Source organism: Streptomyces macrosporus (assembly GCF_039533145.1).
Lineage (GTDB): Bacteria > Actinomycetota > Actinomycetes > Streptomycetales > Streptomycetaceae > Streptomyces > Streptomyces macrosporus.
Map to the genome: position 1 here is coordinate 417,266 of NZ_BAAASZ010000020.1, position 57,671 is coordinate 474,936.

Below are 57,671 nucleotides of genomic sequence, written 5' to 3' on the forward strand. Positions count from 1 at the left end.
GCGGTGCGGCCCACCGGCCGCACCCGCGCCGGTCTGCTGATCACCCTCATCCTCGGCAGCCTGACCGCGCTGCCCGCGCTGTCGATGGACATGTACCTCCCGGCGCTGCCCGACATCGGCACCGCGTACGGCAGCCCGGCCGCCGAGGTGCAGCTCACCCTCACCGCCTGCCTGTTGGGCCTGGCCGTCGGACAGATCGTGGCCGGTCCGATGAGCGACCAGTTCGGCCGCCGTCGCCCGCTGCTGATCGGCATGGCGGGGTACGTCCTGGCCAGCGTCGCCTGCGCGCTGGCCCCCGGCGTCCACACCCTGACCGCCTTCCGTCTCGCCCAGGGCCTGGCCGGGGCGGCGGCCATCGTGATAGCCCGCGCGGTCGTCCGCGACATGTTCGACGGGCTGGCCATGGCCCGGTTCTTCTCCACCCTGATGCTGATCTCCGGCGTCGCCCCGATCCTGGCGCCCGTGCTCGGCGGTCAGGTGCTGCGGTTCACCGACTGGCGCGGCGTCTTCCTCGTCCTGGCGGGCTTCGGCCTGGTCGTCGCCCTGGTCACCGCGCGGAGCCTGCCGGAGACCCTGGAGCCCGAGCGGCGGCACGGCGGCGGCGTCCCCGACGCGCTGCGCACCATGCGCGGACTCTTCGCCGACCGGATGTTCACCGGCTACCTGCTGGTGGGCGGCTTCGCCTTCGCGGCGCTGTTCGCGTACGTGTCCGCCTCGTCGTTCGTCGTCCAGGAGATCTACGGCGCCTCGCCGCAGACGTTCAGCCTGCTGTTCATGGTCAACTCCATCGGGCTGGTGGCCATGGGGCAGGTCAACGGCAAGCTCCTGGTCGGGCGGGTGTCCCTGGACCGGGTCATCGCCGTCGGCCTCGGCCTGATCCTGCTGTCGGCCGTCGCGCTGCTGCTGATGACCTCCGGCGTGTTCGGGCGGGTCGGGCTGGTTCCCGTCTCGGCCGGGCTGTTCGTGCTGATGTCGGCGATGGCCCTGGTGCTGCCCAACGCCAACTCCCAGGGGCTGATGCGCGCCTCGCACGCCGCCGGATCGGCCTCCGCGCTGCTGGGCTCCTCCCAGTTCCTCGTCGGCTCCCTCGCCCCTCCGCTGGTGGGCATCGCGGGCGAGGACACGGCCGTCCCCATGGCGGTGACGCAGGTGGGCGCCGTCCTCGTCGCGATCGTGAGCTTCGCCCTGCTCTGCCGCACCGGGCGCTCGCGCGCCCGGTAGGAGCCGGCCGGCGCCACGCCGTCGTACGAGCGGCCCCCGCGAGTCACGTCCTCGCGGGGGCCGCTCCCTGTGCGCCCGCGTCGTGACGGGTGAGAAGACGATCACGAGCGGGACATCGGGGGTCCGCCCCGCTCAGGGGGCGAGCAGGAGGCCGGGGTTCCGCTTGGCGGCCTCGTAACGCCGGGCGACGTCCTGCCAGTTCACGACGCGCCACATGGCCTCGATGAAGTCGACCTTCTGGTTCCTGTACTGCAGGTAGAAGGCGTGCTCCCAGGCGTCGAAGACCAGGATCGGGGTCGAGCCCTGGCCGACGTTGCCCTGGTGGTCGTAGACCTGCTCGACGACCAGCCGCCCGCCGACGGGCTCGTAGGCCAGGACGCCCCAGCCCGAACCCTGCGTGGTGGCCGCCGCCCTGGTCATCTGGGCCTTGAACCTCTCGAAGGAGCCGAAGGACTCCGCGATGGCGTCCGCCAGCTCTCCCACCCCGTCCTTCTCCAGCGGCTCGCCGCCGCCGTCGCCGGACATGTTGTGCCAGTAGATCGAGTGGAGGATGTGGCCGGACAGGTGGAAGGCCAGGCTCTTCTCCAGCCCGTTGATCGAGGCCCACGCGTCCTTCTCGCGGGCCTCGGCGAGCTGTTCGAGGGTGTCGTTGGCGCCCTTGACGTACGCGGCGTGGTGCTTGTCGTGGTGCAGCTCGATGATCTCCGGGCTGATCACCGGCTCCAACGCCGCGTAGTCGTAAGGGAGTTCGGGAAGCGTGTAGACCGCCATCGGGGACCTTCCGTGTACCGCCGCGAGCGCGGCTGTTGCCGTGTGTCCGTTGTTGCAAAGAGTATGCAACAACAAGGGGGAAGCGAAAGGTCGGGCGTGGTGATCCGTGCGTGTCCTCGCCCCGCGGGGCGTCCGCTCAGCCGGACTCGGCGTACGCGCGCAGCCGCTGCTCGCGGTCGGTCAGGCAGCAGCTCGCGCAGCGCACCGCCTCGGCGGAGGTGTGGAAGAGGCAGCAGGTCCGACGGAGGTACACCAACCGCTCCCGCCCGTCCGAGGCCCGCCGCACCCGCGCCACCTCGCCCAACGCGGCCAGGCCGCCGGGCGCGTCCGTGACGAACCGCTCCCACCGCCGCTCCAGCAGGTCGGGGTCGGCGTCGGAGGCGCACAGGGCGGTGGCGCAGCCGTGGGCGATGCCGCCGCGCAACTGCCGCAGGCCCGCGCGGGTCCGCCGGTGCAGGGCGTCGGCGACGGGCAGCAGGTGCCCCTCCAGCACGGTGCGGTGCAGCAGCGCCACGGACTCCTCACCGGGGCGGGGCGCCAGGAGCCGCGCCCGGCGCACCCGCACGCCCGCGATGCCGTGGGCGTGCGGCCGCACCAGGACGTTGTCCGCCGTCAGGTCCGGCACCCGGTCGGTCAGGGCCCAGTGCAGGACGGCGGCGGCGGTGACCCGGCCCGCGTAGACCGCCATCACCGTCAGCGCGGCGGCGTGCGCGGTGCGGTGGCCGCTGCCGCGGTACTCGTACTCGATCAGCCTGGCCGGCGCCTCGCCCGCCGGGTCGGCGAGCGAGGACGCCGCGAGCCACCGGTCGGCCTCGTCGGCCGGCGGCTCGCCCACGGCGACGTGCCAACGGGGTCCGTACGGCTCGGGCGTCCACGGCTCGCTCACGACGGCGGCGAGGGGACGGGCGGCGAGACGGACGGGTGGACGGGCAGGTAGACGATGTTGGGCGCGCCCGTGTCCGGATGGACCTCCACGCGGGCCCGCACCCCGTAGACGTCGGCGAGCAACTCCTCGGTCAGCACCTCGGCCGGGGCGCCGGAGGCGGCCACGCGGCCGTCCTTCAGCACGTACAGCCGGTCGCAGCACCAGGCGGCCAGGTTGAGGTCGTGGAGCACCAGCAGATTGGTGGTGCCCAACGACCGCACCAGGGCGAGGACCTCCAACTGGAAGCGGATGTCCAGGTGGTTGGTGGGCTCGTCCAGGGCGAGCAGCCCCGGCTCCTGGACGAGCGCGCGGGCGATCAGCACCCGCTGCCGCTCGCCGCCCGACAGGCCCTCGAAGCGGCGGTCGGCCAGGGCGGCGGACCCGACCCGGCGCAGCGCCTCGGCCACCCGCCGGACGTCACCCGGACCGTCCTGCTCCCAGAACCGCTTGTGCGGCCCGCGCCCCATGGCGACGACCTCCCGCACCGTGAGGCCCGGAACCCCCGAGGCGTCCTGGGGGACGACGGCGATCCGCCGGGCGCGCTCCCTGACCTTCATGGGGGCGGTGTCGGCGCCGTCCACCAGGACCCGGCCCGCGGTGGGGCGCAGCGAACCGTAGACGCACCGCAGGAAGGTCGTCTTGCCGCTCCCGTTGGGGCCGACCAGTCCGACGGTCTCGCCGGGGCGGGCCACGAGGTCGACGCCCGAGAGCAGGGCGCGGCCCTCCACCGCGTAGCCGACGCCCTCGGCGGCGAGCGCGGCCGGCCGCGTCACGCGCGTCATCCGGTGATCCCCTCCGCTCGGGTGGAGCGGCGCAGCAGCCACAGGAAGAAAGGACCGCCCGCCAGCGCGGTGACCACGCCGACCGGTATCTCCTCCGGAGCGGCCACCGTCCGCGCCAACAGGTCCGTCAGCAGCAGGAACACGGCCCCGCCCAGCGCGGCGACCGGCAGCAGCCGGCGGTGCGCCGCGCCGACGGCCATGCGGGCCGCGTGCGGCACCATCAGGCCGACGAAGCCGATCGCGCCGCTGTGCGCCACGAGCACGCCCACCACCAGCGAGGTCAGCACGAACGCCCAGGCCCGGAACCGGCCCGGGTCCAGCCCCATGCCCCGCGCGTCCTCCTCGCCGGCCAGCATCAGGTCGAGGGGGCGGGCGAGGGCCAGCAGCAGCCCGGTGCCGAGCGCCAACGCGACCGCGGGCAGCGCCAGTTCGCTCCAGCGGGCGCCGCCGAGACCGCCGAGCGTCCAGAACAGCACCGCCCTCACGTGCTCGGCCCGCGCGGACAGCACCAGCACCAGGCTGGTGAACGCCGACAGGACGTACTGGACGGCCACCCCGGCCAGCACCAGCCGCCCGGTCGTCATGGCACCGCCGCGCCGCGCCAACGCCCAGACCACCACCAGCGCGCCCAGCGATCCGACGAACGCGGCGACGGGCAGCGCCACGGTGGTGGCCACGCCCGCCCCCACGCCCAGCACGATCACCACGACCGCGCCCGCCGAGGCGCCCGACGAGGCCCCCAGCAGGAACGGATCGGCCAGCGGGTTGCGGACCAGGGCCTGGAGCACCGTGCCCGCGACCGCGAGCCCGGCGCCCACCAGCGCCCCCAGCACCACCCGCGGCGCCCGCACGTCCCACACGATCGAGGCGAATGCCCCGGTCCGCTCCCCGCCGAGGACGATCCGCACCACCTCGCCGGGCGGGATGCGCACCGACCCCAGCGCCAGACTCGCCACCGCCACCGCCGCGAGCAGCACGGCCAGCACGGCGAGCAGGGCGGAGCAGCGGACGGCGGAGGGGACCGGGCGCCCCTTCACCCCCCTCACGCCGCGTCGGGGTGGAGCTGTCCGGCCAGGTCCTCCACGGCGTCGGCCACGCGGACGCCCAGGACGGCCGAGGACAGCGGCAGCACCGCGAACCGTTCGTTCCGGATCGCCGGCACGTTCGCCAGGGCGGGGTCGTCGAGCAGCCGCTTCTTCTTGGCCTCGACGGTGGTGCCGCCGTAGTCGTAGACCACGATCACCTCGGGCGCGCGCTCGATGACCTGCTCCCAGGAGACGTCGCCGAAGTCGTCGTCGAGGTCGGCGAAGACGTTCTCGCCGCCCGCCGCCGAGATGATCTCGTTGCCGATGCCGCCTCCGCCCGCGGTGAAGGCGGAGGCGTCGCCGGAGTCGTAGACGAACACCGACGGCCTCTCCACGCCGTCGAGCCTCTTCTCGACCCGCTCGATCCTCCGCTCCTGCTCGGCGAGGAGCGCCTCGCCGCGCTCGGGCACGCCGAAGACGCGGGCCACCTCGGTGATCTCGGTCCTCAGCTCGTCCGTCCCCACGGGTCCGTCGGCACAGGACTCGACGTTGAGACGGGTGTCGATCCCGGCCTCCTCCAGGGAGGCGCGGTCGCGGCCGGCGGCCTTGTCGAAGGCGCTGGCGTAGCCGCCGTAGACGAAGTCCGGGTTCGCGCCGAGGAGCACCTCCTTCGACGGGTACTCCTTCGCGAGCACCTTCACGTCCTCGTAGTCGTCCCGGTACTCGGGGAGGATCGCGTCGTCGAGGTAGGCGGTGCCGGCCATGCGGTCCCGCAGACCGAGGGCGAGCAGGATCTCGGTGGTGTGCTGGTTCATGGTGACGGCGCGCTCGGGGGGCGCCTCGAAGACCGTCCTCACCCCGCAGTTGGTCACCGTGAGGGGGAAGCCCTCCGCCGGGGTCGCCCGGCCCTTCTCCTCCCCGCCGGCCGAGCCACAGGCGGCGAGCGGGAACAGCAGGGCGGACGTGGTGAGAACGCGCAGGGCGGCGCGGGATCTGGCCATGGCCGTACCTCTCCGGGGGATTTCCTCGTCCCCTGGTCGAAGCGGAAGGCGGCGCGTCAGTGTCTGACTCCCGGCACCCCGCGCGGGGCGCCGGTCACAGTGGCGGGACCGTACCGGACTCGCACCGGTTTCCTGGCCATCGCCGCCTGGTGAGCGTGGCCAGTCTGCCAGACGCCCCGGGACGGCACGACGGGACCGGCGCGACGGCACCGGTGCGAGGGGCGCGGAGGCGGTGGGAGGATGCCCGGATGAGAGCCGAGACCGCCTACCACGGGGAGCTGGGCGAGCGGTTCGCCGCCCACGCCACGGACAGCGTCTACAACGCCCACACCGACCGGCCGGCCATGCTGGAACTGGCCGGCGACGTGACCGGAGCGCGGGTGCTGGACCTCGGGTGCGGGGCGGGCCACTACGCCGCCGAATTCCTGGCACGCGGTGCGTCACGGGTCGTCGGCGTCGACGGCAGCGAGACCCTGCTGCGCGCCGCGCGCGAACGTCTCGGGGAGGACGTCGAACTGCACCGCCACGACCTGGAGGAACCGCCGACGTTCCTGCCGGACGCCTCGTTCGACCTGGTCGTGATGGCCCTCGTCTACCACCACGTCGAGGCGCGCGGGCATCTGCTCGCCGAGGTCCGGCGCGTGCTGCGACCGGGCGGCACCCTGCTCGTCTCCACCACGCACCCCACCGCGGACTGGATGTGGGCGGGCGGCTCGTACTTCTCCGAGGAGCGCGTCGACCTCCCCTTCGGCGAGGGGTTCGCCATCACCTACCGGCGGATGACGCTGGAGACGTTCCTCGGGGAGCTGCTGGACGCCGGCTTCGTGCTGGAGAGGCTCGTCGAGCCGCGGGCCGCGGAGGAGGCCCGGCGGATCGATCCGGGACGGTACGACAGGCTCAACACGAACCCCGTCTTCCTGGCCGTCAGGCTGCGCCGGCCGTGACGGGGCCGCCCCGAGGGCCGGACGGACACGGACGGCCCGAGCGCTCCGCCGCGCCGGTTTCGTCCGCCGTCGACGGGCAACCCGGAGACCGTACGGGACGCGAGGGGCCGTGCGGGCGGAAGAGAGGGAAGACGTCCGGGACGGCCCGCTTCGGTGTGCCGCGGGCGCGGCCCGGCGGATTTCTCCGGCACGGTCGGCGAAATCCGGGAGAATCGGAGAATCACCGGACCGGGGGATTTCATTCCGCACCGGAGAGCGGCGGCGGGAGTGTTCGTATCGCTTTCCCGTGCCGCCGCTCCGGCATTCTCGAGAATGACCGGACCGCGTGCTTCTCGCTCGTTCCCCGCGGTGCGGAGACCCTTCTCCTCACCGGTCTGCAGCGGGGATTCCCGCAGGCTCGCACGGCATGGGAAACGCGGGCGGGAAACGCCTCCGGAATGCGAGGAGCCGGGGCCGGTCGTTTTCCCGCGGGCCCGGTGCGGGCGTTCCGGCGCGTCACGCCCGCACCGGGAAGACGGCGCGGATCGTCTTGCCCCTGCCCGGGTGGAGGGCGACGGTCACCTCGGAGGCCAGCTCGCGCACCAGCAGCCAGCCGAAGCCGCCGGGGACCGCGGGGTTGATCTGCACCGTCCTGGGGCGCCGGACGCTGGCGTCCGAGACCTCCACGGCGACGCCCTCGGACCCCGACTCCACCTGGAATTCCGTCACCCCGCCGGCATGGCGGACCGCGTTGGTCACCAGCTCCGAGACGCCCAGCAGCACGGCGTCCACGTCCGCCGCGTCGGCGCACGGCTTCTCCGCCCGCAGGAACTCGCGCGTGAGTTCCCGGGCCTGCTCTCCGGACTGCGGGGGACGGATCGACAACCGTTTCCGAGGCCGCTCTTTCCCACGCATCGGTCCTCCCGTCTTCCGAACCTCGTCTGTCGTCTGCCCTCCCTCGGTCTGATCGAACACAACCGGATGTGTTTATTCCTTCCCTTTCCGAAAGAACGGGTTCCAGTCGGGAGAACAGGCGAAAACTTGCCGTTCGGGAATGGATGACCGGGGTATCCGCCTCGTCCGAAAGAACCTGACGGACTTTCAGGAGAACGAGAGCGGACCCGGTGGGTCCGCGGAGAGGGAATTCCGTGTACGCCGGGAAGAAGATGGTTCTCGCGACGCTCGTCTGCCTGGGTGCGACGGGCCTGACCGCCTGTGGAGACGACGCGGACGACCCCTTCGAGGGGAAGAGCGCCGACACGATCGCGGAGGAGGCGATGAAGGCCACCCGGGACGCCTCCTCGGTGCGGATGAAGGGGACGGCGCGGCCGGAGGGCACCAGCGTCAAGGTCGACTTCCACGTGGACGAACAGGGCGACTGCCGCGGCACCCTGTCCGCCCGGGGCGCCAGGGCGGACGTCGTGAAGTCCGGCCGGACGACCTACGTCAGGGGCGACGAGAAGTTCTGGAGCGGCACCTTCGGAAACCACCCCGACGGTCGGAGGATCGCGGAGGAACTGCGGGACCGCTGGGTGAAGTCCGACACCGGTGACACCGGGGTGCGGGGCATGTGCGACAAGCGGGAGTTCCTGGCCGCCCTGGACGGCGACGCGTCCGAACGCGCGGGCATGGAGAAGAGCGGCACCACCGAGGTGGAGGGCAAGGAGGCCCTCGCCCTGAAGAGGGAGCGGCCCGGCGGCGAGAGGCTCACCCTGTACGTCGCCACCGAGGGCGAGCCCTACATCCTCAAGGCCGTCTCCCAGGGCGGCGAGGCGCCGAGCGAGGTCGTCCTCACCGACTACGACGAGAAGGTCCACGCCGAGAAGCCGCCGGCCGACCGGATCGTGGACGCCGAGAGCATCGGCCGGTAGGGCCGGGCACACCGTCCGGTCGGACGGGACGTCGGCCCGGCGTTCCGGCCGAAGGGACGGCCCGGAGCCGGCGGCCGGCCTACGCTACGGGCCCGGAGCGTACGCTGCCGTCCGGAACACGGGGCATGTCCACCGCGAATCCCGACGGCGCCGGGGGAGGGGGAACGATGGGGACGACCGGGCTGTCCGGACGGGAACCCGGCTCGGCGCCGCGGGTCACGCTGGAGGAGCTGCTCTCCGTGGTGGGCACCGGCGCCCTGGGACTGGGCACCGCCCCCAGGGGGCTGGAGGTGACGGTCGACGGGGTGACCGTGCTGGACGCCCGGGACCCCGGGATCGCCCGGGGCGACCTGGTGCTGGCGGTCGGCGTCGACCCGGAGTCGGCCGCCGCCGTCGACGTCGTGCGCCAGGTGGGCGACGCCGGAGCGGCGGCCGTGGTGTTCGGGCCGGGCGACTCGGGGCGGCCGGCCGAGACGCTGCGGACGGCCGCGGAGGAGGCCGGCGTCGCGGTGCTCTTCCGCACCACGTGGTACCGCTGGGCGCGGCTGGTGAGCGTGCTGCTGGCGGGGCTGGCCGCGGCGGGCGTGCGGCCCGACCCCTGGGCGGCGGACGTGGCGCCGGGCGACCTGAACGGGCTGGCCGACGCCGTGGCGGCCCTGGTCGACGGCGCGGTGACGATCGAGGACCTCCAGTCGCGGGTGCTCGCCCACTCCTCCACGGAAGGCGACGTGGACGAACTGCGCCGGCTGACCGTCCTCGGCCGCCGCGTCCCGGAGTGGCGCGTCGCCGCGATGCGGGAGGACGGGTTCTTCCAGGCGCTGTGGAACGCGACCGACGTGCTGTACCGACCGGCGCGGGGGGAGAACCCGGAACGTCTGGTGGCGATGATCCGGGGAGGCGACGAGCGCCTGGGCTCGATCTGGGTGGCGGCCGTGGGCCGGCCCCTCGCGCCGAACGCGGCCGACGTCCTGCGGGCGGCGGCCCGCGTGGCCGCCGCCCACCTGCTCCGCCACCGCACGCGCGGAGGGCACGACCGTCTCGCCGAGGAGGCGGCCCGCGCCCTGCTGGAGGGACGCGGCCCCGCCGACGCGTCGGCCGAGCGGGCCGGGCTGCCGGCGCGGGGGAACTGCGCGGTCCTGGCGGTGCACACCGGCGACCGGGGCGACGGCGACCCCGTACGGCTGCACGGCATGCTGACGCTGCACTGCACGACCTACGGACACCGGGCCGTGGTCGTGCTCCTGGACGGCGGGACGCTGGTGGTGGTGGGCGGCCTGGAACAGGACGGACAGCGGGCCGAGGAGCAGGTGACCCGGCTGGGAACGTCCCTGGCGAAGCAGGTGTCGACCGCGTTCGGCACGGAGGCGCGGATCGGACTGGGGGACGTGGTCGCCGGACCGGCGCGGCTGCCCGAGTCCCGCCGGTCGGCCGAGGCGGCCCTGCGGGCCCTGCTGACGGCGGGGGGAGACCGCACCGTCGCGCGCGTGGCGGAGGTGGCCGAGGCCGTCGGCATGGCACAGGTCACGGACGCGCTCCAGGAGGTGTCGCTGCCGTCGCAGACCCCCGTGGCCCGGCTGGCGGCGTTCGACGCCGAGCACAAGGGGAGCTTCCTGGTGGAGAGCCTGCGGGCCTATCTCGACCACTTCGGCGACGTGCCCGCCGCCTCCAAGGCGCTGGGCGTGCACTCCAACACCCTGCGGTACCGCATCCGCCGGGTCGTCCAGGAGTCGGGGATCGACCTGGGCGACCCCGACGCCCGCCTGCTCGCCCAGATCCAGTTGCGCCTGCTCGACCGCGGCGACACCTGAGCCCCCGTACCCGGGCACTCGTGCCCGGGCCCCGGCACTCGGGTGCACTCGGGCCCCCGTATCCGGACGCCTGTCCGCCGGCGAGAAGGGGACACCGTCTTTTCGTCGCCGCGCACAACGACGACGGCCCGCCCCCGGAACACCGCACCACCGCACGGACGGTGCCCCGACATCTCGGCCGGCACGACGAAGACGCCTCCCCGCTCCCGCGGGCACCCTGGTGACCAGGCCGGCGGAACCGCCGCGCGCTCCAGGACACCGACCCGGAAGGTGCGTCATGACCGACTTCGCCCACCCCGCCGAACGGCGCGAGCACATCCTGCGCGCGGCCGTGCGCCAGGGGCTGCTGGACCCCGAGCGGGCCGTCCTGGCCGGGTTCGTCGACCTCGACGGCGTCGCCGCGACGGTCGACTCCCTGCACCGGGCGTTCCCCGACTCCCTCCGCGTCCTCCACGCCTTCGCCGCGAAGGCCAACTGCCTGGTGCCGGTGCTGGCGGAGCTGCGGCGCGCCGGCATGGGCTGCGAGGTCGCCACCGCCGGCGAGCTCGCGCGGGCGCTGGAGGCGGGCTTCGCGCCGGACCGGATCGTGTTCGACTCGCCGGCCAAGACCCGCGCGGAACTGGAGTGGGCCCTGGACCTGGGCGTCACGATCAACGCCGACAACTTCGCGGAACTGTCCCGGATCGACGCGATCCTCGCGGACCGCCCCTTCTCCCGCTCGCGGATCGGCGTGCGCGTCAACCCGCAGGTCGGCGGCGGGACGATCGCCGCGATGAGCACCGCCACCCGGCACTCGAAGTTCGGCATCCCCCTGGCGGACGGCGACAACCGGCAACGGCTGCTGCGGGCCTACCGGGAGCGTCCCTGGTTGACGTGGGTGCACACCCACGTCGGCTCGCAGGGCTGCCCGCTGGAGCTGATCGCCCAGGGCATCGCGCAGGCCGTGGAGTTCGCCGACGAGATCAACGACCACCTCGGACGGCGGCAGGTGGTCGGCGTCGACATCGGCGGGGGACTGCCGGTCAACTTCGCCGACGACGAGGTCCGGCCCGGCTTCGACACCTACGTGGACCACCTGCGCGAGTACGCGCCGGACCTGTTCACCGGCCGGTACGAGATCGTCACCGAGTTCGGGCGCTCGGTGTTGGCGAAGAACGGCTTCACGGCCGCCTACGTGGAGTACACCAAGGAGGCCGGCGGCCGGCCGATCGCGATCACCCACGCCGGCGTGCAGGTCGCCACGCGGACCGTGTTCGCCCCCGACGCCTGGCCGCTGCGGGTCGAGGCCCACCACCCCCACGGCGGCGCCAAGAGCGGAGAGCCCGTGCGGCAGGACGTCGCCGGCCCGGCCTGCTTCGCCGGCGACCTGCTGGCGCGCGACCGCGCGCTGCCCCTGCTGGAGCCCGGCGACATCGTCGTCCTCCCGGACACCGGCGCGTACTACTTCTCCACGCCCTTCCACTACAACAGCCTGCCCGAGCCCGCCGTCCACGGCGTCCGCGTCGCCGCCGACGGCCGGGTCGACTTCGAGCCGATCCGGCCCGCGCAGGCGACGCACGTGCCGGTGACCGCCGGCCGGGCCGCGCACGCCTCCGGCGTCCGCTAGACCGCGCGGGCCCGCCTCGTGACGTTTCACCCCGTTCCATCCCGTTCCATCCCGTTCCACGACGTTTTACGACGCACAGGAGGAGTCGACGGCCATGACAGGACGGCGCACCCCGCCGGGGTGTTCGACGGAGGAGGAGGCGGTCCCGCCGGGACGGGACCGCGGGTGGCGCCCGACCGCCGTCGGGCGGCGCTGCCGCCGGGCGGTGCGCGGCGGCGCGCGGTGGGCGGTGCGGCGCCGGAGCGTCGCGGCCGACCAGTTCCTGAGGGGCGCCTGCTACGGCGCGGGCGCCACCGCGGTGAGCCTGCTGACGGTGTGGGCCCAGACCCGCTGAGGGGCGCGCCGACCGGTCGCGCGCCCGGCGCCGTACCGGCCCGGGAGAAGCCCTGGAAGCCCTCGTGGGGATCGCCGGGCGGGTGCTTGCCGGTGGCCGGGGTCGACGCGGTGGACGCGGCGGGGACGTCGAACGGGACCTTCTCGCCCGGCTCGTCGGCCCGCGCCGAAACGGGCCCCGNNNCCCGACGTACGGGGCCGGGGGCGTGAGGGAGGAGCCCCCGCGCACGCGCGGCGGTCAGCTGCCGACCAGGGCCTGCCAGGTCATCGGGCCGACGATGCCGTCGGCGGCGAGGCCCTTGGAGGACTGGAACGACTTCACCGCGGAGAGGGTCGCCGGGCCGAAGCTTCCGTCGACGGTCAGCGAGTGGCCCTTGGAGTTCAGCTCCGTCTGGACGGCCTTCACCGCGTCGCCGGTGTCGCCGGACCGCACGGTGACGATCACCTTCGACCAGGTGGCCGGCCCCGTGATGCCGTCGGCGGTCAGCCCGTTGGCCTGCTGGAAGGCGGTGACCTGCGAGGTCGTGGCCGGTCCGTAGCTGCCGTCCACGGTGGTGGAGTAGCCCCGGGCGTTGAGCAGGTACTGCAGCGCCCTGACGTCCACACCCGTGCTGCCGGACTTCAGCACCGGCCAGGCCGGGAGCTGGGGGTCGCCACCGCCGTCGCCGCCCAGGTTGGCCATGGCGCGCAGCTCGGAGAGCGTGCCGCGGAAGACGTTGAGGTCCACGTTGCCGCTGATGCCGGAGACCGTGCCGGTGTCGCTGTACTGCCAGAACGACCAGGAACGGTTCGCGCCGGGGATGGCGGCCGGCTCGTTGGAGCCGCTCTGGTAACGCGGCTGCCACAGCGGGGTCGTGGAGAAGATGCCGCCGTTGCCGCCCAGGCAGTCGTCCACGAACCACTTGGAGGTGTAGACGATCGGGGTGACCCCGAAGGCGGACTCGACCTTGTCGATGAAGGTGCCGATGTGCGAGGTGGTGGCGTAGGCGGGGCACGCGCCGTTGTGGTGCTCCAGGTCGACGACCGGGGGCAGTTGGCCGGCGGCCTTGCCGGTGTAGCCGGCGCTGCGCAGGGTGGCGATGAAGTGGTCGGCCTGGGCGCTGCCGGTGCCCTCCGCGTAGAAGTGGTAGCCGGAGTTCATCAGCCCCGCCGCGGCGGACGCCTTGAAGTCCTGGACGAAGTAGGGGTCGACCCAGCCGGTGCTCTGGGACGCCTTGTGGAAGACGAACTTCTGGCCCGAGGCGGCGACGCTGTTCCAGTTGATCGCCGAACCGTGGTTCCAGCGGCTGGTGTCGATGCCGTGGACGCTGTAGCTGCTCGGGTAGGCGGCCTGTGCCGGGGCGGTGCCGGCCAGGCCGAGGGCGACGGCGGCCGTCGCCACGACCGCGACGGCTCGTGCGGACAGACCCGCGAGGGTGATGCGCATGGATCTTCCTTCGGTGACGCCCGTCTTTCCCGAGAGGTCCTTCGAGTCGCTTCACGCCGGGAGTCGACGGGACACGGGAAGCGGCGGACCTCCTCCGCCGCCTGACGCAGCGGTGATCATCCCGGAGTCGGAGGGCGTCCGGTAGTACTGCCGGTGAATTTCTCTACGCGCATTGACTCGTCAACCGGTCGAGACGACAAGGGAGTCGGAGGTGACGCCGGGACACGTCCGGGAAGGGGCGCACGGAATGAAGCACCGGAGCGACGGCCTTTCCGTCCTCTTCCCGGTCCGTCTCCTCCCGCGGACCGCCGCGCGACTTCTCCGCCGGGTTCGGCGTGAGGGCGCGGCCGCATCCCGGGGGCGGCTTCCGTGGGGGCACCACGGGGTTCCCTTCGACCGGATGCCGGTCGCGCAGGCGCGGAACGAGGGGATCGAGGGGATCGAGGGGACGGCCCCGACGGCCCCGACGACCAGGGACAAGCGGACCGAGCGATACGGCGTGCGGGTCGTGCCCGTCCGGGGCGGCGCACCCGTACGCCCCACCCACCGTGCCGACCCGCTCGCCGGGGCCCGGAAGACGGCGGGGTCGGAGGCGTCCGGCCTCCGGGCCGGAGCGCGGTCCCGTGGCCCTACACTTTCCGGGTGCCCGCCCCCCTCAGCCCCCTCCACACCGACCTCCGCATCGGCGAAGAGCTGCGCGACGCGCTCGCCGGCCTGCTCGACGGACTGTCGCCGAGACAGGCCGCCGGCGCCGTCGAGCGGCTGATCGCCGGCTACCGGGGGAGCGTCCCCACCGACGCCCCCGTGCTGCGGGACCGGGCGGACGTGGTGGCGTACGCCGCCTACCGGATGCCCGCCACCTTCGAGGCCGTCTCCGCCGCGCTGGGCGCCCTCGCCGAGCGGGCGCCCGACCTGGACCCGGCCGACCACCTCGACGTGGGCGGGGGGACGGGCGCGGCCGTGTGGGCCGCCGCCGCGACCTGGGGCGACGGCGGGGAGCACACCCGGGCGACCACCGTCCTGGACTGGGCCGAGCCCGCCCTCGCCCTCGGCCGCGAGCTGGCCGGGGCGTCCGGCTCGGCCGCGGTGCGCGCCGCCGAGTGGCGGCGCGAGCGGATCGCCCCCGGCGGGACGCTCCCGGCCGCCGATCTGGTCACCGTCTCCTACGTCCTCAACGAGCTGACCGAGGACGCCCGGCGCTCCCTGGTCGACGCCGCCGCCGCGGCCGGACGCGCCGTGGTGGTCGTCGAACCGGGGACGCCGGACGGCTACCTGCGCGTCCGCGAGGCGCGCGAGCGGCTGACCGCCGCCGGGCTGCGCGTCCTCGCCCCCTGTCCGCACGGCGGCACGTGCCCGATCGCGCCCGGCTCGGACTGGTGCCACTTCGCCGCCCGCGTCAGCCGCTCCTCCCTCCACCGGCAGGTGAAGGGGGGCTCGCTGGCGTACGAGGACGAGAAGTTCTCCTACGTGGCGGCCGTCCGCCCCGAGGTGGGCGGCACGGCCGCCGGGGCGCGGATCGTGCGCAGACCGCGGATCCGCAAGGGCCAGGTCCTCCTGGACCTGTGCGCGGGGCCGGACGCGGAGCGCGGCGGCATGCGGAGCGAGACCGTCACCAAGCGCCACGGACCGGCGTACCGCGCCGCGCGGGACGCCGCCTGGGGCGACGAGTGGGGCGGCGAGCGGGACGACGAGGGGTCCGCGCCGTCCCGCTGAGACGCCACCGGGGCGCCGGGCCGGTCAGCTCCGCAGCTCCGCCGTGCAGCACTTCACACTGCCGCCGCCCTTGAGCAGCTCGCCCAGGTCGACGCCGATCGGCTCGTAGCCGCGCTCGCGCAACGGCTCGAACAGCCCCACCGCCGCCTGCGGCAGCAGCACGTGGTGCCCGTCGCTGACCGCGTTGAGGCCGAAGGCGCGGGCGTCCGCCTCCCCGACGACGATCGCGTCGGGGAAGAGCCGGGCCAGCACCGCCCGGCTGCCGGGCGAGAACGCGGCCGGGTGGTACATCACCGCGTCGTCGCGGGAGTCGTCCAGGACGCACAGCGCCGTGTCCAGGTGGTAGAAGCGCGGATCGACCAGGTCCAGGCCGACGACCGGGCGGCCGAAGAACTCCTGCGCCTCGGGGTGGGAGAGCGGGCTGCTGCGGAAGCCGCGGCCCGCCAGCAGCCAGGAGGCGGTGACGGCGAAGTCGCCCTCGCCCTCGTTGATGTGCTCCGGCTCACGGATCTCGGTGAAGCCGTGGGCGCGGTACCACTCCAGGTGCGCCACGGCCTCGCCGGCCCGCTCGGGGTGGGCGAACCGGGCGCCGAGCACCCGGCCGTCGACGACGAGCGCGCCGTTGGCGGCGTACACCATGTCGGGCAGGTCCGGGTCGGGGACGAGCTCCTCGACGGTGTGGCCGAGCGAGCGGTACAGGTCGCGCAGGCGTTCCCACTGGGTGACGGCCAGCGGGAGGTCCACGGGCTTGGCCGGGTCCATCCACGGGTTGATGGAGTAGGTGACCCGGAAGTGTGTCGGTGGACACATCAGATAGCGGCGGGGTGCGGACACGGAGGGCTCCTCACAGGATCGCTGTGTGGCGAGGGATGCGCGCTGTGTGAGCCATGGTCCACCCGGCGGCCCGGAACGGCACCGCCGGAAGCCGGTTTCCCCGCGGAACGGGCCCGGTGTCATCCGGCCGGAGGAGCCCGATCCGGCCAGGCCGGCTCATACGACCACCCCCCGGTTACCCATCGGACGCGGAGAAGGAGCAGGATGGAAACGGTCATCCGAGATCCGTGGATTCCGCCCGGCTCCGGGCGCTCGGTTCCGTACCCTCGGAAAACACACGGTCCCGGTCGCGAGTGAGGCGGTACATGGAACGCGAAAGCAGATTCTCCCGGTGGCTGCGCCGACGCTCCCGGAGCGGCGCGCGCACGATTGCCGCGCAGGAGGCGGCCCGCCTCCGCGAGGATCTGCTGCTGACAGCCGCCGCGGCGGGCTTCCCGCTGGCACCGGCCGCGCACCCCGAGGGGTACGGCTGTTCCTGCGACCGGATCGGCTGTCCCACCCCCGGACGCCACCCGGTCTCCTTCGCCTGGCAGACGCAGGCCACCACCGACCCCGAGCAGATCGCCCGCTGGGCGAGCAACCAGCCCCTGGCGAACTTCGTCACCGCGACCGGCCGCACCCACGACGTACTGGACGTCCCCGTGGGGGCCGGGCGGGCCGCGCTGGAGCGGCTGGAGGCCGAGGGCGTCGAGGTCGGACCGGTGGCGGTGTGCGGCACCGATCCGTGGTCGGGGCGGATGCTGTTCTTCACGGCCACCCGCGGCACGCCCGAGGACGAGGACGAGTGGTGGCCGTGCGAGCTGGACTGCCACCCCGAGACCCTGGACGACCACCCCGGCCTGCGCTGGCACTGCCGCGGCAGCTACGTGCTCGTACCGCCCGCGCGGCTGCCCGGTGACGACACCGGCCCCGCGGTCGGCTGGCTGCGCGCCCCCGAGCGCCCGCTGCCGGACCCGCTGACGCTGCTGGAGGCCCTGACGGACGCGTGCGCGGCGCACGCCGAGGAGCAGCCGGACCACACGGCCCCGTGGCCGGTGCGCTGAACCGTATCCGCACCCGTCCCGCCCGTCCGCGTCCGATCCGGTCGGGGGCCCGTCGCGCGCCGGAGGAGCCGCACCGGGCCGCATGGGGCCGCATGGGGCCTCCGGCGCGCTCGGCTCACTCGCCCTTGGCGCCCGTCAGGCCCTGGAGGCGGTAGAGCATCCTGACCGTGGGGTCGGCGGCGTCGGCGGCGGGCACGGACGCCGCCTGGAGGGAGACCCGGGCGTACGTCACGGACTGCTTGGGCGTCCCCTCCAACAGCGCCTTGACGTAGGGGTCCTTGACCTGCGGCCGGTAGCCCTTGGCCACGGTCTGCTTCGACTGGTGGTGGGTGGTGAAGAAGACCAGCGCCCCGCCGTCCTCGGTGCGCAGCCCCAGCGGGCCGAACCGCGCGTCCTCGGCCGGCAGGTCGGCCCACTCGGTGCGGGCGCCGGGGGAGGTCGCGGTCTTCTTCCGCTCCTCGCGGATGTCGCTGGTCAGCTTCCCGGCGGCGAAGGTGTCGCCGCCCTCCCGCAGGTAGTCGGTGTAGGCGCGGCCCAGGTCCTCGGGGGCGACGGCCAGGCGGGCGGTCTCGTCGGTGGGGACGGCCTCGACGTGGCCCTCGCCGTCCTCGGCGAACTCCGGCACGGCGTTCTCGGCCAGCACCGCCAGGTACGACGCCTTCCACTTCTCCTCGACGCCGTTCCGGGTGAAGACCAGCAGCCACCGCGCCCCTCGGCTGCGGTTGCTGGCGGTGTCGGCGACGAAGAACTTCGGCCAGCCCGCCTGCTTCGGTATCAGGAAGCGGGGGTCGGTCAGCTCCAGCGGCTCGTGGGCGGGGTTGCCCTCGGGGTGGACGGCACGCTTGGCCCGCAGCCCGGCCTGGTCGATGGCGCCCAACGCGCCCGTCTCGATGGTGGCGTTGAGCCGGGCGTCGTGGGCGCGGTTGGCCTTGTTGTTGGTCTCGGTGAACTCCTCCAGGACCTTCGCGGCCTCCGCCTCCGTCGTCGCCGGCACCACGGCCTTCTCGCCGTGCACCGTCAGGCAGCCCGACACTCCCGTCAGTCCCGTGACCACCGCGACCAGCACCGCCACGGTCCTCAGCCCGCGTGCCTTCGTCCGCACTCTCCTCGACCCCTCCCGGACTGGCTTTTCCGGGCCGAACCCTACCGGTGTCCCGCGCGCCCCGGACGCGGGGTCGGGGCGCGGGGACCACCGGCGGGCACGGGTGTGGACCCGGCCCCGCCCCGGGGCCGGCCGGAGGGCGGGACCGGGCGCCTGCCACGCCGCGAACTCCGCGGCCCGCGGCGCGGGTCGAAGGGGCGGTCGAGGGGGCGTTCGCCCGCTCGACCTCAGGAGGCCGAGCAGGTGCCGCCGTTGAGGGTGAAGGCGCTCGGGCTGGTGTTGCCGCCGTTCCAGGTGCCGGTGAAGCCGATGGTCACCGAGCCGCCCGCGGGGATGGTGGAGGTGTACGAGGCGGGCCGGACGGTGACCGCGGCGCCGCTCTGGCTCGGGGTGCCGCCCCACATGGTGGTGATCGTCTGCCCGTCGGCGAACCGCCAGCCGAGCGTCCAGTCGCGGACCGCGGAGGTGCCGGTGTTGCGGACGGTGACCTCGCCCTGGAAGCCGCCCTGCCACTGGCCGACGACCTTGTAGGAGACCGCGCAGGCGGCGGCCGGGTCGCCGCCCTGGCCCGTGGTGACCTGGACGCCGGCCGAGCGCTCGGAGCGGTTGCCCGCGGTGTCCCGCGCGTACACGGCGAAGGTGTAGGAGGTGGCCGGGGTCAGGCCGGTGACGGTGGCCGAGGTGCCCGTGGTGGTCCGGACGACGGTCTCGGTGGTGCCGTTCACGCGCACCACGTCGTACCCGGCGACCCGGACGTTGTCCGAGGAGGCCGCCCAGGACAGGGTGACGCCGGTGGAGGTCACGTTGGAGGCGGTGGGGGCGCCGGGCCGGGTCGGGGCGGTGGTGTCGCCGCCGCTGCCGCCGTAGACGGTGGCCTCCCTGGCGGTCGTGGCGATGCCGTTGGCGCCGTTGACGATGCGCTGTCCCCAACCGGTCAGGGAGTCGGGGTCGAAGCCGTCGACCATGTCGAGGTACTCGACCCCGCCGCCGTTGCCGCTCCAGGACCAGCCCAGGTAGCCCAGGCGCAGCGACTGCGCGGTCGACATGATCGCGTCCTCGTCGGGGTTGCCGTCGGAGTGGTCGTGCCCGAACTCGCCCACCACGATGGGCAGTCCGGCCCCGACGAAGTGGTTCAGGTAGTCCCGGACCTCGGCGGCGGTGTCGTAGACCCCGTACATGTGGATCGAGAAGATCGTGTTGCGCTTGGGGTCCGCGTTGAAGACGGTGGAGGCGTTGGCGCGCATGGTGCCCGACCAGTCCTGGCCCCAGTTGGGGGCGTCGACCATCAGCGCGTGGTCGAAACCGGCGTCGCGCAGCTTCCGGACGGCGGCGGTGGTGTCGGCCGTCCACCGGTCGTAACCGGTGTTGCCGTGCGGCTCGTTGCCGATGTTGACGACGACGTAGTCCTCCTGGCCCTCCAGCGCGCTCTGGACGCCGATCCAGTAGTCGGCCGCGCGGTCCAGGGACACCGCGCCGCTCTGCTCGCCGTACCCGGTGGTGTCGTGCACCTCCAGGACGCAGATGAGGCGGTTGGCCTTGCACTCGGAGACGACGTTCGCCACGTCCGAGGCGTCGTTGCGGGTCCAGCGGTCGCCGCTGCCGAGGACGACCCGGACGGTGTTGGCCCCCTTGGCCTTGATGTGGGAGAGGGAGTCCAGCTCGTGCGCGTACCAGGCGTGGGCGTGGTTGACGCCCCGCATCACGAAGTCGTTCCCGTTCCCCTCCAGCAGGCGTCCGTCGCTGACGTGGAGGCCGGTGGCGGCGGCGGTGTCGGTGGTGTCCTCGGCGGCGTGGGCGGGCTGGCCGAGGCCGAACAGCGACAGCGCGAGGCCGAGGAGGGCGCCCCCGGCCGTGGTCGTGCGGGCGGTGCGTGATCTCATCTGTCACTCCAGAACGGTGGGTCTGACAACGATGTCGGACTCTGCTGTGGCGGTGGAACGGCGACGCTGACCTTGGGAGCGCTCCCAATGAACATCCGTTCCTGATGCCGCGTCAAGGGGTGCGACAGAGATCGATTCCGGCCCTCGCACGGCCGCCCGGAGCCGGCGCGGCCCCCGGGGAGGGGCTCCGTGACGGACGACGCCACCGCCCGGCCGCTCGCGAACCAGGCGGGCGATCCGGTCGGCGTACGCGGACGTGGCGGGCAGGGGGCACCGCTCCGCGCCCCCCTCGCCGCGCCGTGATTCTCGCTGCTCGGGCACACCCGAGCCGATGTGTTGCCGACGTTCCGTCGGCAAGGTCACGGCAGCGTCAGGATCTCCGCCCCCGATTCGGTCACCACCAGCGTGTGCTCGAACTGGGCCGTCCGCTTGCGGTCCTTGGTGACGACCGTCCAGCCGTCCTCCCACATCTCCCACTCGTGGGTGCCCAGCGTCAGCATCGGCTCGATGGTGAACGTCATGCCGGGCTTCATCACGGTGGTCGCCCGCGGGTCGTCGTAGTGGGGGATGATCAGCCCGGAGTGGAACGAGGTGTTGATGCCGTGCCCGGTGAAGTCGCGCACCACCCCGTACCCGAAGCGCTTGGCGTACGACTCGATGACCCGGCCGATGACGTTGATCTGGCGGCCCGGCTTGACCGCCTTGATCGCGCGGTTCAGCGACTCGCGCGTCCGCTCCACCAGCAGCCGCGACTCCTCGTCCACGTCACCGCACAGGTAGGTGGCGTTGGTGTCGCCGTGCACGCCGTGGATGTAGGCGGTCACGTCCAGGTTCACGATGTCGCCGTCGCGCAGCACGGTCGAGTCGGGGATGCCGTGGCAGATGACCTCGTTGATCGAGGTGCACAGCGACTTGGGGAACTTCCGGTACCCCAGGGTGGAGGGGTACGCGCCGTGGTCGCACAGGTACTCGTGCACCACCGCGTCCAGCTTGTCGGTGGTCACGCCGGGCGCTATGTGCCCGGCGGCCTCCTCCATGGCGCGGGCGGCGATCCCGCCCGCGATCCGCATCTTCTCGACGGTCTCGGCGTCCTGCACCTCCGGCCCGGTGTACGGCGTCGGGGCGTCCTTCCCGACGTACTCCGGACGGGCGATCGAGGCGGGCACCGCGCGCCTCGGGGAGAGGGTGCCGGGAACAAGAAGCGACTGGCCAGACATGTGCGCGAGTCTAACCGCGATAGCCGACGGCACCACGGGGCAGCATGACCCCATGGCACTCTTCAAACGCAGGAAGACCGGCAGGCCCGGCGAGTGGTTCTACTGCCTCGAACACCACACGGTCGAGGAGGGTCCGGAGTGCCCGGCCAAGGACCGCATGGGCCCGTACCCGAGCCGCGCGGACGCCGAACGCGCGATGGACACCGCCCGCGAACGCAACCTCCAGTGGGAGAACGACGCCCGCTGGCGCGACGACGCCTCCGCCCGGGACACCACCGACTGACGGCGCCCCACCGTGCATGGCCCGCATCCTGCCCAGCCGGACGGCGGCCGGGCGGCGCTCCGCCCCGACGTCCTCCGTACGGGTGGCCCGCCGTGGCGCGGGAGCGTTTGTTACCACCTGGTAGCGCCCGCTCGGCGGTGGGCCGGCAGGATGCGGGCATGACTTCGAACGACGCATCCGCACAGAACGCCGGCGCCGCCCAGGAGGCGCCGAAGAAGGCCCCCGCGAAGGACCCTTGGGAGCTGCCGGACGTCTCCGGCTTGGTGGTCGGCGTCCTCGGCGGCACCGGTGACCAGGGACGCGGCCTGGCGTACCGGCTGGCCCGCGCCGGACAGAAGGTGATCATCGGGTCGCGGGCCGCCGATCGGGCGCGGGCCGCCGCCGAGGAACTGGGCCACGGAGTGGAGGGCGCGGACAACGCCGAGTGCGCGCGCCGCAGCGACGTGGTGATCGTCGCGGTTCCGTGGGAGGGCCACGCCGCGACGCTGGAGGACCTGCGGGAGGAGCTGGCGGGCAAGCTCGTCGTGGACTGCGTCAACCCGCTCGGCTTCGACAAGAAGGGCGCCTACGCCCTGAAGCCCGAGGAGGGGAGCGCGGCCGAGCAGGCCGCCGCGCTGCTGCCCGACTCGCGGGTGACCGCCGCCTTCCACCACCTGTCGGCCGTCCTGCTCCGGGACCCGGAGATCGAGGAGATCGAGACCGACGTGATGGTGCTGGGGGAGGTGCGGGCCGACTGCGAGATCGTGCAGGCGCTCGCGAACCGCATCCCGGGCATGCGCGGCGTCTTCGCGGGGCGGCTGCGCAACGCGCACCAGGTGGAGTCGCTGGTCGCCAACCTGATCTCGGTGAACCGCCGCTACAAGGCGCACGCGGGGATCAGGCTCACGGACATCTGACGTTCGCGGCCCCGAAGCGCCGGGCGGGGCCGGTCCGGACGGCGTGGTCGACGGGCCGGAACCCGTGCCGTTCCGCGGGCCCGCCCACCGGCCCGCGTCCCCCCTCCGGTCCTCGGCAGGGGGGACGCGGGCGTCCGGACCACCCGCCCTCCCCGCCCCCTCCCGCCGTCGCCCGTGTCCGGCACCGCGCGGGGCGCCCCCGCCCGGAGACGGGGCGGGCGGGGGATGAGGGACAATGGGCGTGTCGTACCGCTGTCCGCACCGTATGGAGCCCGCCCTCATGGCCCCCTCGCCCCAGTCCGGCTCGTCCCGGCGACTGTCCGTCTTCGCCCTGGTCGTCTGCGGCCTCGCCGTCGTCGCGGCGGTGGTGGCCTTCGCGAAGGAGGCCTGGCTGATGGGGGTCGTCTGGGTCCTGATGGCGGGGGTGTCGTCCAACATCGCCTGGTACCACGTGCGCCGCGGCCGGCTGGAGCGGGCCGTGGCGGAGGCGAACGCCGCCCGCGTCAGCGAGGAAGGGTGACGTTCCCGGGCTCGCCCTCCCAGAACCGGAAGTACTCCAGCCCGTAGGCGGTCTCCTGCCAGGAGACCCCCAGGATCTCCATGAGGGAGTCGACGCCCTCCCAGAAGACGGTGTTGACCTCCGGGATCCACAGGCAGGCGAAGACCGCGATCAGCCCGAAGGGCGCGACGGGCTCCACCCGGCGACGGATCGCGGAGGAGAGCCACGGCTCCAGGACGCCGTAGCCGTCCAGGCCGGGCACCGGCAGGAAGTTCAGGATCGCGGCCGTGACCTGGAGCATCGCCAGGAAGGCCAGCGCGCAGCGGAAGGCGACCGGCGCGTCGTCCACCGCGCCCAGCCAGAACGGCGCGGTCAGGGCCACGGCCAGGGCCGCGTTGACCAGGGGGCCCGAAGCCGAGATCAGGCTGTGCCGCAGCCGGCCCCGGACGCGGTGGCGTTCGATGAACACCGCGCCGCCGGGCAGCCCGATCCCGCCCATGATCACGAAGAGCACGGGCAGGACGACGCTCAGCAGCGCGTGGGTGTACTTCAGGGGGTTGAGGGTGAGGTAGCCCTTGGCCCCGACGGACGTGTCGCCGCCGTGCAGCGCGGTGCGCGCGTGCGCGTACTCGTGCAGGCACAGCGAGACGACCCACGCCGAGACGACGAAGAGGAACACCGCGAAACCGGTGCTCGCCGCGGAGTCCGTCCACACCCCCCAGGCCGCCACGCCCGTCACGGCGAGGAGGCCCGGGAACACGGGGCTGATCCGTCTGTCGGTACGGGGGCTGGACGTGCTCATGGGCCCCGACCGTACCCGGCGTGGTCGGCGGGGCGCGAGTCCCGGCCTCCGCCGCTCCCCGCGCCCCCGTGACGGCAGGGCTACGTCTTGCCGCCGCCGCCGATCCGGATGGCGCGCCGCTTGCCCCGCGGCGACTTGGGGATGCGCACGGTGAGCACGCCGTCGGCCATCTCCGCCTCGACCCTGTCGCTGTCGATGTCGTTCGGGACGATGGTGCGGTAGGTGAAGCGGCCGGTCCGGCGGCTGAGCACCTTCCCCTGCTGCTCCTCGGAGAGTTGGCCGGTGATGTGCAGCTCGTTGGCGTCCAGTTCCACCATCACGTTGTCGCGGGGGATGCCGGGCAGTTCGGCCCGCACGATGTAGGCGTCCTCGGCTTCCTCCTCCTCGACCATGGGCACCCAGGGTCGTTCGGCGGTGGGCATCGCGCCCTGGCGGAAGAAGCGGTTCATCTCCCCCCAGAGATTCTCGAACTCGCTGATCGGGTCCCGCCAGCCCCAGCCCGGCTGGTGCCGCGTCGGGCTCGGAGCGGTCTCGCCGCGTCGTACAGGCATCCTCACCACGGTCGTCTCTCCCATCGTCGTCGTGGTCACGGAAGACGCCCCGGACCACGGGGTCGTACGGGGACGCCCTCCGCCGGTGTCGCGCCGACGCGAGTATCCGCGGAGAAGGAGGTCATACCTCGCGCAAGGCGCCCGACGGGTGGAGCGCCGGCGGGACGCCGGAGGTGCGGGCGGGACGGCGACCCGCCCGCCGACGGACGGCCGGCGGCCCGCCGACAGGGCTGGGGGAGGCTGTCGACGGGCCGCCGGTGGGTGACCGGTGGGGGAGACCGGTCGGGGGAAGGGTCAGTGGAAGGAGTGCTCCGCGGCCGGGAACGTGCCGCCGACCACGTCCTGCGCGTACTCCCTGGCCGCCTCGCCCAGCGCCTCGCGCAGCTTCGCGTACCGCTTGACGAAGCGCGGCACGCGGCCCGAGGTCAGGCCCGCCATGTCCGTCCAGACCAGGACCTGCGCGTCGCACGCGGCGCCGGCGCCGATGCCGACGGTGGGGATGTGGAGGGAGCGGGTGACCTCGGCGGCCAGCTCGGCCGGCACCAGCTCCAGGACGACCGCGAAGGCGCCCGCGTCCTGCGCGGCCTTGGCGTCGCGCAGGAGCTGCTGGGCCGCCTCCTCGCCGCGGCCCTGGACGTAGTAGCCGCCCAGCGCGTTCACCGACTGCGGGGTCAGGCCCAGGTGGGCCATCACCGGGATGCCGGACCGGACGAGCAGCTCGGTCTGGGGCAGGGACCGCTCGCCGCCCTCCAGCTTCACCGCGCCCACCCCCGCCTCCTTCACCAGACGGGTGGCGTTGCGCAGGGCCTGGACGGGCCCCTCCTGATAGGCGCCGAAGGGCAGGTCGGCGACGACCAGCGCCCGCTTGGTGCCGCGTACGACGGCGGCGGAGAGGACGGCCATCTCGTCCATGGTGACCGGGACGGTGCTGTCGTAGCCGAGGTGGCAGTTGCCCGCCGAGTCCCCGACCAGCAGGACGGGGATGCCCGCCTCGTCGAAGACGGACGCGGTCATCGCGTCGTACGCGGTGAGCATGGGCCACTTCTCGCCGCGCTCCTTGGCGGCGGCCAGGTCCCGGACGGTGATGCGTCGCTGCTGCGTCCCGCCGTACAGCGCCTTGCTCTTGCTGCCGTCGGCGGCCTGCTGGGCATGCGTCATTGCACTGGCTCCTGTTGTGTCGTCTCGAGGCGCCCTCACGGCGTCCCCGGATCACGTCCATGGTGGCATCCCCACGGGGGACGGGGAAGGGGGGCCGTCGCACCTGGCGGGTTCCGCCGAGCCGGGCGGGGAACGGGGACGGAGCCGGGAACGCCCCGCGACGCCGCCGCGAACCATGGAAACGATACGAGACGGTTCCGTATAGAAAGTCCTACTCTGGTTCCCATGACCGAAGCGAGCACCGGGACCGCGCGGACGCCGGTACCCGAGTCCGTCCACCGTCGACGCTGGGCGATCCTGGCCGCGCTGATGCTCAGCCTGCTGATCGTCGTGCTGGACAACTCGATCCTCAACGTCGCGATGAAGACCATCGCGAGCCCGGCGCCCACCGGCCTCGGCGCCACCCAGAGCCAGCTGGAGTGGGCGATCAACTCCTACACGCTCGTCTTCGCGGGCCTGCTGTTCACCTCGGGCCTGCTGGGCGACCGGTACGGGCGCAAGAAGACGCTGCTGTTCGGCCTGACCCTGTTCGGCGTGGGCTCGATACTGGCCGGCCTCTCCGACTCGCCCGGCGAACTGATCGCCTACCGCGCCCTGATGGGCGTCGGCGGCGCCTTCGTGATGCCCGGCACCCTCGCCATCCTGATGAACGTCTTCGACCGCGACGAGCAGCCCAAGGCCATCGGCCTCTGGTCGGGCGGCGTCGGTCTGGCCGTCGCCATCGGCCCGATCACCGGCGGCGTGCTCCTGGAGCACTTCTGGTGGGGCTCGGTCTTCATGGTCAACGTCCCCATCGTGATCGTCGCCCTGACCGCGATGGCGCTGCTGGTCCCCGAGTCGAAGGACCCCGCGCCGGGCCGCCTGGACCCCCTGGGCGTCCTGTTGACGGTCGTCGGGCTGGTGCTGCTGGTCTACGGCATCATCAAGGGCGGCCAGTCGGCCGACTTCACCGACCCCGAGGTGCTGCTCACCACGGGCGGCGGCCTCGTCGTCCTGATCGGCTTCGTGTTCCACGAGCGGCGCAGCGACCACCCGGCCCTCGACGTCCGGTACTTCCGCGATCCCGCTTTCTCGGCCGCCGTCGCCGCCATCGCGCTGGTCTTCTTCGCGCTGATGGGCGTGACGTTCTTCATGGTCTTCTACACCCAGAGCGTGCGCGGCTACACCCCGCTCCAGACCGGGCTGCTGATGCTTCCGCTCGCCGCCTCGCAGCTGTTCTTCTCGCCCCGGGCCCGGCTGGTCGTGGACCGCTTCGGCATCCGCGCCACGTGCACGGGCGGCATGGTGGTCATCGCCGTCACCATGGCGTCGCTCCTGCTGTTCGACGCCGACACCCCCATCTGGCTCCTGGCGGTGCTCTTCTTCTTCCAGGCCGCCGGAATGGCGCACATCATGACGCCCGCCACCGTCGCCGTCATGCAGTCGCTGCCGCGCCGGAAGGCGGGCTCCGGCTCGGCGGTCAACAACATCTTCCGGCAGGTCGGCGGCGCGCTGGGCGTCGCGCTGCTCGGCTCGCTGCTCTCCACGGCCTACCGGCGGCGGATCGACGGCGAACTGGCCGACGTGCCCGGTCTGACGGAGGGCGCGCGCCACGCGGCGGGCGAGTCCATCGAGGCCACCCTGGCCGTGGCGGACCGGCTGGGCCCGGCGGGCCGCGCCCTGGCCGAACGGGCCGACGAGGCGTTCGTCCACGCCATGCACGTCACGGTCCTCGGCTCCGCCGCCATCGCCCTGCTCGGCGCGATCGTTGTCGCGCTCTTCCTCCCCGGCAAGGAGCGGGCACCGGAGTCGGAGCAGTCGGACGGCGGGGGCGCCACGGCGAGTGCGGAGAGCGAGGACGCCGCGGAGAACGCGGACGCCGTGGAGAACGTGGACGCGGCGGAGAGCGCGGACGGTACGGAGGGGGCGCGCCGGGAACGGGACTCCGTGGAGGCGGAACGGTGACCGGAACGGAGATCGGGAACACGGGCCCGGAGCCGGCGGCGGGCGGGACGCGCGCCGCCCGCGGCCGGCCGCGCAGCGCCGCCGCGGACCGGGCGATCGTCGAGGCCGTGCTGCGGCTGATGGAGCGGGGGGTCGGCGTCGACGCGCTGTCCATGGAGGGCATAGCCCGCGAGGCGGGCGTCGGCAAGGCGACCGTCTACCGCCGCTGGCCCGGCAAGGACGTCCTGCTCCTCGACGTCATGCGCACCCTGGACGAGCCCCCGGCCGAGGTGCGCGGCGAGTCCGTGCGCGACGATCTGGTGGAGTTCCTGGAGCGGCTGCGGCAACGGGGCCTGGCCAAACGGAACTCAGCGCTCCTGCGCGCCATGGTGAGCCACTTCCACAGCCACCCGTGGCTGTGGCGGGAGTACCACGACACCGTGATCCGCGCCCGGCGCGAACTGCTCCACTCGGTGCTGCGGCGCGGCATGGCCCGCGGCGAGATCCGGGCCGACCTGGACGTGGAACTGCTCGGCGAGCTGTTCGTCGGGCCGATGCTGTCGCGGGCGATGCTGCGCGAGGGGGCGGAACTGCCCGAGGGACTGGCGGAGCGGATCGTGGACTGCGTGCTGGAGGGCGCCCGTCCGCGGGAGTGACCCGAGGGCGGGAACGACCCGCGGGCGGCCGGTCCGGTCCGGGCGGCCGGTGCCGCCGAGGCCCGTGTTTCCCGTGGTGCCCGTGGTGCATGACGCTGGAATGTGCGCGTTTCGTTACAGTGGCCGGGTGCCGTCGGGGGTCAGGAACCCGCCGCCCCACCGCGTTCGTCCTGGCAGACGTACCGGCGTGCGGGCCGCCCAACGCGGACCGGCACGCCTCGTAGGGCAAGACCGGCCGCCGCCCGGAACGCCGGGCCGGACGGCGGGCCGTGATGATGGCAAGTGAGGACGGCGGATGGCACGGGCGTACACGACGGAGGCGGACACGGGGTCGCGGCAGGACGGGACGGACCGACGGCCCGGTGCCGGAACCACCGCCGCCGGCCGGTTCCGGCACGCGATCGCCCGCCTGGGCGGTGAGGGCAGGTGGCGGCGCGGCTGGATCATCGCGCTGCTCGCCGTGGTGCTCGCCCTGGTGATGGCCCTGCACGCGCACGTGCCCAATCGGGTCGGCAACCTGGGCAGCCTGCTGGAGACCTTCCTGCCGTGGGTGGGACTGGCGATCCCGGTGCTGCTCCTCGCCGCCCTGCTGCGCCGCTCGGCCACCGCGCTCGTCGCGGTGCTGCTGCCCGTGCTGGTCTGGGTCGACATGTTCGGCGGCCTGATCACCGACAAGCGGGGCAGCGGCGGCGACCTGACGGTCGTCACCCACAACGTCAACGCCGACAACCCCGATCCCGCCGGTACGGCACGGCAGTTGGCGGAGTCCGGCGCCGAGGTGGTGGCGTTGCAGGAGCTGCCGGGCCGCTCGGTGGCGGAGTACGAGGAGGCGCTGAAGGGCGCCTACCCCCACCACACCGTGCAGGGCACGGTCGGCCTGTGGAGCAAGTACCCGATCGGCGACGCCCGGCCGGTGGACATCGGGATCGGCTGGACCCGGGCGATGCGGGCCACCGTGACCACCCCGGGGGGCGACGTCGCCTTCTACGGCGCGCACCTGCCGTCGGTGCGGGTGAAGTTCGAGGCCGGGTTCACCGCCCGGCAGCGCGATGTGGCCGCCGACCTGCTGGGCGAGGCCATCGTGCGGGAACCGATCGACAAGGTCGTGCTGCTGGGCGACCTCAACGGGACGATGAACGACCGGGCGCTGGCGTCCGTCACCTCCCAGATGCGCTCCACGCAGGGCGCGGCGGGCGCCGGCTTCGGCTTCAGCTGGCCGGCGTCGTTCCCGATGACCCGGATCGACCAGATCATGGTCAAGGGCGTCGAGCCGGTGTCGTCGTGGACGCTGCCACCGACCGGGAGCGACCACCTGCCGCTGGCGGCGTCGGTGAGCTGGTAGCGGTCGAGCAGGCGGTGGCCGAGCCGGCGGTGGTCGAGCCGAGCGGCGAGTGAACGCTTGACGGACGGCCCGCCCTTCGGGGCGGGCCGTCCTGTGATTTCCTTGGGATTTCGCGTTGTGCCGTTGCTTTCGATGCTTGTAGCACGGCTGTCACCTTTTTGTTTTGTGTAGGAACAAAGAGCCTGCGAGACTGGAAGCCGTTCGGAGCACACGGACTCCGTCCTTCCGCACACCCACCCCCTCGCATCCCCTTGCACCTCTTCGCATCGAAAGGCTCCTTCATGCCCCTGGCCCTGCTCGCACTGGCAGTCGCGGCCTTCGGTATCGGCACGACCGAGTTCGTGATGATGGGGCTGCTGCCCAACGTCGCGGACGACCTGGGCGTCTCCGTGCCCTCCGCCGGCCACCTCGTCTCCGCCTACGCCATCGGCGTCGTCATCGGCGCCCCGCTCCTGGCGGCCGTCGGCGTCCGCGTCCCCCGCCGGCGGATGCTGGTCGCGCTGATGGGCCTGTTCACCCTCGGCAATCTCGCCTCGGCCCTCGCGCCCGGCTACGGCACGCTGCTGGCGGGCCGGGTGCTGGCCGGACTGCCGCACGGCGCGTTCTTCGGCGTCGGCGCGGTCGTCGCCGCCCGCCTGGTGCGGGAGGGACGGCAGGCGCGGGCCGTGGCCACGATGTTCCTCGGCCTGACCGTGGCCAACATCGTCGGCGTTCCCCTCGGCACGGCCCTCGGACAGCAGCTGGGCTGGCGCGCCACGTTCCTGGTCGTCACCGTGATCGGGCTGATCGCGATGGGCGCGCTGGCCACGCTGGTGCCCCACCTGCCGCTGGAGCGGCGGGACGGCGGTGCGGGCCGTGAACTGCGCCGCGAGATACGGGCGCTGGGGGACCGGCAGGTGCTGCTCGGGCTGCTCACCGCCGTCTTCGGCTTCGCGGGCGTCTTCGCCCTCTACAGCTACCTCGCCTCGATGGTCACCGAGGTCACCGGCCTCGCGGAGTCGTCGGTGACGGTCGTGCTGGCGCTGTTCGGCGTGGGGATGACGCTGGGGGCGCTGGCCGCGGGCCCGCTGACCGACCGGGCGCTGCGGCCCACGCTGTACGGCGCGCTGGGGGCGCTGGCGCTCGTGCTGGTGACCTTCCGCTTCACGGTGCACGTGCCGTGGGCGGCGCTGGCCACCGTGGTGGTGATCGGAGCGGTGGGGTTCATGACCACCACGCCGCTGCAGATGCTGGTGATGGAGAAGGCCCGCCACGCCCCCACGCTCGCCGCGGCCTCCAACCACTCGGCGTTCAACCTGGCGAACGCGGGCGGCGCCTGGGCCGGCGGCACGGCCATCGCGGCGGGCTGGGGCTGGACGTCCCCGACGCTGGTGGGCGCGGCGCTGGCGGTGACGGGCCTGGTGATCGCGGCGGTGGCGGGAGCGCTGGACCGCGGCGAGGTGCGCCGGTCCCGAGTGGTCGCCCGCGGGGCGGGCGCCCGGGACGGGGTCGGTGTCGGCTGAGGCCGGGGCCGGCCCGGGCGGGCCGCGCACGACGGCGTCCGCCGCCGCGGACGGCGCCGGATGCGACGACGGCGGGCACCCCCGGGTGGGGTGCCCGCCGTCGTGCGGGGGCCGGCGTCAGCCGGTCTCGCGCCAGCGGTTGGTGATCGGCAGGCGCCGGTCCTTGCCGAAGCCCTTGGCCGAGATCTTCGTGCCCGGCGGGTACTGCCGCCGCTTGTACTCGGCGGTGTCCGTCATCCGCAGGACCCGGGTGACGGTCTCCTCGTCGAAGCCCTGGGCGATGATCTCCGCACGCCCCATGTCCCGGTCCACGTACAGCTCCAGGATGCGGTCCAGCACGTCGTAGTCGGGCAGGGAGTCGGCGTCCACCTGGCCGGGGCGGAGTTCGGCGCTCGGCGGCTTGGTGATGGAGTTCTCCGGGATGGGCGGGGTCTCGCCGCGTTCGACGGCGGCCTTGTTCCGCCAGCGGGCGAGGCCGAAGACGGTCGTCTTGTAGACGTCCTTGATCGGGCCGTACGCGCCCACCGAGTCGCCGTAGAGCGTGGAGTAGCCGCAGGCCAGCTCGGACTTGTTGCCCGGCGCGAGCACGATGTGGCCCTCCTGGTTGGAGATGGCCATCAGCAGCGTGCCGCGCAGCCGGGCCTGGAGGTTCTCCTCGGCGAGCCCGGTGAGGCGCAGCGAGTCCATGTAGGCGTCGAACATCGGGCCGATCGGCACGGTCCGGAAGTTGAGGCCGGTGCGCCGGGCCAGGTCCGCGGCGTCGTCCTTGGAGTGCTCCGAGGAGTAGCGCGAGGGCATGGAGACGCCGTACACGTTCTCCGGACCGATCGCGTCACAGGCGATCGCCGCCACGAGGGAGGAGTCGATGCCGCCGGAGAGGCCGATGAGCACCGAGCGGAAACCGTTCTTCCGGACGTACGCGCGCAGGCCGGTGACGAGGGCGGTGTAGATCTCCTCCTCGTCGTCCATGCGGGGGGCCTCCGCGCCGGTGACCTGCGGCTCGTAGGCGGGCAGCGGGTCGGCGGAGAGGACGCGGTGGTCGATCCGCAGGCCGTCGGTGACGTTCCCGGACGGCGGCTCGGGCGCGGCGGCGGGCAGGTCGAGGTCGAGGACGACGCAGCCCTCCTCGAACTGCGGCGCCCGCGCGATCACCTCGCCGTCGGCGGAGACGACGATCGAGTCGCCGTCGAAGACCAGATCGTCCTGCGCGCCCACCATCGCCAGGTAGGCCGTGGTGCAGCCCGCCTCGCGCGCCCGGCGACGCACCAGCTCCAGGCGGGTGTCGTCCTTGTTCCGCTCGTAGGGGGAGGCGTTGATGGACAGCAGCAGTCCCGCCCCGGCGGCGCGGGTCGCGGGGACGCGCCCGCCGTCCTGCCAGAGGTCCTCGCAGATCGCCAGCGCCACGTCCACCCCGTGCACCCGGATGACGGGCAGCGTCTCGCCGGGGACGAAGTAGCGGAACTCGTCGAAGACCCCGTAGTTGGGAAGGTGGTGCTTGGCGTACGTCAGCACGACCTCGCCGCGGTGCAGCACGGCCCCCGCGTTCCGCGGGGCGCCGGCGGGCTGGCCGTAGCGGGGCTGGGCCTCCTCCGCCCGGTCGAGGTAGCCGACGACCACGGGGACGTCGCCCAGGCCCTCGTCCGCCAGACGGCCGGCCAGGGCGGTGAGGGCGGCCCGGCTGGCGTGGACGAAGGACGGCCGCAGGGCCAGGTCCTCGACGGGGTAGCCGGTGAGCATCATCTCGGGGAACGCCACGAGGTGCGCCCCCTGCTCGGCCGAGTGCCGCGTCCAGCGGAGGACCGCGTCCGCGTTCCCGGCGAGGTCGCCGACGGTGGAGTCGATCTGGTTCAGGGCGAGTCGTAGCTGAGGCACACGGTCAGTCTAATCGTCTGATTGACGCGATACCGGGAGGCGGCGGATCGCCCTTCCGCGGAGCCGTGTTCGTCCCGTTCGGGCGAGCGCCTCGGAACGGGGCACGGCGCGCGGCACCGCCCTGCGGTGACGGCCTCGACAGCCGGCCGTCTGCGCCGTCGCCGGCAGCCCGGTCCGCGTCGTCGCCGACCGCCGCGACCGGCGCGTCCCCGTGTCCACCGCTCCCGAGCACGGGGGGCGCCGGGCGCTCGGGCCCCGAGGCGCGGCGGCGGGGTACGGCAACTCGGTTGTCGGGCACGGGCGGCGCCATCAGACTGGGAGCGCTCTCATTCGACGGAGGGGGAAGCCCGTGAGCACGAAGGACGCGCAGGACGAGAACGCCGGGCCGGTCGTCCGGCCCTACCGGCCCGAGGACCGGGACGCGGTGTACGACGTGTGCGTGCGCACCGCCGACGCCGGCGGGGACGCGCGGGGGATCTACCGGGACCCCGATCTGATGGGCGACCTCTTCGCCGGCCCGTACGTCCACCTCGCGCCGCACCTGGCCTTCGTCCTGGACGACGGCGAGAGGGCGGTGGGGTACGCGATCGGCACCGCCGACACCGCCGCCTTCGCCGAGGCGTTCCGCCGCGAGTGGCTGCCCCGCGTCGCCGACCGGTACCCGCGGGCGGAGGTGCCGCGGACCCCGGACGACCACATGATCGAACTGCTCCACACCCCGGAACGGATGGTGGTGCCGGAGATCGCCGACCATCCGGCGCACCTCCACATCGACATCCTCCCCGAGCACCAGCGGGCCGGGCACGGAAGACGGCTGATCCACACGCTCCTCACCGCCCTGCGCCGGGACGGGGCCCCTCGCGTCCACCTGGCGATGCTGACGGCGAACACCGGCGCCCGCCGCTTCTACGACCGCCTCGGCTTCCACGAGTTGACGGTGCCCGACCCCGGTCCGCTCACCTATCTGGGAAGGTCCACGGAGATCGCGCACGCCCGGTGACGAGTGCCGTCCCGGCGGGGCAGCGTAATGTGGCGGTAACCCCTCACCGTGATACTTGGTGAGCCAGCCACCCCCTCCCCGGGCGGTGCGGGGAAGGGCCGTCTGACCAGCGAGGATGGGTGACCATGGACAAGCAGCAGGAATTCGTGCTCAGGACGCTCGAAGAGCGCGACATCCGGTTCGTCCGGCTGTGGTTCACCGACGTTCTGGGCTTCCTGAAGTCCGTCGCCGTCGCGCCCGCCGAACTCGAGCAGGCATTCGAGGAGGGGATGGGCTTCGACGGCTCCGCGATCGAGGGCTTCGCCCGGGTCTACGAGTCCGACATGCTCGCCAAGCCCGACCCCGGAACCTTCCAGATCCTCCCCTGGCGCGCCGAGGCCCCCGGGACCGCGCGGATGTTCTGCGACATCCTGATGCCGGACGGCTCCCCGTCCTTCGCGGACCCGCGCTACGTCCTCAAGCGCGCCCTGAACAAGGCGTCCGACCTCGGCTTCACCTTCTACACCCACCCCGAGATCGAGTTCTTCCTGCTGAAGGACAAGCCGGTGGACGGCTCCCGGCCGACCCCGGCCGACTCCTCGGGCTACTTCGACCACACCCCGCAGCACGTCGGCCAGGACTTCCGCCGCCAGGCGATCACCATGCTGGAGTCGATGGGCATCTCGGTGGAGTTCTCCCACCACGAGGGCGCCCCCGGCCAGCAGGAGATCGACCTGCGGTACGCCGACGCGCTCTCCACGGCCGACAACATCATGACCTTCCGCCAGGTCATGAAGCAGGTCGCGCTGGAGCAGGGGGTGCAGGCGACGTTCATGCCCAAGCCGTTCTCCGAGCACCCCGGCTCCGGCATGCACACCCACCTGTCCCTCTTCGAGGGCGACCGCAACGCCTTCCACGAGTCCGGCGCCGAGTACCAGCTCTCCAAGGTCGGCCGCTCCTTCATCGCCGGGCTGCTGAAGTACGCCGCGGAGATCTCCGCCGTCACCAACCAGTGGGTCAACTCCTACAAGCGCATCTGGGGCGGCACCAACCGCACCGCGGGCGCCGGCGGCGAGGCCCCCTCGTACATCTGCTGGGGGCACAACAACCGCTCCGCGCTCATCCGCGTGCCGATGTACAAGCCGGGCAAGACCGGCTCCACGCGCATCGAGGTGCGCTCGCTGGACTCCGGCGCCAACCCCTACCTGGCCTACGCGGTGCTGCTCGCCGCCGGCCTCAAGGGCGTCGAGGAGGGCTACGAACTCCCGGCCGGGGCCGAGGACGACGTGTGGGCGCTGTCGGACGCCGAGCGCCGCGCGATGGGCATCGAGCCGCTGCCGCAGAACCTGGGCGAGGCGATCTCGCTGATGGAGCGGAGCGAACTGGTCGCCGAGACCCTGGGCGAGCACGTCTTCGACTTCTTCCTGCGCAACAAGAAGCAGGAGTGGGAGGAGTACCGCTCGGAGGTCACCGCCTTCGAGCTGCGCAAGAACCTGCCGGTGCTGTAGGCGCGGGGCGGCGCCGCGCGGCGGGACGGGGCCGGAAGGAGCACCGCCCGGAGACCACCGCGGCCGGACCGCGCGAGAACCCGCCGGTGCCGCGACGGTCCGGACACGGGCGGCCGGTACCCTGCGAGACGGGACCGACGCGGCGAGAGGACGACACACGGTGGCGCAGGGCGGTCGGCGGGACAGCCGGTTCGGACGCTTCGTACGGCGCGGGTTCACCGATCCGGAGGCGGCCGGCCGGTTCCTGGACGCGCCCGCCCTCGGCCGGGTGCGGGACGACGCGGTCCTGCTGGACGCGCTCGGCGCCACCGCCGACCCCGACCTGGCGCTGCGGTCCTTCGTCCGGCTGGTGGAGGCCCAGCCGGACGAGGGCGAACGCCAGGCCCTGCTCGGCACCGTGCTGGCCGCCAAGCCGCTGCGCGACCGGCTGCTGGGCGTGCTCGGCGCCTCCGAGGCGCTCGGCGACCACCTCGCGCGGCACCCGGGCGACTGGCACGTCCTCCAGGAGTACGAGACCGGCGACCTGCACCCGGGCATAGAGGAGTTCGAGGCCGCACTCGCCCCCGCCGGCGACCCCGACGAGCTGCGCGTCGCCTACCGCCGCGCCCTGCTGGCCATCGCCGCCCGCGACATCTGCGGCACCACCACCGTCGACGAGACCGCGGCCGAGCTGGCCGACCTGGCCACCGCCACCCTGCGCGCCGCCCTGGCGATGGCCGAGCGCGAGGCGCCCGAGGACGCGGCGCTGTGCCGGCTGGCGGTGATCGGGATGGGCAAGTGCGGCGGCCACGAGCTGAACTACGTCTCGGACGTGGACGTCGTCTTCGTCGCCGAGCCGACCGGCGGCTCGGGCGACGGGGACGGGGAGGAGACCAAGGCCCTGCGGGCCGCGACCCGGCTGGCCTCCCGCCTGATGCGGATCTGCTCCGACAACACGGTCGAGGGCACCATCTGGCCGGTGGACGCCAACCTGCGGCCGGAGGGGCGCAACGGCCCGCTGGTGCGCACCCTCGGCAGCCACCTGGCGTACTACCAGCGCTGGGCCAAGACGTGGGAGTTCCAGGCCCTGCTCAAGGCCCGTCCGGTGGCCGGGGACGCGGCGCTGGGCCGTCGGTACCGCGACGCCGTCGCCCCCCTGGTGTGGCAGGCGGCCGAGCGGGAGAACTTCGTCGCCGACGTCCAGCAGATGCGCCGCCGCGTGGTGGCCAACATCCCCGCCTCCCAGGTCGACCGCGAACTCAAGCTCGGCCCCGGGGGCCTGCGCGACGTGGAGTTCGCCGTCCAGCTCCTCCAACTCGTCCACGGGCGCAGCGACACCACCCTGCGCAGCCCCAGCACCCTGCCGGCGCTCGACGCCCTCGCCGCCGGCGGGTACGTCGGACGCCAGGACGCCGCCTCGCTGGGCGAGGCGTACCGGTTCCTGCGCACCCTGGAGCACCGCATCCAGCTCCACCGGCTGCGCCGCACCCACCTGATGCCCCAGAGCGAGGACGAACTGCGCCGCCTGGGGCGGTCCCTGGGGTTCCGGCAGGAGCCCGTGGTCGAGCTGACCCGCGCCTGGAAGCGGCACGCCGCGGTGGTGCGGCGGCTGCACGAGAAGCTCTTCTACCGGCCGCTGCTGGACGCCGTCGCCCAGCTCGCTCCCGGCGAGATCCGGCTGTCGACCGACGCGGCCCGGCAGCGGCTGGAGGCCCTGGGCTACGCCGACCCGGCCGCCGCCCTGCGCCACCTGGAGGCGTTGACGTCCGGGGTCAGCCGCAAGGCCGCCATCCAGCGCACCCTGCTGCCGGTGCTGCTGGGCTGGTTCGCCGACTCCGCCGACCCGGACGCCGGGCTGCTGGGCTTCCGCAAGGTCTCCGACGCGCTCGGCCAGACGCCCTGGTACCTGCGGCTGCTGCGGGACGAGGGGGCCGCCGCGGAGAACCTGGCCCGGGTGCTGTCCGCCGGACGCCTCGCCCCCGACCTGCTGCTGCGCGCGCCCGAGGCCGTCGCCCTGCTCGGCGACCCGGAGGGGCTCAGGCCGCGCGGCCGGCAGGCGCTGACCCAGGAGGTGCTGGCCGCCGTCGGACGTGCCGAGGGACCCGAGCAGGCCGTCACGGCGGCCCGCGGGGTGCGGCGCCGGGAGATGTTCCGCACGGCCGCGGCCGACATCGTGGGCGCGTACAAGGTGGGCAGCGCCGAGGCGGGGGCCCGGGCCGCCGCCGGCAGCGGGGTCGCCGACCGGGGCGACGGGGCCGCCGCGGCGGTGGACCGGGTGGGCGAGGCCCTGTCCGACCTCAACGCCGCGACGATCGCCGGAGCCCTGCGGGCCGCCGTGAGCGGCCGGTGGGGCGACACCCTGCCCACCCGGTTCGCCGTCATCGGCATGGGCCGCTTCGGCGGCCACGAGCTGAACTACGGCTCCGACGCGGACGTCCTCTTCGTCCACGAGCCGCGCGAGGGCGCGGACGAGCGGGAGGCGAGCGAGGCCGCCTTCGCGGTGGCCAACGAGATGCGCCGCCTGCTCCAGCTCCCCAGCAGCGACCCGCCGCTGATCGTCGACGCCGACCTGCGGCCGGAGGGCAGGAGCGGCCCCCTGGTGCGGTCCCTGGCCTCCTACACGGCCTACTACCGCCGCTGGGCGCTGGTGTGGGAGCGGCAGGCGCTGCTGCGGGCCGAGCCGGTGGCGGGCGACGAGGAGCTGGGGCGCCGCTTCGTCGAGCTGATCGACCCCCTGCGCTACCCCGAGGGCGGCCTGGGGGAGGACGAGGTGCGGGAGATCCGCCGCCTCAAGGCCCGGATGGAGACCGAGCGGCTGCCGCGCGGCGCCGACCGCACCACCCACACCAAGCTCGGCCGGGGCGGGCTGTCGGACGTCGAGTGGACCGTCCAGCTGATGCAGCTCTGCCACGGCGCGGAGGAGCCCGGACTGCGCACCACCCGCACCCGCCGGGCCCTGGCCGCCGCGCGGGACGCCGGGCTGATCGGCGACGAGGACGCCCGGACGCTGGACGAGGCGTGGGTGCTGGCCACCCGGGTGCGCAACGCCGTGATGCTGGTGCGCGGCCGGCCCGGCGACACCTTCCCCTCCGAGCCGCGCGAGCTGGCCGCGGTCGCCCGCCACCTCGGCTGCGAACCGGGGCACGTGGGGGAGATGCTGGAGGACTACCGCCGCACCACGCGCCGGGCGCGGGCCGTGGTGGACCGGCTGTTCTACGGGGACGACTGAGGCGGGACGCCCGCCGGGCGTCCCGCGCGGGCTAGGGTGTGGCGGGCACCAGTCGGGGCATGCGGTGGACCGGCTCGCCGTACCACAGGTAGGAGACGGCGAAGCCTATGCCCAGGCAGACCACCCCGCCCACCGCGTCCAGCCAGAAGTGGTTGGCGGTGCAGACGATGACCAGCAGGGTGGCCGAGGGGTAGAGCCAGCCGAGGATCTTCAGCCACAGCGGGGTCGCCAGGAGGGCGATGATGATGCCGCACCACACCGACCAGCCGATGTGCATCGAGGGCATGGCCGCGTACTGGTTGGAGACGTGGGCCATGTTGCCCGAGGCCATCGAGCCCCAGGTGTCGTGGACCTTCACGGTGTCGATGAAGTGCACGCCCTCCATCAGCCGCGGCGGGGCCAGGGGGAAGAGGTAGTAGCCGAACAGGGCGATGGCCGTGGTGGCGAACAGCACCGTGCGGGTGGCGGCGTAGCGGCCCGGGTGTCTGCGGTAGAGCCAGACGAGGACCCCCATGGTCACGATGAAGTGCAGCGTCGCGTAGTAGTAGTTCATCGTCACGATGAGCCAGGTGACGCCGTTCGCCGCGTGGTTGAGGGTCTGCTCGACGGCGATGCCGAGGGCGCGTTCGAACTCCCACAGCCACTCGGCGTTCCGCATGGCCTGTGCCTCCTGCTCGGGCACGGCGTTGCGGATCATGGAGTACGTCCAGTAGCTGACCGCGATCAGCAGGATCTCGAACCAGAGCCGGGGTCTGCGGGGGGCGCGGACGCGGCGGACGACGGTACGGCGCGGTGCCGGGACACGATTGTCTTCCCTGTGTTCACCTGCCGGAGCGACCGCGGTCACCCGGTCTTCTTCTGTCGTCCTCACGATCGGAGCCCCCATGGGGCGACAGTCTGCCAGAACCCGGCTCCCGTCCGATCATCCCCCGGTTCGGTCCTGGCCGCCCCGGGTCCTCCTCGCGGCGGATGTCCGGCCCTGGGGTGCGGAGGCGGTGGAGCCGCGGACGACCAGCTCCGGGAGGAAGACGAACTCGCTGTGCGGTGCGGGGGTACCACCGATCTCCTCCAGCAGCGCCCGTACGGCCGCCTGTCCCATCGCGGTGACCGGTTGCCGGATGGTGGTCAGGGGCGGGTCGGTGAAGGCGATCAGCGGGGAGTCGTCGAAGCCGATCACCGAGACGTCGTCGGGCACCGCCAGACCGCGCTGCCGGGCCGCCCGGATCGCGCCGAGCGCCATCATGTCGCTGGCGCAGACCACGGCCGTGCAGCCCCGGTCGATCAGGGCCCCGGCGGCGGCCTGGCCGCCCTCCAGGGTGTAGAGCGAGTGCTGGACCAGCTCCTCGGCCTCGCTCCGCGCCATCCCCAGCTGTTCCTGGAGGCTGTCCAGGAAGCCCTCCGTCTTGCGCTGGACGGGGACGAACCGGGCCGGCCCCAGGGCCAGTCCGATCCGCTCGTGCCCGAGCGAGACCAGGTGCGTGACGGCCAGGCGCATCGCCGCGCGGTCGTCCGGGGAGACGAAGGGCGCCCGGACCCGGGGGGAGAAGCCGTTGATCATCACGAACGGCACGCCCTTGCCGCGCAACTGCTCGTAGCGCTGCATGTCGGCGGTGGTGTCGGCGTGCAGCCCGGAGACGAAGATGATCCCCGCCACGCCCCGGTCCACCAGCATCTCGGTCAACTCGTCCTCGGTCGAGCCCCCGGGGGTCTGGGTGGCCAGGACGGGTGTGTAGCCCTGGCGGGTCAGCGCCTGTCCGATGACCTGGGCGAAAGCCGGGAAGATCGGGTTCTCCAGCTCCGGCGTGATCAGCCCGACCAGACCCGCGCTGCGCTGACGCAGCCGTACCGGCCGCTCGTACCCCAGCAGGTCGAGAGCGGCGAGGACGGACTCGCGGGTGGCCGGGGAAACGCCCGGTTTGCCGTTGAGGACGCGGCTGACCGTCGCTTCGCTGACCCCCGCCTGGGCTGCGATGTCAGCTAGCCGTGCGGTCACAGAAGTGGACTGTACCTGCCGTGTGTCGGACTGCCCACCGTACCCGGGAGTTTGCCGGAATCCTTGCGGTACGACCGCCGGATCCCGCCGGCCGACCGGGGCGGGCGGCGGGACGGGCGGGGTCAGCGCACGATCTCGTAGCCGGGCAGCAGGTCGGTCCGCCACTTCTCGGCCGTGCGGGTCAGGCCCTGGCGGGGCGTCTCCTCGCCGCGCAGGATGGCCGTGTAGTGGGGCTGGAGGACGCCGAGGAGGTCGCCGCCCTCGGGGATGGCCGGCCGGGCGACGGCCTTGGTCAGCGCCCGGTAGAAGGAGTCGCGGACGGGGTCGGAGAGCACCTTCCCGCTGTAGGCGGCGGTGCGGGTCGGCAGCAGCCCCAGGGCGAGGGCGGTGCGCTCCTGCTGCTTGGCGGACGTCATGTACCCCACGAAGAGGCAGGCGGCGTCGAGGGCGTCGGACTCCGCGGAGACCACGAGGTTGTGGCCGCCGATCGGGCCGCCCGCGGTGCCGGTGGAGCCGGCCGGGACGGTGGCGATGCCCAGGTTCCCGCGCTCCTCGAACTCCTCGCTCGCGAAGAGGTCGGCGGTCGCCCAGGGGCCGTTGATCATCATGGCCGCCTCGCCGGCGCGGAAGGCGCTCTGCATCGCGCCGTACGCGTCCTTCGCCGGGGGCTTGGGGGCGGCGCCGGAGGCGACCAGGTCGGCGGCGGTGGAGATGCCGCGGACCGAGGCGGAGTCGGCGACGGTGATCCTCCGGGAGGCGACGTCGACCAGGTCGCTCCCCTCGCCGTAGAGGAAGGGCAGGGCGTAGAAGGGATCGGGGTTGAGGACGACGCCCTCGACGCCGGTGCGCTCCTCGATCCGCAGGGCGGTGTCCTTCAGCTCCTTCCACGTGGCGGGGGGACGGGTGATCCCCGCCTCCTCGAAGATCCGCCGGTTGTAGAGGAGGGCGAGGGTGTCGGTCACCTGGGGGACGCCGTACACGCCGCCGTCCTCGTAGGTCACGCTCTCGGTCACGCTCGGCAGGAAGTCGGAGGTGCCGCCCTCCAGGGCGGGGGTGCCGGTGAGGTCGGCGAGGTGGCCGGCGGCCATGAAGCCGGCCGTCCAGCCGACGTCCGCGCGCAGCACGTCGGGGACGCCCTCGCCGGACTCCACGGCGTCGAGGTACTTCCGCTGCGCCTGGTCGAAGGGCACGTGGACGTAGTCGACGTCGATCGTGGGGTGCTTCTTCTCGAACTCGGCGACGAGCTTCCTGAAGTGGGGGGACTCGGCCTCGCCGGAGGTGTCCCACCAGGTGACGGTGCCGGAGACCGTGGAGTCGTCGCCGGAGCCGCCGACGATCCCGCAGGCGGTGGCCGTGAGCGTCAGGCAGACGGCGGCCACCGCGACGCGGCGCAGACGTCCGCGCGGGCGACGCGCACCGCCGAATCCGGACGCCTCGTGTCGTATGCGACTTTCCATACCCCACTACCCGTCTTTCTGCAATCGGGGGATTCGTTGGAACGCGGAGGAAGGTAGCAGCGACGCAACTTCTTGCGGAAGGCGTTGCAGACTCGTTTGCAGAAAGTTGCCGCAAGGTCTTTCTAAAAGATTGCGGCGCTGTTACGTTCCTCGTCAGCCCGGAGCCGCGACCACGCGGCCCGCGCGGAGTACGCCCGTGCCCCCGCGAGACGGGCACTTGATCACGGAGGAGTTCACATGCGGCGTGGCATAGGGACCACCGCACTGGTCGCGGCTCTCGCGCTGGCGGCCACCGCCTGCGGCGGCAGTGACAGCGGCGACGACGGCAAGAAGGGCTCCGGCGAGCTCTCGGGCACCGTCGAGTTCTGGGACACGTCGGGGGACGCGGAGAAGGGCTTCTTCAAGAAGGTCGCGGAGGAGTTCGAGAAGGAGCACCCGAAGGTCGACGTCAAGTACGTCAACGTGCCCTTCGGCGAGGCGAGCAACAAGTTCAAGAACGCCGCGGGCGGCGGCTCCGGCGCCCCCGACGTGATCCGCACCGAGGTCGCCTGGGTGGCGGACTTCGCCAACCTCGGCTACCTGGCCCCGCTGGACGACACCGTCGCCGTCGAGGGCAAGGACGACTTCCTGAAGCAGGCCTGGGGCAGCACCCAGTTCGAGGGCAAGACCTACGGCGTGCCGCAGGTCATCGACACCCTGGCGCTCTTCTACAACAAGGAGCTGCTGGAGAAGGCCGGCGTCGAGGTCCCGAAGTCCTTCGAGGACATCGAGAACTCCACCGAGAAGTTCGAGAAGGAGGGCGTCACCCCGTTCTACATGCGCGGTGACGACCCCTACTGGGTCCTGCCCTTCCTCTACGGCGAGGGCGGCGACATGCTCGACGCCGACGCCAAGAAGATCACCATCGACGACCCGGCCGGCGTGAAGGCGTTCGAGACGATCCAGAGCCTGGTGGACTCCAAGGCCGCGATCACGGACGTCACCGACGGCTGGGAGAACATGCAGAAGTCCTTCAAGGACGGCAAGGTCGCGATGATGCTCAACGGCCCGTGGGCCATCGGGGACACCCTCGCGGGCGAGCAGTTCAAGGGCAAGGAGGACAACCTCGGCGTCGCCGCCGTCCCGGCCGGCAGCGCGGGCCAGGGCGCCCCGCAGGGCGGCCACAACCTCTCGGTCTACGCGGGCTCGGACAACCTGGACGCCTCCTACGAGTTCGTGAAGTACATGACCTCCGCCGAGGTCCAGAAGCGCACCACCGAGGAGCTGAGCCTGCTGCCGACCCGCACCTCGGTGTACGAGGAGCAGACCGTCAAGGACAACCAGATGGTCCAGTTCTTCAAGCCCGCCGTGGACAAGGCCGTCGAGCGTCCGTGGATCGCCCAGGGCAACTCCCTCTTCGAGCCCCTGCGCGTCCAGCTCGCCGACGTGGTGAGCGGCAAGACCGAGCCGAAGGACGCGGCGAAGAAGGCCGGCGAGGAGTACGCCAAGCTCCTCAAGGACGAGAACTACAAGTAGGCCAGGAGCCCGACAGGACTCCCGAGGAGAGGCTGACCGACGACATGGCTGTCGAGACCGGCCGGTCGGTGGCACAGGCCGCGGGCGGCGACGCCCGCGGCCGCGGCCGCAGGACCGGCGGAACGTCCGAGAAGGCACCCGGACCCCTGCGCCGGGCCCTGGCCACCCACTGGTACGCCTGGGCGATGGTGGCCCCCGTGGTGATCGTCATCGCGGTGATCATCGGCTATCCGCTGGTCCGGGGCATCTGGCTGTCCCTGACCAACGCGGACGAGGCCAACGTCGCCCGCACCATCGGCGTCAACGAGATCGAGGCGACGTACGAGTTCGTCGGCCTGGAGAACTACCGGGAGATCCTCACCGACAGCGTCTTCTGGGACCGGTTGGGCTGGACGGTCCTGTGGACGGTGGGCTGCGTCTCCGTCACCTTCCTGATCGGCCTGGTGCTGGCCGTGATGCTCAACCGGAAGCTGCGCGGCCGCACCCTGTACCGCATCGCCATCATCCTGCCCTGGGGCATCCCGGCCTTCGTCTCCGTCTTCGCCTGGAAGATGCTCTTCAACGAGAAGAACGGCCTCCTCAACCAGGTGCTGGCCGGCGGCGGCATCGACGGGATCCCCTGGCTGGGCGACCCCACCTGGGCGAAGCTCTCCGTCATCGCGGTGAACGTCTGGCTGGGCGTGCCCTTCATGCTCGTCGCCCTGCTGGGCGCCCTCCAGGCCATACCCGGAGAGCTGCTGGAGGCCGCCGAGGTGGACGGCGCCAACGCCTGGCAGCGCTTCTGGAACGTGACCCTGCCGAGCATCCGCGCGGTCAGCAGCACCGTGGTCCTGCTGAGCACCATCTGGACGTTCAACATGTTCCCGGTGATCTACCTGCTCACCCGCGGCGGCCCCGGCGACTCCACCGAGATCCTGGTGACCTACGCCTACCGGCTGTCCTTCCTCGTCAGCCCGCGCGACTTCGCCACCTCCGCGGCCTGGGGCGTGCTGATCCTGCTGCTCCTGACGGCCTTCGCGGTGGTCTACCGCCGTTCGCTCCGCAAGCAGGGAGAGGTGTGGTGACGACCATGAACACCACGGGGACCGCCACCGGGACCACGACGCCCGACCCCACCACGACCGCCCCGGCGCCGGCCGTCCCCGCCGCGCGCCCCCGTCGCGTCCGCGGCCGCGGCGAACGCGGCCCCCTGGCCTCGTTCGGACTGCACGCGGGCCTGCTGGTGGCCGCCGTGGTCGCGGTGTTCCCGCCGCTGTGGCTGCTGGTGACGTCGTTCAAGCCCAAGAGCGACGCCTTCACCACCTCGCTGGTGAAGAACTTCACCTTCGAGAACTACGACCACGTCCTCAACGACACCTACTTCCTGACCTGGTTCTGGAACTCGGTGGTGGTCGTGGTCGTCACCACGCTGCTGGGCGTCTTCGTCTCCGCCACCACCGGATACGCCGTCAGCCGCTTCCGCTTCCCCGGAATGCGCCCGCTGATGTGGACCCTGCTGATCACGCAGATGTTCCCGATGGCGATCCTGATTGTGCCGCTGTACAACCTGATGGCGCAGCTCGGGCTCCTCAACCAGCCCATCGGCCTGATCATCACCTACCTCACCATCGCGGTGCCGTTCTGCGCCTGGATGATGAAGGGCTTCTTCGACACCATCCCCGTCTCCATCGACGAGTCCGGACGGGTGGACGGCCTCAACCCGTTCGGCACCTTCTGGCGGCTGATCCTGCCGCTGGCCAAGCCGGGCCTGGCCGTCACCGGCTTCTACAGCTTCGTGACCGCCTGGGCGGAGGTCGCCTACGCGTCGGCCTTCATGACCGGCGAGGAGAACCTCACCCTCGCCGGCGGCCTGCAGACCTTCGTCAACCAGTACGCCGGCGACTGGGGTTCCATGACCGCCGCCGCGGTGATCATCGCCGTGCCGGCCGCGATCGTCTTCGGCATCGCCCAGCGCCACCTCGTCGCCGGACTGACCTCCGGGGCCGTCAAGTCCTGACCCGCGCCCCGTCCGTCCGGCACCTCGCGTCCCCCCACTCACGACCACCAGGGATGACATGACCCAGCACTCCTCAGCCCCCGCCACCGGTACGGCTCCGGCCATCCGTACGGACGTCACGGGCGAGCCCACCGGCTGGTGGCGCGACGCGGTGATCTACCAGGTCTACCCCCGTTCCTTCGCCGACGGCAACGGCGACGGCATGGGCGACCTGGCGGGCGTCCGCGCACGGCTGCCCTACCTGGCCGACCTGGGCGTCGACGCCGTCTGGCTCAGCCCCTTCTACGCCTCCCCGCAGGCCGACGCCGGATACGACGTCGCGGACTACCGCGCCATCGACCCGATGTTCGGCGACCTCCACGACGCCGACGCCCTGATCCGCGACGCCCACGAACTGGGCCTGCGCGTCATCGTGGACCTGGTGCCCAACCACTCCTCCGACCAGCACGAGTGGTTCCAGCGCGCCCTGCGCGAGGGCCCCGGCTCGCCCCTGCGCGACCGCTACCACTTCCGGCCCGGCCGCGGCAGGAACGGCGAGGAGCCCCCGAACGACTGGGAGTCCATCTTCGGCGGCCCGGCCTGGACCCGCACGAAGAACCCCGACGGCACCCCGGGGGAGTGGTACCTGCACCTGTTCGCCCCCGAGCAGCCCGACTTCAACTGGGAGAACGAGGCCGTGCGGGACGAGTTCCGCTCGGTGCTGCGCTTCTGGCTCGACATGGGCGTGGACGGCTTCCGCATCGACGTCGCCCACGGCCTGGTCAAGGCCGCGGGCCTGCCCGACATGGGCCGGGCCGGGCAGTTGAAGCTGCTGGGCAACCAGGTGCTGCCCTTCTTCGACCAGGATGGCGTCCACGAGATCTACCGCTCCTGGCGGCGGATCCTCGACGAGTACCCCGGCGAGCGCATCGGCGTCGCCGAGGCGTGGACGCCCAGCCCCGAGCGCACCGCCCTGTACCTGCGGCCCGACGAGCTGCACCAGGCGTTCAACTTCCACTACCTGAACACCGGTTGGAACGCCGAGGCGCTGCGCAAGGTCGTCGACGAGTCGCTGGAGTCCATGCGTCCGGTCGGCGCCCCCACCACCTGGGTGCTCTCCAACCACGACGTGGTGCGCCACCGCACCCGGCTCGGCGGCGGCCTGCCCCGCGCCCGCGCGGCCTCGCTGCTGATGCTGGCGCTGCCCGGCTCGGCGTACGTCTACCAGGGCGAGGAGCTGGGCCTGCCGGAGGTCGTCGACCTGCCCGACGAGGTGCGCCAGGACCCGTCGTTCTTCCGGGACAACGGCCAGGACGGGCTGCGCGACGGCTGCCGCGTGCCCATCCCGTGGACGTCCGAGGGCCCCAGCTACGGCTTCGGCTCCGGCGGGAGCTGGCTGCCCCAGCCGCCGGAGTGGGCGGAGCTGTCGGTCGAGGAGCAGACCGGCGACCCCACCTCCACGCTGGAGATGTACCGCAGCGCGCTCGCCGTGCGTCGCGAGCACCCGGCGCTCGGCGCGGGCGACGCCGTGGAGTGGCTGGACGAGTTCCCCGCCGGGGTGCTCGCCTTCCGCCGCCGCGCCGCCGACGGCTCCGGCCGGGACTTCGTCTGCACGGTCAACACCACCGGCGCCCCCGTGGAGCTGCCCACCGTCCCCGGCCGGGTGCTGCTGGCCAGCGGCGAGTACGAGGGCGGCGCCCTCCCCGCGGACACCACCGTCTGGTGGGAGGCATGACGCAGACGGGCATGGTTCCCCCGGTCGGCGGCCCGGCCGGAGGTCCGGTCGGAAGCGCTTCCGGGGGAACCGTCCCGGGCACCGCCCGCCTCGCCGACATAGCGGCCCAGGCCCGGGTCAGCGAGGCCACGGTCAGCAGGGTGCTCAACGGCAAGGCGGGCGTGGCGGCCGGAACCCGGCAGAAGGTGCTGGCCGCCCTGGACGTCCTGGGCTACGAGCGCCCCGTGCGGCTGCGGCAGCGCAGCGCCGGGCTGATCGGGCTGGTCATCCCCGAGCTGACCAACCCGATCTTCCCGGCGTTCGCGCAGGTCATCGAGCAGGCCCTGGCCGGGCACGGCTACACCCCCGTGCTGTGCACCCAGATGCCGGGCGGCGCCACCGAGGACGAGCTGGTCGACCAGCTCGTCGAGCGCGGCGTCAACGGCATCGTCTTCCTCTCCGGGCTGCACGCCGACACCACCGCGGACACCGACCGCTACGCCCGGCTCGCCGGACGGGGTGTGCCGTTCGTGCTCGTCAACGGGTTCAACGAGCGCGTCGGCGCCGCCTTCGTCTCGCCCGACGACCGGGCCGCGGCGCGGATGGCCGTCCGCCACCTGACGGATCTCGGACACGATCCGCGGCGCATCGGCCTGGCGGTCGGCCCCGTCCGGTACGTCCCCGTCCGGCGGAAGGTGGAGGGCTTCGCGGCGGCGCTGGCCGAGCGGGGCGTGCCCGACGCGGTGGTGCGGGGGCTGGTGCGGCACACGCTGTTCACGCTGGAGGGCGGCCACGCCGCCGCGGGCGGGTTGATCGAGGCGGGCTGCACGGGCGTGGTCTGCGGCAGCGACATGATGGCGCTCGGCGTGGTCCGGGCGGCCCGGCAGCGCGGGCTGGACGTGCCCCGCGAGCTGTCGGTGGTCGGCTACGACGACTCCGAGCTGATCGCCTTCACCGATCCGCCGCTGACGACCGTGCGGCAGCCGGTCAAGGCCATGGCGAACGCGGCGGTGAACGCGCTGCTGGAGGAGATCGGCGGGAACCCCGTGCAGCACACGGAGTTCGTCTTCCAGCCGGAGCTGGTGGTGCGGGGGTCGACGGCCCCGCCGCCGGCGTCGTGACCGACCGGTCGTCGCCGAGGGAAGCCGCCGTGGCACCCGGCCCGGCCGGCCGGGCGCGTGGGGTTCGTCACAAGGAACCCCCGGCCGACCGGGCCGGGAATGTGGTTGAACGTAGCACCGTGCAAGTTCTTGCGAAAGAGGTTGCGCAAGGGAAACGGTGATGTTTCCGGGAAGTGTCCCAAAGTCTTGACGGTGGTCGGGGAGCGACCTACGGTCTCCTGCGCGAAGGGTTTCACCTCCTTTCAGCTTTCTTGCAGAAAGGGCCTTCAACCTCCACGGCCTTAGGGCGCGGCGCGTTGCCCCCAGGCAGGCACTCGCATCTGCTTCCCCCACAGGAGGAAACGTGGCCAGAAGATCCACGGCCGCCGCGCTCGCGCTTGTCGCGGGCATGGCAGGTTCGCTCGTCGCCGTCCCGGGGCAGGCCCAGGCGGCCCCACCCGGCACCAAGGACGTCACCGCCGTCCTGTTCGAGTGGAAGTTCGACTCGGTCGCGCGGGAGTGCACCAACCGGCTCGGTCCGGCCGGCTACGGCTACGTCCAGGTCTCGCCGCCCCAGGAGCACATCCAGGGCAGCCAGTGGTGGACCTCGTACCAGCCCGTCAGCTACAAGATCGCCGGACGCCTCGGCACCCGCGCGCAGTTCCAGAACATGGTGAACACCTGCCACGCGGCGGGCGTCAAGGTCGTCGTGGACACGGTGATCAACCACATGTCCGCCGGCAGCGGGACCGGAACCGGCGGCTCGTCGTACACCAAGTACGACTACCCCGGCATCTACCAGGGCCAGGACATGGACGACTGCCGGTCCGAGATCAACAACTACCAGGACCGGGCCAACGTCCAGAACTGCGAACTGGTCGGCCTCGCCGACCTCGACACCGGCGAGCCCTACGTGCGCGACCGGATCGCGGCGTACATGAACGACCTGCTCTCCCTCGGCGTGGACGGCTTCCGGATCGACGCGGCCAAGCACATGCCCGCGGCCGACCTGGCCGCCATCAAGTCCCGGCTGACCAACCCGAACGCCTACTGGAAGCAGGAGGCCATTCACGGCGCCGGCGAGGCCGTCTCGCCCAGCGAGTACCTCGGCAACGGCGACGTCCAGGAGTTCCGCTACGCCCGCGACCTCAAGCGGGTCTTCACCGCCGAGAAGCTCGCCTACCTGAAGAACTTCGGCGAGGGCTGGGGCCACATGCCCTCCGGCCAGGCCGGGGTCTTCGTCGACAACCACGACACCGAGCGCGGCGGCGACACCCTCAACTACAAGAACGGCGCCGACTACACCCTGGCGAGCGTCTTCATGCTGGCCTGGCCCTACGGCTCCCCGGACGTCCACTCCGGCTACGAGTGGAGCGACAAGGACGCCGGTCCCCCCAACGGCGGCACGGTGAACGCCTGTTACAGCGACGGCTGGAAGTGCCAGCACGCCTGGCCCGAGATCTCCTCCATGGTCGCCTTCCGCAACACCGCCCGCGGACAGGCCGTCACCAACTGGTGGGACAACGGCAACGACGCCATCGCCTTCGGCCGCGGCTCCGCGGCGTACGTCGTCATCAACCACGAGTCCTCGTCGCTGAGCCGGACCTTCACCACCTCGCTGCCGGCCGGCGACTACTGCGACGTGCAGAGCGGCAGGACGGTGACCGTGGACGGCTCCGGCCGGTTCACCGCCACCCTCGGCGCCAACACCGCCCTGGCCCTCCACACCGGCGCCCGCACCTGCTCCGGGAACGGGAACGGCGGCTCGGGCGACACGGCCGACGGCGCCTCGTTCAACGTCACCGCCACCACGGTCCCGGGTGAGAACATCCACGTCACCGGCGACCGCGCCGAGCTGGGCAACTGGAACACCGGCCAGGCGTTGAAGCTGGACCCGTCGAGCTACCCGGTGTGGAAGCTCGACGTCTCCCTGCCCCCCGGCACCACCTTCCAGTACAAGTACCTCCGCAAGGACGGCGGCGGCTCCGTCACCTGGGAGAGCGGCGCCAACCGCACCGCCACCGTCCCCGCCGACGGCAAGGTCGTCCTGAACGACACCTGGCGCTCCTGACCCCAGGCCCCCGAACCGGCCGCCCGGCCCTTCGTCCACTTCCCCGCCGGGCCGGGCGGCCCCGAGACCCCGACCGGACTCCCCCCACAGGTCACCCCCCGCACCCGCACCCACATCACCGCACCCGAGGAGAGCGACCCGTGACAGGTCCCCTGGCGCGCAGAGGAGGGGCCGCGATGCTCGCGGCCGCACTCCTCGCGACGCTCATCACCGCGGCGGCGCCCGCCCAGGCCGCACCGCCGGCGCCGCCGTCCGACGCGAAACTGGCCGCCGAGCCCACCCGGCACGACCTGACGCGGGAGCAGTTCTACTTCGTCCTGCCGGACCGTTTCGCCAACGGCGACCGCTCCAACGACCGCGGCGGACTGGAGGGCGACCGGCTCACGACCGGTCACGACCCCGCCCACAAGGGCTTCTACCACGGCGGCGACCTCAGGGGCCTGATCGACAAGCTCGACTACATCAAGGGCCTGGGCACCACCGCCATCTGGATGGCGCCCATCTTCAAGAACAAGCCCGTCCAGGGCGAGGGCGAGAACGCCTCGGCCGGCTACCACGGCTACTGGATCACCGACTTCACCCGCGTCGACCCGCACTTCGGCACCAACGCCGAACTGCGCGAGCTGATCGACAAGGCCCACGACAAGGGCATGAAGGTCTTCTTCGACGTCATCACCAACCACACCGCCGACGTGGTGGACTACGAGGAGAAGTCCCGCTCCTACCTCTCCGAGGGCGCCTTCCCCTACCTCACCAAGGACGGCGAGCCCTTCGACGACACCGACTACGCGGCGGGGAAGACCTTCCCGAAGGTCGACCGCACCTCCTTCCCGCGCACCCCCGTGGTCGCCGAGGACGAGAAGGACGTCAAGGTCCCGTCCTGGCTCAACGACCCGACGATGTACCACAACCGCGGCGACTCCACCTTCGCCGGCGAGAGCTCGCTGAACGGCGACTTCCACGGCCTGGACGACCTGTGGACCGAGCGTCCCGAGGTCGTCGAGGGCATGGAGAAGATCTACCAGCGGTGGGTGAAGGACTTCGACATCGACGGCTTCCGCATCGACACGGTCAAGCACGTCAACCTGGAGTTCTGGACCCGGTGGGCCGCGGCGCTGGACGCCTACGCCGCGAAGCAGGGCCGCGACGACTTCTTCATGTTCGGCGAGGTCTACTCCTCCGACCCCGCCCAGATGGCCCCCTACGTCACCCGCGGCAACCTCGACGCCACCCTCGACTTCGGCTTCCAGGAGGCGGCCCGCTCCTACGCCTCCCAGGGCGGACCGGCGACCAGGCTGTCCGACCTGTTCGCCCAGGACCACCGCTACACCACCGGCCGGTCCAACGCCTACGAGCAGGTCACCTTCACCGGCAACCACGACATGGGCCGCATCGGCGCCTTCCTCCGGCAGGACAACCCCGGCGCCGACGACGCCGAACTGCTGAGCCGGGCCGAGCTCGCCAACGAGCTGATGTTCCTCACCCGCGGCAACCCGGTGATCTACTACGGCGACGAGCAGGGCTTCACCGGCGCCGGCGGCGACCAGGACGCCCGCCAGACCCTCTTCGCGTCCAAGACCGCCGCCTACCTCGACCCGGAGAAGAACGACCGGATCGGCACCGACCGCACCCACGCCGAGGACGCGTACGACACCGACCACCCCCTCTACCGGTCCATCGCCGCGCTGTCGAAGCTGACCCGCGAACACCCCGCCCTGCGCGACGGCGTCCAGACCGAGCGCCACGTCGAGCAGGGCGACGGCCCGGGCGTGTACGCCTTCTCCCGCATCGACGCCGGGCAGCGCACCGAGTACCTCGTCGCCGCCAACAACAGCGAGAAGGCCCGCACCGTCGAGATCCCCACCGGCTCGCCGAACACCGCCTTCCGGCAGATCCACGGCGGTGACGCCACGGTCCGCACCGGCGACGACGCCACGCTGACCGTCACCGTCCCGGCCCTGTCCACCGTGGTCCTCAAGGCCGGCAAGCCGCTTCCCGCCCCGGACGCCAGGCCCACCGTCGAGCTGAAGGCCCCCGCCGCGGGCGCCACCGGCACCGTCGAGATCACCGCCGACGTCGAGGGAGGGGACGGCCTGAACCGCGTCGTCTTCGCCGCCCGGATCGGCGACGGCGCGTGGCGGACCCTCGGCACCGCCGACCACGCCCCCTACACGGTCACCCAGCACCTGGGCGAGGACGTCGAGGCCGGAACGCCCCTGCGCTACAAGGCCGTCGTGGTCGACGGCACGGGACGCACCGCGAGCGACCTGGCGACCTCCACCGCCGGCCAGGCCCCGCCGAAGGAGAAGCCCTCGGCCGTCGAACGGGACTGGGCCGTCGTCCACTACCACCGCGCCGACGGCGACTACGACGGCTGGACGCTGACCTCCGGCGAGCAGCGCGCCCCCTTCACCGGACGCGACGCCTACGGCGCCTTCGCCTGGCTGAAGGTCCCCGACGGCGGTTCCAGACTGCCCTTCACCATCACCAAGGACGGGACCGCCGACGGCCCCGAGCGCACCATCGACCCGGCGAAGACCGGCGAGGTGTGGATCGAACAGGGCGAGGACGGGGTCCGCGACGAGCGGCCCGAGGGCGTCTACCCGCCGCAGGACGAGAAGAAGGCCGTCCTCCACTACCACCGCGCGGACGGCGACTACGACGGCTGGGGCCTCCACACCTGGACCGGCGCCGCCGAGCCCACCGACTGGTCCAAGCCGCTGATGCCCACGCGCAGGGACTCCTTCGGCGTCACCTTCGAGGTGCCGCTCGCCGAGGGCGCCACGTCGCTGAGCTACATCATCCACAAGGGCGACACCAAGGACGAGGCCGCCGACCAGTCGCTGGACTTCGCCACCCACGGCCGCGAGGTGTGGAAGCTGTCGGCCACCCCCGGCTACCTGCTGCCCACCACCGGCAGCGCCCCCGACCTGGACCCGACCAAGGCCGAGGCCCAGTGGATCGACCGGAACACCGTCGCCTGGAAGATCAAGGCCGGCGACGCGACCAGCGAACAGCTCGTGTACGACCCCAAGGGCACCCTCGCCGTCGAGGACGGCGCCCTGACCCACGAGGGCCACTGGCTGCGCCTGAACCCCGTCCCCGGCGGACTCACCGAGGCGCAGAAGGAGAAGTACCCCCACCTGAAGGAGTACGCCGCCTTCACCGTCGACCCGCGCGACCGCGACCGGGCGCGCACCGCCCTGCGCGGCCAACTCCTCGCCACCCAGCGCAACGGCGAGGGAGCGCTGCTGGCGGCGACCGGCGTCCAGATCGCCGGCGTCCTCGACGACCTCTACGGCGCCAAGGCGGCCGAGGCCGACCTCGGCCCGGTCTTCGACGCCAAGGGCCGCCCCACCCTCTCGGTCTGGGCCCCCACCGCGCAGAAGGTCGCCCTCGAACTCGACGGCCGCACCGTGGCGATGCGCCGCGACGACGCCACCGGCGTCTGGAGCGCGAAGGGCAACCGGAGCTGGGCGGGCAAGCCCTACCGCTACCAGGTCACCGTCTGGGCGCCCTCGGTGCGGAAGCTGGTCGTCAACAAGGTCACCGACCCCTACTCCACCGCGCTGACCACCGACTCCCGGCAGAGCCTGGTGGTGGACCTGGCCGACCCCGAGCTCGCCCCCAAGGGCTGGAAGGACCTGCGGAAGCCGGAGGCGGTGCCGCTGCGCGACGCCCAGATCCAGGAACTGCACATCCGCGACTTCTCCGTCGCCGACCCCACGGTGCGCAAGGAGAACCGCGGCGGCTACCTGGCCTTCACCGAGAAGTCCTCGGACGGCGTGAAGCACCTGAGGGAACTGGCGGACGCCGGCACCACCCACGTCCACCTGCTGCCCTCCTTCGACATCGCCTCCATCCCCGAGCGCGCCGCCGACCGCGCCGAGCCCGCCTGCGACCTGGCCGCCCTCCCCGCCGACTCCGAGAAGCAGCAGGAGTGCGTCGGAAAGGTCCGCGACAAGGACGCCTACAACTGGGGCTACGACCCGCTGCACTACACCGTGCCCGAGGGCTCGTACGCCACCGACCCCAACGGCACCACCCGCACCGTCGAGTACCGGAAGATGGTCCAGAGCCTCAACGCGGCCGGACTGCGGGTCGTCCTCGACGTGGTCTACAACCACACCATGGCCGCCGGGCAGCACGAGAAGTCCGTCCTGGACCGGATCGTGCCCGGCTACTACCACCGGCTCCTGGAGGACGGCACCGTCGCCACCTCCACCTGCTGCGCCAACACCGCGCCCGAGAACACCATGATGGGCAAGCTCACGGTGGACTCCATCGTCACCTGGGCCAAGCAGTACAAGGTGGACGGCTTCCGCTTCGACCTGATGGGCCACCACCCCAAGGAGAACATCCTGGCCGTCCGGAAGGCGCTGGACTCCCTCACCCCGGAGAAGGACGGCGTCGACGGGAAGAGCATCGTCCTCTACGGCGAGGGCTGGAACTTCGGCGAGGTCGCCGACGACGCCCGCTTCGTCCAGGCCACGCAGAAGAACATGGCCGGCACCGGCATCGCCACCTTCTCCGACCGGGCCCGCGACGCGGTGCGCGGCGGCGGACCCTTCGACGCCGACCCCGGCGTCCAGGGCTTCGCCAGCGGCCTGTACACCGACCCCAACTCCTCGCCCGCCAACGGCAGCCGCGAGGAACAGCGCGGACGGCTCCTGCACTACCAGGACCTGATCAAGGTCGGACTCAGCGGCAACCTCGCCGACTACACCTTCACCGACAGCTCCGGCAGGCGGGTCAAGGGCTCGCAGGTCGACTACAACGGCTCACCGGCCGGATACGCGGAGGCCCCCGGCGACGCGCTCGCCTACGCCGACGCCCACGACAACGAGACCCTCTACGACGCCCTGGCGTTCAAGCTGCCGAAGGACACCCCGGCCGCCGACCGCGCCCGCATGCAGGTGATCGCCATGGCCACCGCCGCCCTCTCCCAGGGACCGGCTCTCAGCCAGGCGGGCACCGACCTGCTGCGCTCGAAGTCGCTGGACCGCAACTCCTACGACTCCGGCGACTGGTACAACGCCATCCACTGGAACTGCGCGGCCGGCAACGGCTTCGGCCGCGGCCTGCCCCCCGCCTGGGACAACCAGGACAAGTGGTCGTACGCCAAGCCGCTGCTCACCGCCGGGGAACTCTCCCCGTCCTGCGCGGAGATCGAGGGGGCGTCCGCCGCCTACCGGGACCTGCTGACGATCCGCTCCACCGAGAAGGTCTTCGGCCAGTCCACGGCGGACGGCGTCCAAAACGCCCTCTCCTTCCCGCTGTCGGGGAAGGACGAGACCCCGGGCGTGATCACCATGCGCCTGAAGGACGGCGGGGACGACCTCGTGGTCGTCTTCAACGCCACCCCCGAGCGGCGGACGCAGACCGTGGAGTCCCTCGAGGGCGGCTCCTACACCCTGCACCCGGCACAGGCGAAGGGCTCCGACGCGGTGGTGAAGACCTCCGCGTTCGACGCGGACAAGGGCGCCTTCACCGTCCCGCCGCGCACGGTGGCGGTGTTCACCGCACGGTAGGGACGGGCATCGGACCCCGACGGGGACGGCGGGGCGGCACCGGGCGACCGGTGCCGCCCCGCGGCTCTTCCCCCGGCGTCCACCGGGGTCCACCGGGGTCCGTCAATCCCACCAGAACGACCAGTGGCCGCTGCCGAGAAGCCACTTCTCCGCGTAGCGCGCCAGGCTCCCGGGCCCCTGCCGGACCACGGCCGGACAGAACGCGAAGTGCTCGGCCGCGACCGCGAGCGCCTCCCGCACCGTCCGCGGCGGCGCCGCCACCGACAGGTGCAGCACGTCCGGCTCCAGCGCCACCACCCGCGTCCCGAACCGCTCCTCCCAGGAGCGCAGCACGGCACCGAACGGCGCGGCGCCCTCGCCGGACGCCAGCGTGCCCGTCCAGCCGATCGCCACGGGGACGTCGGCGCTCCGCCGGACCGGGACCAGGGCGACCCGCGGATCGAGCAGGGTGCCGTGGGCGACCAGGGAACGGGCCACACCGACCGCCGCCCCGTCCGGATCGCCCACCGTCCCGGCGGACGGCGCGAGTCCGGGCCACCGCCCGCCGAACGGACGGAGCGCCGCCGCCCCGTCCGGCTCCCGCGCGGCGTGCCCCTCCCACCAGCGGGCCAGCACGTCCCCGGCGTCGAGCCCGCCCCCGGTCCCGTCCCCGGGCCCCGACTCCGGCAGCAGGTCGTCCTCCACGGACGTGCCGCGCCCGTGCCGACCCAGCAGCACGGGCCACAGCCCGGTGGCGTCCCGCACCGGAAGCATCCGCTCCCAACCGTCCGGCCCGGCGGGCGCGTCGGCCCGCCACAACAACGGCTCGTGCCACCCGCCGAGCACCGTGCGATCCACCAGCGTGCCCGGCGGCAGATCCACCGAGCCCACCAGCGAGCGCAGTTCCCGTGCCTCGGTCATCGCCCCATCGACGCTAGAGACCGCCTTCCGCGGTGCCTTCGGACGCCGCATCCCCGCCCGTACCCCCGTCCGGGCCGCCGAACACGCCGGGCGCCAGCGCCGCCAGCCGCCCCACCAGATCCCCGAACGTGCCGTCGACGGGCTCCTGTCGCACGACGCGGCGGAACACCCGGGCGGTCTCCTCGTCGAACGCGGCCGTCACCGCCGCCAGGGCCAGCAGATCGTGGACGAGTTGGCGCTCCAGCTCCCACCGCGGAATCGAGCGCTCCTCCAGCCAGTTCAGCGCCGAGGTCTCGGCGACCCCGATCCAGGACCGGATCACCAGGGCCAGCCGCGGCCCGGGGTCGGCGATCTCCAAGTGGGTCAGGAGCTGCTCGTACGCGGCCTGCCGCACCTCGTCGATCACGGCGTCGGTCCGCACCGACCCGACGGTCGAACCACCGCGCAGCAGGGCGGAGAAGCCGGGCGCGTGCTCCTCGACGAAGTCGAAGTAGCGGCCCATCACCAACAGCAGACGCGAGCTGAACGGCCCCTCGGGCGGAACGACGAAGCGGGCGGACAGCTCGTCGGCGGCCCGCCGTACGGCCGCCTCGTAGAGGCTGTGCTTGCCAGGGAAGTAGTGGTAGACGAGCGGCCGGGATATGCCGGCCGCGGTGGCGATGTCGTCGATCGACACGTCCTGGGGAGAACGGTCGCTGAATAACCTCAGCGCGACGTCGATCAGTTGCTGTCGACGTTCCTCGACACCCATCCTG

Annotated in this window: 45 protein-coding genes and 1 riboswitch (1 of these 46 cut by a window edge); of the genes, 25 read left to right on the forward strand and 20 right to left on the reverse strand. The window is 72.8% G+C overall.

The window, feature by feature from the left end:
* The first annotated feature begins 3 nt into the window (after positions 1-3).
* The gene (locus ABD335_RS13895; protein ID WP_425583642.1) at positions 4-1,221 is read left to right on the forward strand and encodes a multidrug effflux MFS transporter; all 1,218 of its coding nucleotides are present in this window, start codon (positions 4-6) and stop codon (positions 1,219-1,221) included.
* Positions 1,222-1,353: 132 nt separating this feature from the next.
* Here ABD335_RS13895 and ABD335_RS13900 read toward each other — a convergent pair whose 3' ends face one another.
* The 5 genes from ABD335_RS13900 to ABD335_RS13920 form a co-directional block, all read right to left on the reverse strand.
* The gene (locus ABD335_RS13900; protein WP_344322609.1) at positions 1,354-1,992 is read right to left on the reverse strand and encodes a superoxide dismutase; all 639 of its coding nucleotides are present in this window, start codon (positions 1,990-1,992) and stop codon (positions 1,354-1,356) included.
* Positions 1,993-2,128: 136 nt separating this feature from the next.
* Positions 2,129-2,878 carry a hypothetical protein gene (locus ABD335_RS13905; protein WP_344322610.1) on the reverse strand — a complete coding sequence of 250 codons (750 nt, stop codon included), beginning with the start codon at positions 2,876-2,878 and terminating at the stop codon, positions 2,129-2,131.
* A complete protein-coding gene (locus tag ABD335_RS13910) occupies positions 2,875-3,699 on the reverse strand; it encodes an ABC transporter ATP-binding protein (RefSeq protein ID WP_344322612.1) in 825 nt (274 codons plus the stop codon). The genes ABD335_RS13905 and ABD335_RS13910 overlap by 4 nt, the downstream gene beginning before the upstream one ends.
* On the reverse strand, positions 3,696-4,736 hold the full coding sequence (locus ABD335_RS13915; protein ID WP_344323035.1) for a FecCD family ABC transporter permease: 1,041 nt from the start codon (positions 4,734-4,736) through the stop codon (positions 3,696-3,698). Before ABD335_RS13915 ends, ABD335_RS13910 begins: the two co-directional genes overlap by 4 nt.
* 5 nt (positions 4,737-4,741) lie before the next feature.
* The gene (locus ABD335_RS13920) at positions 4,742-5,725 is read right to left on the reverse strand and encodes an ABC transporter substrate-binding protein (RefSeq protein WP_344322613.1); all 984 of its coding nucleotides are present in this window, start codon (positions 5,723-5,725) and stop codon (positions 4,742-4,744) included.
* Between the two features lie 57 nt (positions 5,726-5,782).
* Positions 5,783-5,860, reverse strand: a riboswitch (cobalamin riboswitch).
* A gap of 113 nt (positions 5,861-5,973) precedes the next feature.
* Here ABD335_RS13920 and ABD335_RS13925 point away from each other — a divergent pair.
* Positions 5,974-6,669 carry a class I SAM-dependent methyltransferase gene (locus ABD335_RS13925; RefSeq protein WP_344322614.1) on the forward strand — a complete coding sequence of 232 codons (696 nt, stop codon included), beginning with the start codon at positions 5,974-5,976 and terminating at the stop codon, positions 6,667-6,669.
* A 495-nt stretch (positions 6,670-7,164) separates the two neighbouring features.
* Here the strand turns inward: ABD335_RS13925 and ABD335_RS13930 are convergent, their stop codons facing one another.
* Entirely contained in the window at positions 7,165-7,533 is a 369-nt protein-coding gene (locus ABD335_RS13930) for an ATP-binding protein (protein ID WP_344322615.1), read from the reverse strand.
* Between the two features lie 281 nt (positions 7,534-7,814).
* Here ABD335_RS13930 and ABD335_RS13935 point away from each other — a divergent pair, with 281 nt between their 5' ends.
* The 4 genes from ABD335_RS13935 (at position 7,815) to ABD335_RS13950 (ending at position 12,267) form a co-directional block, all read left to right on the forward strand.
* Complete coding sequence (locus ABD335_RS13935; protein WP_344322616.1) at positions 7,815-8,519, forward strand: hypothetical protein; 705 nt, start codon at positions 7,815-7,817, stop codon at positions 8,517-8,519.
* 167 nt (positions 8,520-8,686) lie between these two features.
* The gene (locus ABD335_RS13940) at positions 8,687-10,327 is read left to right on the forward strand and encodes a helix-turn-helix domain-containing protein (RefSeq protein WP_344322617.1); all 1,641 of its coding nucleotides are present in this window, start codon (positions 8,687-8,689) and stop codon (positions 10,325-10,327) included.
* A gap of 277 nt (positions 10,328-10,604) precedes the next feature.
* On the forward strand, positions 10,605-11,933 hold the full coding sequence (locus tag ABD335_RS13945; RefSeq protein WP_344322618.1) for a type III PLP-dependent enzyme domain-containing protein: 1,329 nt from the start codon (positions 10,605-10,607) through the stop codon (positions 11,931-11,933).
* 94 nt (positions 11,934-12,027) lie between these two features.
* Positions 12,028-12,267, forward strand: coding sequence for a hypothetical protein (locus ABD335_RS13950; RefSeq protein WP_344322620.1), 240 nt, complete (start codon positions 12,028-12,030; stop codon positions 12,265-12,267).
* 237 nt (positions 12,268-12,504) lie between these two features.
* On the opposite strand, the gene ABD335_RS13955 is transcribed toward ABD335_RS13950, so the two are convergent.
* Positions 12,505-13,692 carry a GH25 family lysozyme gene (locus ABD335_RS13955; RefSeq protein WP_344322621.1) on the reverse strand — a complete coding sequence of 396 codons (1,188 nt, stop codon included), beginning with the start codon at positions 13,690-13,692 and terminating at the stop codon, positions 12,505-12,507.
* A 642-nt stretch (positions 13,693-14,334) separates the two neighbouring features.
* Here ABD335_RS13955 and ABD335_RS13960 point away from each other — a divergent pair.
* Positions 14,335-15,405: a small ribosomal subunit Rsm22 family protein gene (locus ABD335_RS13960; RefSeq protein WP_344322622.1), complete on the forward strand. Its 1,071-nt coding sequence runs from the start codon at positions 14,335-14,337 to the stop codon at positions 15,403-15,405.
* A 24-nt stretch (positions 15,406-15,429) separates the two neighbouring features.
* Here ABD335_RS13960 and ddaH read toward each other — a convergent pair whose 3' ends face one another.
* Positions 15,430-16,362, reverse strand: coding sequence for a dimethylargininase (gene ddaH / locus ABD335_RS13965; protein WP_344322623.1), 933 nt, complete (start codon positions 16,360-16,362; stop codon positions 15,430-15,432).
* 182 nt (positions 16,363-16,544) lie between these two features.
* Between ddaH and ABD335_RS13970 the strand changes: the two genes are divergently transcribed.
* On the forward strand, positions 16,545-17,282 hold the full coding sequence (locus tag ABD335_RS13970) for a bifunctional DNA primase/polymerase (RefSeq protein WP_344322624.1): 738 nt from the start codon (positions 16,545-16,547) through the stop codon (positions 17,280-17,282).
* 115 nt (positions 17,283-17,397) lie between these two features.
* On the opposite strand, the gene ABD335_RS13975 is transcribed toward ABD335_RS13970, so the two are convergent.
* The 3 genes from ABD335_RS13975 to map all read right to left on the reverse strand — a co-directional run bounded on the left by ABD335_RS13975 (position 17,398) and on the right by map (position 21,481).
* The gene (locus ABD335_RS13975) at positions 17,398-18,384 is read right to left on the reverse strand and encodes an SCO2278 family lipoprotein (protein ID WP_344322625.1); all 987 of its coding nucleotides are present in this window, start codon (positions 18,382-18,384) and stop codon (positions 17,398-17,400) included.
* Between the two features lie 227 nt (positions 18,385-18,611).
* Positions 18,612-20,264 (reverse strand): cellulase family glycosylhydrolase, encoded by a 1,653-nt coding sequence (locus ABD335_RS13980; RefSeq protein WP_344322626.1) that lies wholly within the window; start codon positions 20,262-20,264, stop codon positions 18,612-18,614.
* Between the two features lie 359 nt (positions 20,265-20,623).
* The gene (map, locus tag ABD335_RS13985; RefSeq protein ID WP_344322627.1) at positions 20,624-21,481 is read right to left on the reverse strand and encodes a type I methionyl aminopeptidase; all 858 of its coding nucleotides are present in this window, start codon (positions 21,479-21,481) and stop codon (positions 20,624-20,626) included.
* Positions 21,482-21,533: 52 nt separating this feature from the next.
* Here map and ABD335_RS13990 point away from each other — a divergent pair, with 52 nt between their 5' ends.
* The 3 genes from ABD335_RS13990 to ABD335_RS14000 all read left to right on the forward strand — a co-directional run bounded on the left by ABD335_RS13990 (position 21,534) and on the right by ABD335_RS14000 (position 23,180).
* Entirely contained in the window at positions 21,534-21,764 is a 231-nt protein-coding gene (locus tag ABD335_RS13990) for a hypothetical protein (RefSeq protein WP_344322628.1), read from the forward strand.
* Positions 21,765-21,922: 158 nt separating this feature from the next.
* A complete protein-coding gene (gene npdG / locus ABD335_RS13995) occupies positions 21,923-22,660 on the forward strand; it encodes an NADPH-dependent F420 reductase (RefSeq protein ID WP_344322629.1) in 738 nt (245 codons plus the stop codon).
* Between the two features lie 280 nt (positions 22,661-22,940).
* Positions 22,941-23,180 carry a hypothetical protein gene (locus ABD335_RS14000; RefSeq protein WP_344322630.1) on the forward strand — a complete coding sequence of 80 codons (240 nt, stop codon included), beginning with the start codon at positions 22,941-22,943 and terminating at the stop codon, positions 23,178-23,180.
* Here ABD335_RS14000 and ABD335_RS14005 read toward each other — a convergent pair.
* From ABD335_RS14005 to panB, 3 genes are all read right to left on the reverse strand, one after another.
* Entirely contained in the window at positions 23,164-23,961 is a 798-nt protein-coding gene (locus tag ABD335_RS14005; protein WP_344322631.1) for a site-2 protease family protein, read from the reverse strand. The genes ABD335_RS14000 and ABD335_RS14005 overlap by 17 nt on opposite strands.
* 80 nt (positions 23,962-24,041) lie before the next feature.
* Positions 24,042-24,512 carry an Hsp20/alpha crystallin family protein gene (locus ABD335_RS14010; RefSeq protein ID WP_344322632.1) on the reverse strand — a complete coding sequence of 157 codons (471 nt, stop codon included), beginning with the start codon at positions 24,510-24,512 and terminating at the stop codon, positions 24,042-24,044.
* A 294-nt stretch (positions 24,513-24,806) separates the two neighbouring features.
* On the reverse strand, positions 24,807-25,670 hold the full coding sequence (panB, locus tag ABD335_RS14015) for a 3-methyl-2-oxobutanoate hydroxymethyltransferase (RefSeq protein WP_344322633.1): 864 nt from the start codon (positions 25,668-25,670) through the stop codon (positions 24,807-24,809).
* A 225-nt stretch (positions 25,671-25,895) separates the two neighbouring features.
* Between panB and ABD335_RS14020 the strand changes: the two genes are divergently transcribed.
* The 4 genes from ABD335_RS14020 (at position 25,896) to ABD335_RS14035 (ending at position 31,093) form a co-directional block, all read left to right on the forward strand.
* On the forward strand, positions 25,896-27,614 hold the full coding sequence (locus ABD335_RS14020; RefSeq protein ID WP_344322634.1) for an MFS transporter: 1,719 nt from the start codon (positions 25,896-25,898) through the stop codon (positions 27,612-27,614).
* Complete coding sequence (locus ABD335_RS14025; RefSeq protein WP_425583630.1) at positions 27,611-28,249, forward strand: TetR/AcrR family transcriptional regulator; 639 nt, start codon at positions 27,611-27,613, stop codon at positions 28,247-28,249. Before ABD335_RS14020 ends, ABD335_RS14025 begins: the two co-directional genes overlap by 4 nt.
* A gap of 295 nt (positions 28,250-28,544) precedes the next feature.
* Entirely contained in the window at positions 28,545-29,591 is a 1,047-nt protein-coding gene (locus ABD335_RS14030) for an endonuclease/exonuclease/phosphatase family protein (RefSeq protein ID WP_344322635.1), read from the forward strand.
* Between the two features lie 281 nt (positions 29,592-29,872).
* Positions 29,873-31,093, forward strand: a complete 1,221-nt coding sequence (locus tag ABD335_RS14035) for an MFS transporter (RefSeq protein ID WP_344322636.1) — start codon at positions 29,873-29,875, stop codon at positions 31,091-31,093.
* 117 nt (positions 31,094-31,210) lie between these two features.
* Here the strand turns inward: ABD335_RS14035 and ABD335_RS14040 are convergent, their stop codons facing one another.
* The gene (locus ABD335_RS14040) at positions 31,211-32,965 is read right to left on the reverse strand and encodes an NAD+ synthase (protein WP_344322637.1); all 1,755 of its coding nucleotides are present in this window, start codon (positions 32,963-32,965) and stop codon (positions 31,211-31,213) included.
* A 349-nt stretch (positions 32,966-33,314) separates the two neighbouring features.
* On the opposite strand from ABD335_RS14040, the gene ABD335_RS14045 reads away from it, so the two are divergent.
* The 3 genes from ABD335_RS14045 to ABD335_RS14055 all read left to right on the forward strand — a co-directional run bounded on the left by ABD335_RS14045 (position 33,315) and on the right by ABD335_RS14055 (position 38,660).
* On the forward strand, positions 33,315-33,965 hold the full coding sequence (locus tag ABD335_RS14045; protein WP_344322638.1) for a GNAT family N-acetyltransferase: 651 nt from the start codon (positions 33,315-33,317) through the stop codon (positions 33,963-33,965).
* 125 nt (positions 33,966-34,090) lie between these two features.
* Positions 34,091-35,452 carry a glutamine synthetase family protein gene (locus ABD335_RS14050; RefSeq protein WP_344322640.1) on the forward strand — a complete coding sequence of 454 codons (1,362 nt, stop codon included), beginning with the start codon at positions 34,091-34,093 and terminating at the stop codon, positions 35,450-35,452.
* Positions 35,453-35,612: 160 nt separating this feature from the next.
* The gene (locus ABD335_RS14055; protein ID WP_344322641.1) at positions 35,613-38,660 is read left to right on the forward strand and encodes a bifunctional [glutamine synthetase] adenylyltransferase/[glutamine synthetase]-adenylyl-L-tyrosine phosphorylase; all 3,048 of its coding nucleotides are present in this window, start codon (positions 35,613-35,615) and stop codon (positions 38,658-38,660) included.
* Between the two features lie 31 nt (positions 38,661-38,691).
* Here the strand turns inward: ABD335_RS14055 and ABD335_RS14060 are convergent, their stop codons facing one another.
* The 3 genes from ABD335_RS14060 to ABD335_RS14070 all read right to left on the reverse strand — a co-directional run bounded on the left by ABD335_RS14060 (position 38,692) and on the right by ABD335_RS14070 (position 42,110).
* The gene (locus ABD335_RS14060) at positions 38,692-39,546 is read right to left on the reverse strand and encodes a phosphatase PAP2 family protein (RefSeq protein ID WP_344322642.1); all 855 of its coding nucleotides are present in this window, start codon (positions 39,544-39,546) and stop codon (positions 38,692-38,694) included.
* Between the two features lie 36 nt (positions 39,547-39,582).
* A complete protein-coding gene (locus ABD335_RS14065; RefSeq protein ID WP_344322643.1) occupies positions 39,583-40,653 on the reverse strand; it encodes a LacI family DNA-binding transcriptional regulator in 1,071 nt (356 codons plus the stop codon).
* 122 nt (positions 40,654-40,775) lie between these two features.
* Complete coding sequence (locus ABD335_RS14070) at positions 40,776-42,110, reverse strand: extracellular solute-binding protein (RefSeq protein ID WP_344322644.1); 1,335 nt, start codon at positions 42,108-42,110, stop codon at positions 40,776-40,778.
* Between the two features lie 237 nt (positions 42,111-42,347).
* Here ABD335_RS14070 and ABD335_RS14075 point away from each other — a divergent pair, with 237 nt between their 5' ends.
* The 7 genes from ABD335_RS14075 (at position 42,348) to pulA (ending at position 56,016) form a co-directional block, all read left to right on the forward strand.
* The gene (locus ABD335_RS14075; protein ID WP_344322646.1) at positions 42,348-43,625 is read left to right on the forward strand and encodes an extracellular solute-binding protein; all 1,278 of its coding nucleotides are present in this window, start codon (positions 42,348-42,350) and stop codon (positions 43,623-43,625) included.
* 44 nt (positions 43,626-43,669) lie between these two features.
* Complete coding sequence (locus tag ABD335_RS14080) at positions 43,670-44,689, forward strand: carbohydrate ABC transporter permease (RefSeq protein WP_344322647.1); 1,020 nt, start codon at positions 43,670-43,672, stop codon at positions 44,687-44,689.
* A 5-nt stretch (positions 44,690-44,694) separates the two neighbouring features.
* The gene (locus tag ABD335_RS14085; protein ID WP_344322648.1) at positions 44,695-45,621 is read left to right on the forward strand and encodes a sugar ABC transporter permease; all 927 of its coding nucleotides are present in this window, start codon (positions 44,695-44,697) and stop codon (positions 45,619-45,621) included.
* Positions 45,622-45,679: 58 nt separating this feature from the next.
* Positions 45,680-47,335, forward strand: coding sequence for a glycoside hydrolase family 13 protein (locus ABD335_RS14090; protein ID WP_344322649.1), 1,656 nt, complete (start codon positions 45,680-45,682; stop codon positions 47,333-47,335).
* Entirely contained in the window at positions 47,332-48,435 is a 1,104-nt protein-coding gene (locus ABD335_RS14095) for a LacI family DNA-binding transcriptional regulator (RefSeq protein ID WP_344322650.1), read from the forward strand. Before ABD335_RS14090 ends, ABD335_RS14095 begins: the two co-directional genes overlap by 4 nt.
* Before the next feature lie 343 nt (positions 48,436-48,778).
* Positions 48,779-50,485: a carbohydrate-binding module family 20 domain-containing protein gene (locus ABD335_RS14100; protein WP_344322651.1), complete on the forward strand. Its 1,707-nt coding sequence runs from the start codon at positions 48,779-48,781 to the stop codon at positions 50,483-50,485.
* 176 nt (positions 50,486-50,661) lie between these two features.
* Positions 50,662-56,016 carry a pullulanase-type alpha-1,6-glucosidase gene (gene pulA, locus ABD335_RS14105; protein WP_344323039.1) on the forward strand — a complete coding sequence of 1,785 codons (5,355 nt, stop codon included), beginning with the start codon at positions 50,662-50,664 and terminating at the stop codon, positions 56,014-56,016.
* A gap of 102 nt (positions 56,017-56,118) precedes the next feature.
* Here pulA and ABD335_RS14110 read toward each other — a convergent pair whose 3' ends face one another.
* Both ABD335_RS14110 and ABD335_RS14115 read right to left on the reverse strand, forming a co-directional pair.
* Positions 56,119-56,916, reverse strand: a complete 798-nt coding sequence (locus tag ABD335_RS14110) for a DUF4253 domain-containing protein (RefSeq protein WP_344322653.1) — start codon at positions 56,914-56,916, stop codon at positions 56,119-56,121.
* Positions 56,917-56,929: 13 nt separating this feature from the next.
* Positions 56,930-57,671, reverse strand: partial view of a TetR/AcrR family transcriptional regulator gene (locus ABD335_RS14115; protein WP_344322654.1) — the 3' portion only. Its footprint extends 20 nt past the window's final position; only the last 742 of its 762 coding nucleotides appear in the window; the start codon falls outside the window, past its right edge — the gene reads right to left on this strand; its stop codon occupies positions 56,930-56,932.

Bases quoted from the DNA above. Each gene is read 5' to 3' on its own strand.
- map (WP_344322627.1), bottom strand. From the start codon at position 21,481: ATGTCTGGCCAGTCGCTTCTTGTTCCCGGCACCCTCTCCCCGAGGCGC.
- ABD335_RS14050 (WP_344322640.1), top strand. From the start codon at position 34,091: ATGGACAAGCAGCAGGAATTCGTGCTCAGGACGCTCGAAGAGCGCGAC.
- ABD335_RS14060 (WP_344322642.1), bottom strand. From the start codon at position 39,546: ATGGGGGCTCCGATCGTGAGGACGACAGAAGAAGACCGGGTGACCGCG.
- ABD335_RS13935 (WP_344322616.1), top strand. From the start codon at position 7,815: ATGGTTCTCGCGACGCTCGTCTGCCTGGGTGCGACGGGCCTGACCGCC.
- ABD335_RS14075 (WP_344322646.1), top strand. From the start codon at position 42,348: ATGCGGCGTGGCATAGGGACCACCGCACTGGTCGCGGCTCTCGCGCTG.
- ABD335_RS13990 (WP_344322628.1), top strand. From the start codon at position 21,534: ATGGCACTCTTCAAACGCAGGAAGACCGGCAGGCCCGGCGAGTGGTTC.
- ABD335_RS14090 (WP_344322649.1), top strand. From the start codon at position 45,680: ATGACCCAGCACTCCTCAGCCCCCGCCACCGGTACGGCTCCGGCCATC.
- ABD335_RS14000 (WP_344322630.1), top strand. From the start codon at position 22,941: ATGGCCCCCTCGCCCCAGTCCGGCTCGTCCCGGCGACTGTCCGTCTTC.
- panB (WP_344322633.1), bottom strand. From the start codon at position 25,670: ATGACGCATGCCCAGCAGGCCGCCGACGGCAGCAAGAGCAAGGCGCTG.
- ABD335_RS13970 (WP_344322624.1), top strand. From the start codon at position 16,545: ATGGAACGCGAAAGCAGATTCTCCCGGTGGCTGCGCCGACGCTCCCGG.
- ABD335_RS14110 (WP_344322653.1), bottom strand. From the start codon at position 56,916: ATGACCGAGGCACGGGAACTGCGCTCGCTGGTGGGCTCGGTGGATCTG.
- ABD335_RS13925 (WP_344322614.1), top strand. From the start codon at position 5,974: ATGAGAGCCGAGACCGCCTACCACGGGGAGCTGGGCGAGCGGTTCGCC.
- ABD335_RS14005 (WP_344322631.1), bottom strand. From the start codon at position 23,961: ATGAGCACGTCCAGCCCCCGTACCGACAGACGGATCAGCCCCGTGTTC.
- ABD335_RS13920 (WP_344322613.1), bottom strand. From the start codon at position 5,725: ATGGCCAGATCCCGCGCCGCCCTGCGCGTTCTCACCACGTCCGCCCTG.
- ABD335_RS13955 (WP_344322621.1), bottom strand. From the start codon at position 13,692: ATGCGCATCACCCTCGCGGGTCTGTCCGCACGAGCCGTCGCGGTCGTG.
- ABD335_RS14080 (WP_344322647.1), top strand. From the start codon at position 43,670: ATGGCTGTCGAGACCGGCCGGTCGGTGGCACAGGCCGCGGGCGGCGAC.
- ABD335_RS13910 (WP_344322612.1), bottom strand. From the start codon at position 3,699: ATGACGCGCGTGACGCGGCCGGCCGCGCTCGCCGCCGAGGGCGTCGGC.
- ABD335_RS14095 (WP_344322650.1), top strand. From the start codon at position 47,332: ATGACGCAGACGGGCATGGTTCCCCCGGTCGGCGGCCCGGCCGGAGGT.
- pulA (WP_344323039.1), top strand. From the start codon at position 50,662: ATGCTCGCGGCCGCACTCCTCGCGACGCTCATCACCGCGGCGGCGCCC.
- ABD335_RS14085 (WP_344322648.1), top strand. From the start codon at position 44,695: ATGAACACCACGGGGACCGCCACCGGGACCACGACGCCCGACCCCACC.
- ABD335_RS13950 (WP_344322620.1), top strand. From the start codon at position 12,028: ATGACAGGACGGCGCACCCCGCCGGGGTGTTCGACGGAGGAGGAGGCG.
- ABD335_RS14020 (WP_344322634.1), top strand. From the start codon at position 25,896: ATGACCGAAGCGAGCACCGGGACCGCGCGGACGCCGGTACCCGAGTCC.
- ABD335_RS14030 (WP_344322635.1), top strand. From the start codon at position 28,545: ATGGCACGGGCGTACACGACGGAGGCGGACACGGGGTCGCGGCAGGAC.
- ABD335_RS14010 (WP_344322632.1), bottom strand. From the start codon at position 24,512: ATGCCTGTACGACGCGGCGAGACCGCTCCGAGCCCGACGCGGCACCAG.
- npdG (WP_344322629.1), top strand. From the start codon at position 21,923: ATGACTTCGAACGACGCATCCGCACAGAACGCCGGCGCCGCCCAGGAG.
- ABD335_RS13940 (WP_344322617.1), top strand. From the start codon at position 8,687: ATGGGGACGACCGGGCTGTCCGGACGGGAACCCGGCTCGGCGCCGCGG.
- ABD335_RS13980 (WP_344322626.1), bottom strand. From the start codon at position 20,264: ATGAGATCACGCACCGCCCGCACGACCACGGCCGGGGGCGCCCTCCTC.
- ABD335_RS14070 (WP_344322644.1), bottom strand. From the start codon at position 42,110: ATGGAAAGTCGCATACGACACGAGGCGTCCGGATTCGGCGGTGCGCGT.
- ABD335_RS14035 (WP_344322636.1), top strand. From the start codon at position 29,873: ATGCCCCTGGCCCTGCTCGCACTGGCAGTCGCGGCCTTCGGTATCGGC.
- ABD335_RS13945 (WP_344322618.1), top strand. From the start codon at position 10,605: ATGACCGACTTCGCCCACCCCGCCGAACGGCGCGAGCACATCCTGCGC.
- ABD335_RS13900 (WP_344322609.1), bottom strand. From the start codon at position 1,992: ATGGCGGTCTACACGCTTCCCGAACTCCCTTACGACTACGCGGCGTTG.
- ddaH (WP_344322623.1), bottom strand. From the start codon at position 16,362: ATGACACCGGGCCCGTTCCGCGGGGAAACCGGCTTCCGGCGGTGCCGT.